This is a genomic window from Mediterraneibacter sp. 210702-DFI.3.120 (assembly GCF_020561005.1).
Lineage (GTDB): Bacteria > Bacillota > Clostridia > Lachnospirales > Lachnospiraceae > Mediterraneibacter > Mediterraneibacter faecis.
On record NZ_JAJCNG010000003.1, the window covers coordinates 115,343 to 173,013 of the forward strand.

Annotated in this window: 52 protein-coding genes (2 of these 52 running past the window's edge); 47 read left to right on the plus strand and 5 right to left on the minus strand. The window is 41.1% G+C overall.

Annotation, left to right across the window (positions count from 1 at the left end):
- From mraY to LI162_RS03245, 11 genes are all read left to right on the plus strand, one after another.
- Nucleotides 1-804: the 3' portion of a phospho-N-acetylmuramoyl-pentapeptide-transferase gene (gene mraY, locus LI162_RS03195; protein WP_015528861.1), read on the plus strand. 153 nt of this gene lie to the left of the window's left edge; the window shows 804 of its 957 coding nt (coding positions 154-957); its start codon lies beyond the left edge, outside the window; the stop codon is at nt 802-804.
- Between the two features lie 4 nt (nt 805-808).
- Complete coding sequence (gene murD / locus LI162_RS03200; protein ID WP_227155719.1) at nt 809-2,182, plus strand: UDP-N-acetylmuramoyl-L-alanine--D-glutamate ligase; 1,374 nt, start codon at nt 809-811, stop codon at nt 2,180-2,182.
- A gap of 13 nt (nt 2,183-2,195) precedes the next feature.
- On the plus strand, nt 2,196-3,281 hold the full coding sequence (locus LI162_RS03205; RefSeq protein WP_020435770.1) for an FtsW/RodA/SpoVE family cell cycle protein: 1,086 nt from the start codon (nt 2,196-2,198) through the stop codon (nt 3,279-3,281).
- A 68-nt stretch (nt 3,282-3,349) separates the two neighbouring features.
- Complete coding sequence (locus tag LI162_RS03210) at nt 3,350-4,081, plus strand: hypothetical protein (RefSeq protein WP_055144711.1); 732 nt, start codon at nt 3,350-3,352, stop codon at nt 4,079-4,081.
- A gap of 150 nt (nt 4,082-4,231) precedes the next feature.
- The gene (gene ftsZ, locus LI162_RS03215) at nt 4,232-5,419 is read left to right on the plus strand and encodes a cell division protein FtsZ (protein ID WP_020435772.1); all 1,188 of its coding nucleotides are present in this window, start codon (nt 4,232-4,234) and stop codon (nt 5,417-5,419) included.
- 184 nt (nt 5,420-5,603) lie between these two features.
- Nucleotides 5,604-6,380: a sigma-E processing peptidase SpoIIGA gene (locus tag LI162_RS03220; protein WP_196019790.1), complete on the plus strand. Its 777-nt coding sequence runs from the start codon at nt 5,604-5,606 to the stop codon at nt 6,378-6,380.
- Nucleotides 6,381-6,434: 54 nt separating this feature from the next.
- On the plus strand, nt 6,435-7,175 hold the full coding sequence (gene sigE / locus LI162_RS03225) for an RNA polymerase sporulation sigma factor SigE (RefSeq protein ID WP_020435774.1): 741 nt from the start codon (nt 6,435-6,437) through the stop codon (nt 7,173-7,175).
- A 118-nt stretch (nt 7,176-7,293) separates the two neighbouring features.
- Nucleotides 7,294-8,898: an MBL fold metallo-hydrolase RNA specificity domain-containing protein gene (locus tag LI162_RS03230; protein ID WP_055162130.1), complete on the plus strand. Its 1,605-nt coding sequence runs from the start codon at nt 7,294-7,296 to the stop codon at nt 8,896-8,898.
- 103 nt (nt 8,899-9,001) lie between these two features.
- A complete protein-coding gene (gene sigG / locus LI162_RS03235) occupies nt 9,002-9,784 on the plus strand; it encodes an RNA polymerase sporulation sigma factor SigG (protein ID WP_015528867.1) in 783 nt (260 codons plus the stop codon).
- 128 nt (nt 9,785-9,912) lie between these two features.
- On the plus strand, nt 9,913-10,581 hold the full coding sequence (locus LI162_RS03240) for an HAD family hydrolase (RefSeq protein ID WP_196019788.1): 669 nt from the start codon (nt 9,913-9,915) through the stop codon (nt 10,579-10,581).
- A complete protein-coding gene (locus LI162_RS03245; protein WP_015528870.1) occupies nt 10,581-10,844 on the plus strand; it encodes a hypothetical protein in 264 nt (87 codons plus the stop codon). The genes LI162_RS03240 and LI162_RS03245 overlap by 1 nt, the downstream gene beginning before the upstream one ends.
- Nucleotides 10,845-10,951: 107 nt before the next feature.
- Here LI162_RS03245 and LI162_RS03250 read toward each other — a convergent pair whose 3' ends face one another.
- Nucleotides 10,952-11,128: a hypothetical protein gene (locus tag LI162_RS03250; protein ID WP_155492217.1), complete on the minus strand. Its 177-nt coding sequence runs from the start codon at nt 11,126-11,128 to the stop codon at nt 10,952-10,954.
- Nucleotides 11,129-11,306: 178 nt separating this feature from the next.
- Between LI162_RS03250 and pth the strand changes: the two genes are divergently transcribed.
- The 3 genes from pth to LI162_RS03265 all read left to right on the plus strand — a co-directional run bounded on the left by pth (nt 11,307) and on the right by LI162_RS03265 (nt 16,401).
- Complete coding sequence (gene pth / locus LI162_RS03255) at nt 11,307-11,885, plus strand: aminoacyl-tRNA hydrolase (RefSeq protein ID WP_196019786.1); 579 nt, start codon at nt 11,307-11,309, stop codon at nt 11,883-11,885.
- A gap of 2 nt (nt 11,886-11,887) precedes the next feature.
- Nucleotides 11,888-15,244: a transcription-repair coupling factor gene (gene mfd, locus LI162_RS03260; protein ID WP_196019784.1), complete on the plus strand. Its 3,357-nt coding sequence runs from the start codon at nt 11,888-11,890 to the stop codon at nt 15,242-15,244.
- Nucleotides 15,245-15,345: 101 nt separating this feature from the next.
- The gene (locus tag LI162_RS03265) at nt 15,346-16,401 is read left to right on the plus strand and encodes a peptidyl-prolyl cis-trans isomerase (protein WP_117497466.1); all 1,056 of its coding nucleotides are present in this window, start codon (nt 15,346-15,348) and stop codon (nt 16,399-16,401) included.
- A 95-nt stretch (nt 16,402-16,496) separates the two neighbouring features.
- On the opposite strand, the gene LI162_RS03270 is transcribed toward LI162_RS03265, so the two are convergent.
- Nucleotides 16,497-16,982 (minus strand): cytidylate kinase-like family protein, encoded by a 486-nt coding sequence (locus tag LI162_RS03270; RefSeq protein WP_015528875.1) that lies wholly within the window; start codon nt 16,980-16,982, stop codon nt 16,497-16,499.
- A 293-nt stretch (nt 16,983-17,275) separates the two neighbouring features.
- Here LI162_RS03270 and LI162_RS03275 point away from each other — a divergent pair, with 293 nt between their 5' ends.
- From LI162_RS03275 to LI162_RS03325, 11 genes are all read left to right on the plus strand, one after another.
- Complete coding sequence (locus LI162_RS03275; RefSeq protein WP_196019780.1) at nt 17,276-20,569, plus strand: DUF5717 family protein; 3,294 nt, start codon at nt 17,276-17,278, stop codon at nt 20,567-20,569.
- A 15-nt stretch (nt 20,570-20,584) separates the two neighbouring features.
- Nucleotides 20,585-21,868: a DUF5716 family protein gene (locus tag LI162_RS03280; protein ID WP_015528876.1), complete on the plus strand. Its 1,284-nt coding sequence runs from the start codon at nt 20,585-20,587 to the stop codon at nt 21,866-21,868.
- Nucleotides 21,843-22,610 carry a hypothetical protein gene (locus tag LI162_RS03285; protein ID WP_020435780.1) on the plus strand — a complete coding sequence of 256 codons (768 nt, stop codon included), beginning with the start codon at nt 21,843-21,845 and terminating at the stop codon, nt 22,608-22,610. Before LI162_RS03280 ends, LI162_RS03285 begins: the two co-directional genes overlap by 26 nt.
- Before the next feature lie 171 nt (nt 22,611-22,781).
- Nucleotides 22,782-23,597 carry a transporter substrate-binding domain-containing protein gene (locus LI162_RS03290; RefSeq protein WP_015528878.1) on the plus strand — a complete coding sequence of 272 codons (816 nt, stop codon included), beginning with the start codon at nt 22,782-22,784 and terminating at the stop codon, nt 23,595-23,597.
- Nucleotides 23,598-23,620: 23 nt separating this feature from the next.
- Nucleotides 23,621-24,307, plus strand: a complete 687-nt coding sequence (locus LI162_RS03295) for an amino acid ABC transporter permease (protein ID WP_196019778.1) — start codon at nt 23,621-23,623, stop codon at nt 24,305-24,307.
- Nucleotides 24,308-24,325: 18 nt separating this feature from the next.
- Nucleotides 24,326-25,111 (plus strand): amino acid ABC transporter ATP-binding protein, encoded by a 786-nt coding sequence (locus tag LI162_RS03300; protein ID WP_054752872.1) that lies wholly within the window; start codon nt 24,326-24,328, stop codon nt 25,109-25,111.
- A 232-nt stretch (nt 25,112-25,343) separates the two neighbouring features.
- Nucleotides 25,344-26,780, plus strand: coding sequence for an amidophosphoribosyltransferase (purF, locus tag LI162_RS03305; protein WP_196019776.1), 1,437 nt, complete (start codon nt 25,344-25,346; stop codon nt 26,778-26,780).
- Between the two features lie 74 nt (nt 26,781-26,854).
- A complete protein-coding gene (gene purB / locus LI162_RS03310) occupies nt 26,855-28,288 on the plus strand; it encodes an adenylosuccinate lyase (protein WP_015528882.1) in 1,434 nt (477 codons plus the stop codon).
- A gap of 136 nt (nt 28,289-28,424) precedes the next feature.
- Nucleotides 28,425-29,426: a hypothetical protein gene (locus tag LI162_RS03315; RefSeq protein WP_196019774.1), complete on the plus strand. Its 1,002-nt coding sequence runs from the start codon at nt 28,425-28,427 to the stop codon at nt 29,424-29,426.
- 96 nt (nt 29,427-29,522) lie between these two features.
- Nucleotides 29,523-30,980 carry a glutamate--tRNA ligase gene (gene gltX / locus LI162_RS03320; protein WP_020435784.1) on the plus strand — a complete coding sequence of 486 codons (1,458 nt, stop codon included), beginning with the start codon at nt 29,523-29,525 and terminating at the stop codon, nt 30,978-30,980.
- Nucleotides 30,981-31,000: 20 nt separating this feature from the next.
- Nucleotides 31,001-32,830, plus strand: a complete 1,830-nt coding sequence (locus LI162_RS03325) for an ATP-dependent helicase (RefSeq protein ID WP_227155721.1) — start codon at nt 31,001-31,003, stop codon at nt 32,828-32,830.
- 35 nt (nt 32,831-32,865) lie between these two features.
- Here the strand turns inward: LI162_RS03325 and LI162_RS03330 are convergent, their stop codons facing one another.
- A complete protein-coding gene (locus LI162_RS03330; protein WP_020435786.1) occupies nt 32,866-33,183 on the minus strand; it encodes a DUF1292 domain-containing protein in 318 nt (105 codons plus the stop codon).
- A gap of 185 nt (nt 33,184-33,368) precedes the next feature.
- Here LI162_RS03330 and LI162_RS03335 point away from each other — a divergent pair, with 185 nt between their 5' ends.
- The 9 genes from LI162_RS03335 (at nt 33,369) to LI162_RS03375 (ending at nt 42,645) form a co-directional block, all read left to right on the plus strand.
- Nucleotides 33,369-34,370 (plus strand): sugar ABC transporter substrate-binding protein, encoded by a 1,002-nt coding sequence (locus tag LI162_RS03335; RefSeq protein ID WP_055144670.1) that lies wholly within the window; start codon nt 33,369-33,371, stop codon nt 34,368-34,370.
- A gap of 30 nt (nt 34,371-34,400) precedes the next feature.
- Nucleotides 34,401-36,242, plus strand: a complete 1,842-nt coding sequence (locus LI162_RS03340) for an alpha-amylase family glycosyl hydrolase (protein WP_227155723.1) — start codon at nt 34,401-34,403, stop codon at nt 36,240-36,242.
- On the plus strand, nt 36,239-36,769 hold the full coding sequence (locus LI162_RS03345) for a DUF5662 family protein (protein ID WP_226901009.1): 531 nt from the start codon (nt 36,239-36,241) through the stop codon (nt 36,767-36,769). The genes LI162_RS03340 and LI162_RS03345 overlap by 4 nt, the downstream gene beginning before the upstream one ends.
- Nucleotides 36,770-36,790: 21 nt before the next feature.
- Nucleotides 36,791-37,432, plus strand: coding sequence for a histidine phosphatase family protein (locus LI162_RS03350; protein ID WP_227155725.1), 642 nt, complete (start codon nt 36,791-36,793; stop codon nt 37,430-37,432).
- Between the two features lie 293 nt (nt 37,433-37,725).
- A complete protein-coding gene (recA, locus tag LI162_RS03355; RefSeq protein ID WP_015528892.1) occupies nt 37,726-38,865 on the plus strand; it encodes a recombinase RecA in 1,140 nt (379 codons plus the stop codon).
- On the plus strand, nt 38,862-39,506 hold the full coding sequence (locus tag LI162_RS03360; protein ID WP_020435792.1) for a regulatory protein RecX: 645 nt from the start codon (nt 38,862-38,864) through the stop codon (nt 39,504-39,506). The genes recA and LI162_RS03360 overlap by 4 nt, the downstream gene beginning before the upstream one ends.
- Nucleotides 39,507-39,743: 237 nt before the next feature.
- Nucleotides 39,744-41,297, plus strand: coding sequence for a ribonuclease Y (gene rny, locus LI162_RS03365; protein WP_055145286.1), 1,554 nt, complete (start codon nt 39,744-39,746; stop codon nt 41,295-41,297).
- 142 nt (nt 41,298-41,439) lie between these two features.
- Nucleotides 41,440-41,979 carry an NUDIX hydrolase gene (locus tag LI162_RS03370; protein ID WP_015528893.1) on the plus strand — a complete coding sequence of 180 codons (540 nt, stop codon included), beginning with the start codon at nt 41,440-41,442 and terminating at the stop codon, nt 41,977-41,979.
- Nucleotides 41,980-42,102: 123 nt separating this feature from the next.
- The gene (locus LI162_RS03375; RefSeq protein WP_227155727.1) at nt 42,103-42,645 is read left to right on the plus strand and encodes a stage II sporulation protein M; all 543 of its coding nucleotides are present in this window, start codon (nt 42,103-42,105) and stop codon (nt 42,643-42,645) included.
- On the opposite strand, the gene LI162_RS03380 is transcribed toward LI162_RS03375, so the two are convergent.
- Nucleotides 42,602-43,951: a polysaccharide biosynthesis protein gene (locus tag LI162_RS03380; protein WP_227155729.1), complete on the minus strand. Its 1,350-nt coding sequence runs from the start codon at nt 43,949-43,951 to the stop codon at nt 42,602-42,604. The two genes, LI162_RS03375 and LI162_RS03380, sit on opposite strands and share 44 nt — an antisense overlap.
- Before the next feature lie 179 nt (nt 43,952-44,130).
- Between LI162_RS03380 and LI162_RS03385 the strand changes: the two genes are divergently transcribed.
- The 13 genes from LI162_RS03385 (at nt 44,131) to LI162_RS03445 (ending at nt 56,126) form a co-directional block, all read left to right on the plus strand.
- Complete coding sequence (locus tag LI162_RS03385) at nt 44,131-44,592, plus strand: RrF2 family transcriptional regulator (protein ID WP_020435796.1); 462 nt, start codon at nt 44,131-44,133, stop codon at nt 44,590-44,592.
- A 75-nt stretch (nt 44,593-44,667) separates the two neighbouring features.
- Entirely contained in the window at nt 44,668-45,858 is a 1,191-nt protein-coding gene (nifS, locus tag LI162_RS03390) for a cysteine desulfurase NifS (RefSeq protein WP_155203801.1), read from the plus strand.
- A gap of 73 nt (nt 45,859-45,931) precedes the next feature.
- Nucleotides 45,932-46,375: a Fe-S cluster assembly scaffold protein NifU gene (gene nifU, locus LI162_RS03395; protein WP_227155731.1), complete on the plus strand. Its 444-nt coding sequence runs from the start codon at nt 45,932-45,934 to the stop codon at nt 46,373-46,375.
- Nucleotides 46,375-47,451, plus strand: a complete 1,077-nt coding sequence (gene mnmA / locus LI162_RS03400) for a tRNA 2-thiouridine(34) synthase MnmA (protein WP_227155733.1) — start codon at nt 46,375-46,377, stop codon at nt 47,449-47,451. Before nifU ends, mnmA begins: the two co-directional genes overlap by 1 nt.
- Nucleotides 47,448-48,269, plus strand: coding sequence for a histidinol-phosphatase HisJ family protein (locus LI162_RS03405; RefSeq protein WP_227155735.1), 822 nt, complete (start codon nt 47,448-47,450; stop codon nt 48,267-48,269). The genes mnmA and LI162_RS03405 overlap by 4 nt, the downstream gene beginning before the upstream one ends.
- A 157-nt stretch (nt 48,270-48,426) precedes the next feature.
- Nucleotides 48,427-49,446 carry a type I glyceraldehyde-3-phosphate dehydrogenase gene (gap, locus tag LI162_RS03410; RefSeq protein WP_015528899.1) on the plus strand — a complete coding sequence of 340 codons (1,020 nt, stop codon included), beginning with the start codon at nt 48,427-48,429 and terminating at the stop codon, nt 49,444-49,446.
- A 155-nt stretch (nt 49,447-49,601) separates the two neighbouring features.
- The gene (locus LI162_RS03415) at nt 49,602-50,801 is read left to right on the plus strand and encodes a phosphoglycerate kinase (protein WP_055144645.1); all 1,200 of its coding nucleotides are present in this window, start codon (nt 49,602-49,604) and stop codon (nt 50,799-50,801) included.
- An 87-nt stretch (nt 50,802-50,888) separates the two neighbouring features.
- On the plus strand, nt 50,889-51,638 hold the full coding sequence (gene tpiA / locus LI162_RS03420) for a triose-phosphate isomerase (protein ID WP_227155737.1): 750 nt from the start codon (nt 50,889-50,891) through the stop codon (nt 51,636-51,638).
- Between the two features lie 255 nt (nt 51,639-51,893).
- On the plus strand, nt 51,894-52,586 hold the full coding sequence (locus tag LI162_RS03425) for a 5'-methylthioadenosine/adenosylhomocysteine nucleosidase (protein ID WP_227155745.1): 693 nt from the start codon (nt 51,894-51,896) through the stop codon (nt 52,584-52,586).
- 158 nt (nt 52,587-52,744) lie between these two features.
- On the plus strand, nt 52,745-54,283 hold the full coding sequence (gene gpmI / locus LI162_RS03430) for a 2,3-bisphosphoglycerate-independent phosphoglycerate mutase (RefSeq protein WP_227155747.1): 1,539 nt from the start codon (nt 52,745-52,747) through the stop codon (nt 54,281-54,283).
- A gap of 234 nt (nt 54,284-54,517) precedes the next feature.
- Nucleotides 54,518-55,021: a GreA/GreB family elongation factor gene (locus tag LI162_RS03435; protein WP_227155749.1), complete on the plus strand. Its 504-nt coding sequence runs from the start codon at nt 54,518-54,520 to the stop codon at nt 55,019-55,021.
- Nucleotides 55,022-55,086: 65 nt separating this feature from the next.
- On the plus strand, nt 55,087-55,743 hold the full coding sequence (locus LI162_RS03440; RefSeq protein WP_227155751.1) for an HAD family hydrolase: 657 nt from the start codon (nt 55,087-55,089) through the stop codon (nt 55,741-55,743).
- A 143-nt stretch (nt 55,744-55,886) separates the two neighbouring features.
- Nucleotides 55,887-56,126 carry a hypothetical protein gene (locus tag LI162_RS03445; RefSeq protein WP_015528906.1) on the plus strand — a complete coding sequence of 80 codons (240 nt, stop codon included), beginning with the start codon at nt 55,887-55,889 and terminating at the stop codon, nt 56,124-56,126.
- Between the two features lie 748 nt (nt 56,127-56,874).
- Here LI162_RS03445 and LI162_RS03450 read toward each other — a convergent pair.
- Nucleotides 56,875-57,671, minus strand: partial view of a 2-hydroxyacyl-CoA dehydratase gene (locus tag LI162_RS03450; protein WP_196019765.1) — the final stretch only. It continues 3,445 nt past the right edge of the window; the window shows 797 of its 4,242 coding nt (coding positions 3,446-4,242); its start codon lies off the right edge, out of view; the stop codon is at nt 56,875-56,877.

Genomic DNA, 57,671 nt, shown 5'->3' on the forward strand with positions numbered 1-57,671 from the left:
ACAATGGGAGGTATTATCATTCTGGCAGCTGTTGTGATTACGTCCCTGTTTTATGTGAAAGACTATCCAAAGATCATCCCGGTACTTTTCCTTACAGTAGGATTCGGACTGATTGGATTTCTGGATGATTATCTTAAAGTTGTCATGAAACGTTCAGACGGACTTTTTCCAATGCAGAAGATGGCACTCCAGATTGTAGTAACAGCAATTTTTGCGTTTTACATCGTAAAAGTAGCGAAGATTCCACTTACAATGATCGTTCCATTCTCCGGCGGTTATGAATTGAATCTTGGATGGCTTGCGATTCCGGTTCTTTTCTTTGCAGTAATCGGTACAGTTAATGGAACAAACTTTACGGACGGACTGGATGGTCTTGCATCAAGCGTAACTGTTCTGGTGGCAACATTTTTCACGGTTGTAGCAATTGGAACGAAAAGTGGGATTGAGCCGATCACTTGCGCAGTTGTCGGTGCATTGATGGGATTCCTTCTTTTTAATGTGTATCCGGCCAGTGTGTTCATGGGAGATACAGGTTCTCTTGCACTGGGTGGTTTTGTTGCAGGAACAGCGTATATGATGCAGATGCCGCTGTATATCATTATTGTCGGATTTATTTATCTTGTAGAAGTTATTTCAGTTATTCTGCAGGTGACATATTTCAAAAAGACAGGAGGAAAGCGTCTCTTTAAGATGGCACCAATCCATCATCATTTCGAGCTTTGCGGATGGTCAGAGACACGGGTAGTGGCAGTATTTTCTATTGTGACGGCAATTCTTTGCCTGATCGCTCTTATGGGGGTATAAAAGAATGGTTGTAAAAGATAAAAATGTATTAGTGTTTGGCTCTGGAATCAGTGGAGAGGCAGCGTGTGAGCTCCTTTTGAAAGAAGAAGCAAAGGTCGTATTGTATGATGGTAACGATAAGCTGAATCCGGAAGAGATCCGTGCAAAGATTGAAGGCGGGGACAGTGAGTCACTGGAAATCGTCCTTGGAACACTTGAGGGAGACAGGAAAGAAGAACTTCTTGATAAACTTTCTCTTGTTGTAATGAGTCCGGGTGTTCCGACAGATCTTCCAATCGTGAATGAGATGCGTGAGAAAGGACTTCCAATTTGGGGCGAGATTGAGCTTGCGTATGTCTTTGGAAAAGGTGATGTTCTAGCAATTACTGGAACAAACGGAAAGACAACGACCACTTCTCTGCTTGGAGAAATTATGAAAAACTATGCGCAGAGCAGTTTTGTGGTAGGAAATATCGGTAATCCATATACGAGTATTGCACTCCAGACAAGAGAAGATTCTGTAATTGTTGCTGAGATGAGCAGCTTTCAGCTAGAAACAATTCAGACATTCCGTCCGAGAGTCAGCGCGATCCTGAATATTACTCCGGATCATCTGAATCGCCATCATACGATGGAAGCATACATAGAGGCAAAGGAAAATATTGCGAAGAATCAGACAGAGAAAGATACTTGTGTTCTGAATTACGAAGATGATGTGACAAGGGCATTTGGAGAAAATATAAAGTCAAAGGTTCTATATTTCAGCAGTCAGCGTATATTAGAAGAAGGAATCTATCTGGAAAACGGTCAGATCGTTCTTGCAATGAACGGAGAGAAGACACCGGTATGCCATGTAGATGAATTGAATATTCTTGGAACGCACAATCATGAGAATGCGATGGCAGCAGCCGGAATGGCAGCAGCATATGGGGTTCCGGTAGATGTGATCCGAAGAACGCTGAAAGAGTTCCAGGGAGTCGAACATCGTATTGAATATGTGGCAGAAAAGAATGGAGTTGTATATTACAATGATTCCAAGGGAACAAACCCAGATGCAGCAATTAAGGGGATTCAGGCGATGAATCGTCCGACAGTTCTGATCGGTGGAGGTTATGATAAGGATTCTGCTTATGATGAATGGATCGATTCCTTTGATGGAAAAGTAAAAAAATTAGTACTTCTTGGTGCGACACGTGACAAGATCGCAGAGACAGCCAGAGCACATGGATTTGAAGATATTGAGATGGCGGATACATTTGAGGAAGCATTTGCAAAATGTGTAGAGAATGCAAAACCGGGAGATGCAGTACTCCTTTCTCCTGCATGTGCAAGTTGGGGAATGTTTAAGAATTATGAAGAACGTGGAGATAAGTTTAAAGAGCTTGTAAATAATCTGTAAAGGGTGAACTGTATTGAAGCGTCCTGCAAAGAAGCACACGTATGATGATACACTGCTTGTGACGGTGCTGATTCTCGTACTGGTTGGTCTGATCCTTCTGACCAGTACAAGTGCATATAACGGCAGGGTGAAGTTTCATGATTCTTATTATTATCTGAAAAAGCAGGGACTGGCTACAGTTCTTGGAATGGCAGGAATGCTATGGATCGCGAGAATTGATTATCACAGATGGATTCCACTTGCTGTGCCAGGATATCTGGCTGCAATCGGTTTATCCATTGCTGTCATGGCATTCGGAAAAGAATATAACGGATCCAAAAGATGGTTGTCTTTGGGTCCGTTTTCTTTTCAGCCTTCAGAATTTGCTAAAGTAGCAGTAATCTTGTTTCTGGCCTGGCTGATCAACCGAAATGTGAAAAAAATATCAAAACTTCGGATAATGTCCGGAATGATGCTTTCGATCCTTCCGGTTGTCGGTCTGGTAGGAGCAAGTAATCTGAGTACAGCAATCATTATCCTCGGAATCGCAGTTACATTGATTTTTGTTGCAAGTCCAAGATATGCACAGTTTATATGGATGGCTGTATCAGGAGTTGGATTTCTGGGAATTTTTCTAGCCTTGGAAAGCTATCGGCTGGAGCGACTTGCAATCTGGCGCAATCCGGAGAAGTATGAAAAAGGATATCAGACATTGCAAGGACTTTATGCAATTGGAAGTGGAGGACTGTTTGGCCGGGGGCTGGGAAACAGTGTACAAAAACTGGGATTCCTGCCGGAAGCACAGAATGATATGATTTTTTCTATTGTCTGTGAAGAATTAGGGCTTGTTGGTGCGGGGGCTATCATTGTACTGTTTCTGATTTTAATCTGGAGATTTTTTGTGATTGCAACACACGCACCGGATCTTTTTGGTGCGTTGATTGCAGCAGGAGCCATGGCACATATGATGATTCAGGTAATATTGAATATTGCTGTCGTCACAAATTCTATACCGAATACAGGAATTACACTTCCGTTTATCAGTTATGGTGGAACGTCAGTTGTTTTTCTGCTTTTGGAAATGGGGCTTGTCCTTAGCATATCACGTTTGGTACAATAGAGTTGCCTGTATTTCATACAGATGGAGTCCGGGTATGGAAAACATGAACAGAGGAAGGAATCTGATCAATGAAAAAAAAGAAGAAAAAGAAGAGAGGGATGTTCCGCTTTATTGTAGTATTACTGTTGCTTGTAATATTTGTTCTACTCTTTCAGACACGCAGTATAAAGGTGAAGGGAAATGAATATTACGGAGAGAATTCAATCATCAGCTGGCTCAAGAAAGATAAACTCTCCATGAATACGGTGTATTTATTCTGGAAATATAATTATACAGATGCAGAAGTTCCGTCAGTTGTGGAAGAAATGAAATTGACATTTGAAAATCCATGGACGCTTGTTGCGCATGTGAAAGAGAAAGGAAAATCCGGTTATGTTTCTTTCAATGATACAAATTTATATTTTGACCGGAAGGGGACAGCACTTTTTGAAAGCAAGAAAACTTTTACAGGAGTACCTTATGTGGAAGGACTTTCTTTCGATGCATCGAAAGTAGAGATCGGAAAAAAGATTCCGGTGGAAGATGACAGTGCATTCACTTTGATCGCAGAGGCTTCAAAGTATCTGGTGAAATATTCACTTACACCGGATAAACTGGTATATGCCAATGAACAGAGTGTGGTATTATATTTTGGATCAGTAGAAGTTTTAATTGGGAATAAAGAATATGAGATCAGAATTGCACAGATCAAACCGATTCTTGAGAAGCTGAAGGAACAGTATCCGGATCAGGCGGGGGTACTTCATCTTGAGAATTATGAAGCAGATTCAGCATCAATTAACTTTACACCGCAGTCTTGAAGCTGAATTGTTGGAAAAAAACCAAAAATAAGAAAAAATCTATTGATTATTTACGGAAAAGACTTTATTATATACTTATTGAATTGTATCGTTCAATTAAAATAAGGGATGTATATAAGAATTAATAAGACGACAAAGGAGGAACTACTCTTGTTAGAAATTAAAACCAACGAATCTGAAGCGGCTGCAAGAATTATTGTTGTCGGAGTCGGCGGAGGCGGTAACAATGCCGTGAACCGAATGATCGACGAACAGATTGCAGGCGTAGAATTCATAGCTGTGAATACAGATAAACAGGCATTACAGCTGTGTAAAGCACCGACACTTATGCAGATCGGTGAAAAACTGACAAAAGGACTTGGTGCTGGTGCACAGCCTGAGATGGGAGAAAAGGCAGCAGAAGAAAGCGCTGAGGAGATCCAGGCTGCATTAAAAGGTGCAGATATGGTATTTGTTACCTGCGGTATGGGAGGCGGAACTGGAACAGGTGCTGCTCCGGTTATCGCAAGAATTGCGAAAGAGCAGGGCGCTCTGACAGTAGGAGTTGTCACAAAGCCTTTCCGTTTCGAATCCAAGACAAGAATGCAGAATGCAATCAATGGTATTGATAAATTAAAGGAGAACGTTGATACAATCATCGTTATCCCGAATGACAAACTGCTTGAAGTTGTAGACAGACGTACTACTATGCCGGAAGCTTTGAAAAAGGCTGATGAGGTTCTTCAGCAGGGTATTCAGGGTATCACAGACCTGATCAATGTACCATCTCTGATCAACCTTGACTTTGCTGATATCCAGACAGTTATGAAGGATAAAGGTATTGCACATATCGGTATCGGTGCAGGACGCGGAGATGACAAGGCACTCGAAGCAGTTAAGCAGGCTGTTGCCAGTCCACTGCTTGAGACAACAATCACAGGTGCATCTAATGTTATCGTTAATGTATCTGGAGACATTACACTTATGGATGCTTCTGATGCAGCTGATTATGTACAGGAGCTTGCAGGAGAAAGTGCAAGTATCATCTTCGGTGCTATGTATGATGATACAAAGTCTGATGAATGTACAATCACAGTTATTGCTACAGGCTTACATAATGTAGGCGGAAGTGCATCCAAGCTGAAAGCAAGACTGGAAGGACAGCAGAAGACAAGTTCTATTCTTCCGAATGGTGTAGAAAGTCATGCAAGACCATCTTATGACTATACAGCACAAAGAACAGCTCAGACTTCAACAGTAAGACCGCAGGGTGGAACAATGCCAACACTGCAGCCAAGATCAACAACTGGTGGAGTAAGAGAGCAGTCTATTAAGATTCCGGATTTCTTTAAGAAATAATTGAATTGAAAAATGATGAAACGGTCTGAAGTATCAGGCCGTTTTTCTTTTATGTCGAAGGATGTCAGAAATTCTTCTATTTTCTTTCTGTTTTACTGTCAGTATCTGACAAAATTTCCAAAGAGCAAATTTTATAATTCTATATGATATCGAGGATGACTCGAAATGAAAAGGAAGGTGGAAGATGCACTATGAGTTGTACATAGATCTTTTTTTTCTGGAAAATTTCATGATGGATAGCCTGTTACTTTTCGTGACAGAACGGATTATGGGTGGAAAATATAGTTTTAAAGGAGTTTTATCCGGAGCATTCCTTGGAAGTGTGTTGACATGTCTGATGGTGGTTGTATCTGTTCCCGCCTGGATGAAAAACATAGCCTTTTATCTGGTGATTCCATTTTGTATGCTTTGGTTAAAAAATAGGAAACAATGTATGCTCCAGATACTCAAAGGAATGGGATTGCTTTACCTTTTTGGAATGTTCCTGGGGGGCACGTTGATGATGTTTCGTCCTTATCTGCATTATATCAGTCTGTTTTATGGGATTGCGGTGCTTAGCTCACAGGGGATTCTGATGGCCTGGAAGTTCTTGAAAGTTCTTAAGATAGAGCAGGAACGGTGCTGTGAAGTGATTTTATTTACAGAAGCAGATAGTTATAAGGTTCATGCATTGAGGGATACGGGAAACTGCCTGACAGATCCACTCAGTGGTGAAGGGGTGCATGTACTGGATTGTAATTTTTATCATCAGGTAATGAAAGAAGCAATGGAATTCAGGTATATTCCATATCGAAGTGTTCATGGTAGTGGCATTATGAAAATTTTCCGGATCAGGAAAATGTGTGTGGAAATAAATGAAAAAGAATGGATAGAATCTCCGTTGATCGGTGTGAGCGAATCACCGATCAGTGGGAAGGAAGATTATCAATTGATATTGAACTGTAAGGTGCAGATGCTGTGAATGAAAAACTGTGCTGCAACAGAAGATGTAAGAAAGAAACCAGGAGGAATTTATATGATGGTTAAAGTGGCTGTGCCGGAGAAATTTAAATTAAGGATTGTACCAAATGTCAGGACGGTTTTATTTGGTGGCCAACAGGAGATTCATTACATAGGAGGCAGTGAGGTTCTTCCTCCACCATTGGAAAATGAAAAAGAACGTGAGGTGGTAAGGTGGCTTGGAACAGATCGAGATGAAAAGGCGAGAAAGATACTGATTGAACATAATTTGCGTCTGGTTGTTTATATAGCAAAGAAGTTTGATAATACAGGAGTAGGTGTAGAAGATTTGATTTCTATTGGTACCATCGGCCTGATCAAAGCAATCAATACATTTAATCCATCAAAGAAAATTAAACTGGCAACATATGCTTCACGTTGTATTGAGAATGAGATTTTGATGTATTTGAGACGAAACAGTAAGACGAAGATGGAAGTTTCCATTGACGAACCTTTAAATGTAGATTGGGATGGAAATGAACTGCTTCTATCTGATATTCTTGGGACAGAAGAAGATACAATTTATCGGGATCTGGAGGATGAGGCAGAAAGAAAGATTCTGTTTCGTGCCTTGAATAAACTGTCAGGAAGAGAGAAATTAATCGTTCGTATGAGGTTTGGACTGGATCATCCGGAGGGAAAAGAAATGACGCAGAAGGAGGTTGCGGATCAACTTGGAATCTCTCAGTCTTATATATCAAGACTGGAAAAGAAAATTATGCACAGACTTCGGATGGAAATGGTCCGGTATGAATAACAGTTACAAAAATTTAATAAAAAGAAAGATGTACAATTTCCCGTATGGTGTTAAAATAAAAGAAAAAGTATCTGAAGCTTAAAAAGAAAAGATACAGGACAGAAAGGGTTGAGGATGTATGAAATTAACATTTGTAGGTGCAGCCCATGAGGTTACGGGAAGCTGTCATTTTCTGCAAGTAGCAGGAAAGAATGTTTTGGTTGACTGCGGTATGGAACAGGGACCGGATCTGTATGAGAATCCGGGACTTCCGATCAGTGCAACAGAAGTGGATTATGTATTCCTCACACATGCACATATTGATCATTCCGGAATGTTGCCAAAGCTTGTAAAGGATGGGTTTAAAGGGCAGATTTTCACTACCTATGCGACAGCGGATTTGTGTGATATCATGCTTCGTGACAGTGCGCATATTCAGGAATTTGAGGCAGAGTGGAGGAATCGAAAAGGCAGGAGAGCAGGAAAGCCGGAGTATGAACCGGTTTATGAGATGCAGGATGCACTTAATGCGATTGAATTGCTTGTGCCTTGTCAGTATGGGGAGCGCATTACAATCTGTGAGGGGATCCAGATCCGGTTTACAGATGTAGGACATCTGCTTGGATCAGCAAGTATTGAAGTCTGGGCAACAGAAGACGGAGTGACAAAGAAGATTGTATTTTCCGGAGATATTGGAAATCTGGATCAGCCGATTATTAAAGACCCGGCTTATACAGAGAGTGCGGACTATATTGTGATGGAGTCTACGTATGGCAACCGGCTGCATACGCAGGAAAAACCGGATTATCTGGGAGATTTTACAAGAATCCTGAAAGAGACATTTGATAAAGGGGGAAATGTTGTTATTCCTTCCTTTGCTGTGGGCAGAACTCAGGAACTCCTCTATTTTATACGTGAGATCAAAGAAAAGGAATTATTAAAAGAATATCAGAATTTCGAAGTATATCTGGACAGTCCGCTTGCAATTGAGGCAACGAAGATATTTACAAAAAATATGAGAGAGTGTTTTGATGAGGATGCACTTGCACTTGTTAATGCAGGGATTAATCCACTTATATTTGATGGACTTAAGACTGCAACAACAAGTGATGATTCTAAGATGATCAATTTTATCGAGAAACCAAAGGTGATCATCTCAGCTTCTGGAATGTGCGATGCTGGTCGTATCCGTCACCATCTGAAGCATAATTTGTGGAGAGAAGAGTGTACGATTCTTTTTGTTGGGTATCAGGCAATGGGCACTTTAGGACGCAGACTGATCGAGGGCGAAAAGAATGTGAAGCTGTTCGGTGAGCCGATTGAAGTTAAGGCAAGAATTGAGAGCCTTCATGGAATTAGTGGTCATGCGGATATGAATGGGCTCTTAAAATGGCTGGGAGCGTTTAAAGAGGCGCCACAACGCGTCTTTGTTGTGCATGGTGAAGATACTGTAACAGAAGAGTTTGCAAAGACGGTGGAAGAAAAGTTTGGATATCAGGCTTATGCACCGTTTCCGTGTAGTGAAGCAGACCTCTTGACAAATGAGATCTTAAGTGAAGGTGTAAAGATTCCGGTGAAGGCGAAAAAACCGGCACAGCGTAAAGCGGATGCGGCGTTTGAACGTCTTGTTGCAGCAGGAAGACGTTTACTTGATGTTATTTACAAGAACGAAGGTCTCGCGAATAAAGACAAAGCAAAATTCGAGTCGCAGATTAATAATTTGTCAGATAAATGGGATATTTGATTGTCAAGGACTAAAACTTTATAAAATTCAGTACTTCATGGAATATCTTATTCAAAGAGTGAGAATGATTCTAAGTAGAAAAAAACTTAGGAGGTTTCTTACAATGGTTGTGAATAAGGTAGAACTGTGTGGAGTGAATACATCAAAGCTCCCACTTCTCAGGGAAAAGGAGAAGGAGGAGCTTTTTCGCAGGATTCGTCAGGGGGACAAGTTGGCGCGGGAAGAATACATCAAAGGAAATCTTCGGCTGGTGCTTAGTGTGATGAAACGGTTTGACAGCAGTAATGAAAATGCAGATGATTTGTTTCAGATTGGATGTGTGGGGCTTGTAAAGGCCGTAGATAACTTTGATCCAGATCGCCAGGTGAAGTTTTCTACTTACGCGGTTCCTATGATCATAGGAGAAATCCGCCGGTATCTGCGAGATAACAGTTCCCTTCGCGTGAGCCGCTCATTGCGTGATATAGCTTATAAAGTAATTTATACAAGAGAAGGTTATATTCGAAAAAATATGAAAGAACCTAGCATTCAGGAAATCGCAGAAGAGATTGGACTTTCAAAAGAAGAAGTAGTTTATGCACTGGATGCAGTACAGACACCAATGAGTCTTCAGGAACCGGTGTATAATGATGGTGGTGACGCACTGTATGTGATGGATCAGGTCAGTGATAAGAAGAACAGAGAAGAAAACTGGGTGGAAGAGTTGTCTTTAGAAGCTGCGATGGAACGACTGAATGAAAGAGAGAGACGGCTGATCCGTTTACGATTTTTTGAAGGAAAGACGCAGATGGAAGTTTCGGAACAGATTGGAATTTCGCAGGCACAGGTGAGTCGTTTAGAGAAAAATGCTTTAAAAACAATGAGACAATATCTTCTTGGAAAATAGAGAGAAAGTATTGAAATTTTTATGACTTCATACTATGATAAGTGGGAAGAAAATGTTACAGAAAGTAACAGAAAAGAGCAGATATGGTTATGGTGTAATGTAACCAATGATAAAGTATGGAGGCAGCTATGATAAAGGCTTGTATTTTTGATCTGGATGGAACGTTGACAAACACATTGGATTCACTGGAATATTCAGTTAATGAGACGATGAAAGAGATTGGAATGCCACAGATCACAAAGGAACAGTGCCGGCAGTTCGTTGGAGATGGAGCGAAGGTTCTGCTTGAACGGACATTAAAGGCAGGCGGGGATACGAAACTGTGTCATCTTGAAGAGGCGGTGGAAGCGTATGCCAGGATATTTGATGCAAATTGTATGTATAAGGTTGCTCCATACGAAGGAATTCCACAGATGTTGCAGCAGTTGAAAGAGAGTGGTATCAAACTTGCAGTTTTATCAAACAAGCCAGACAGACAGGCTGTCCATGTGGTTGAAGAAGTATTTGGAAAAGAACTTTTTGACCATATACAGGGGCAGAAGGATGGAGTTCCTAAGAAACCGGATCCGACGGCCGCGTTGACGATTGCCAGTTCATTTGGGGTTTTGCCGGAAGAAGCAGCATACATCGGAGATTCAGAAGTGGATCTTGCAACGGGTCATGCGGCAAAGATGCAGACAATTCTTGTGTCCTGGGGATTCCGTGGAAGAAAAGCTCTTTTAGAGGACGGAGCTGAATGTGTTGTTGATTCAGCAGATGAGATACGAAAGATTGTTAAGAAACAGGAGGAGAAGTAATGGGAGAGTACAATGAAGAGTGTCTGAAGACTTTTTTGGAGAAGCAGGAGCAGCTTTTTGATGAACCGGTAGCAGAGACCCTTGAGGCAGCAGAAGCTTTTCTGGAGGACTGTATGGCAGTTGTTGTAGAATCTCTGGCTGAAGTAAGAGAATACTTTGAAGAGAATGGCATGGATGTAGACGGGATGTCAGAGGAAGAATTGGAAGAGGCTTCTGAAGTGTTTGCACTGCCGGATGGTACTTATCTGATCGTAGAAGGATAAGCAGAATTAAAATAGTAGTGATTGTGAAAAAGCAATTGAAAAGCCACAGAAAGGATGGACTGTGGCTTTTTTGCTGTATAAACCCGGCAAGCAGCATTTTTGAGTGCTTATGAAGAAATGTTAGTTTCAGCAATGCAACATTGAGGATCAGATTCAGGAGACGGTTCTTTTGGATGGAACATAAGAATCAGAAGAAGAATCAAAAGAATGCCAAGAGCAGCAAAAATAATAGTATAGATGATCTCTTTCATATGAAGGACAATGATTTTAGTTTTTGATTTCATGAGTATCCCCCTTTTTATACAATTTATGAATTTACAGAGCAAATATGCATGACAAATATTCACACATGCGGTAAAATAAAGATTGCTGTTTGCAAGAGGAAGTTATATGACAACAAGCCCGTGTTGCTTACAGTGGGAAGAAGAGGATGGAGAACACATTTAGGAAAGGAAGAAGAAGATGTATATTATAGCAGGATTAGGCAATCCGACGAAAGAATATGAAGGAACAAGACACAATGTCGGATTTGATGTTATAGATCGACTTTCTGAGAGATATAATATAGATGTAACTATGGAGAAGCATCGTGCTTTGATCGGAAAGGGTATGATTGCAGGACAGAAGGTGATTTTGGTAAAACCGCAGACTTATATGAATCTTAGTGGCGAGAGCATCCGAAGTGTGATTGACTATTATAAAGTGGATCCTGAGAAGGAACTGATCGTGATTTATGATGATATCAGTCTTGGGGTAGGACAATTAAGAATTCGTGCAAAAGGCAGTGCAGGTGGGCATAATGGAATAAAAAATATTATTGCACATCTTGGCGGACAGGTTTTTCCTAGAATAAAAGTAGGAGTTGGAGAAAAACCACCGAAGTATGATCTTGCAGATTATGTGTTAGGACATTTTTCTAAGGCGGAACAGGAAATGATGAGCGAAGGTTATGATAATGCGGTAAAAGCGGTGGAACTGATCGTGAGTGACCAGATAAGCGAAGCGATGAACGAATATAATCGTAAAAAGAAGGACGAGTAGAGATGCAGGCTTTTTTAGAACCATTAAAAGAACTGGCTGATTATCAGGAGATTGTCAGTTCGAGAAGAAAGAAAACGGGTTTCCTGCAAATCGCAGGATGTGTGAATTCACAGAAGATACATCTTGCGAAAGCACTGAGCGATGGCTTTGAGTACAGAGTCATCGTTTTTTCCAGTGAAGAAAAAGCAAAACAGGCTTATGAAGAATGGCGTGTACTGGAGGAAAATGTATGGTTTTATCCGGCAAGAGATCTTTTGTTTTATCATGCAGATATTAAGGGCGCATTTTTGACAGGGAAACGTATGGAAGTATTGCGTGCGATTGTAGAGAAGAAAGGACGGGAAGCAATTACTGTAGTTACAACAATGGACGCATTTCTGGATGGGCTTCCATCGAAAGAAGAACTGTGCGGGAACAGGATTAAGATTCATGCAGAAGAGGCGTTGGATTTTCAGAAATTACAGGAAAACCTTTCGATATTAGGATATGAAAGGGAAAACCAGGTTGAAAGTCCGGGACAATTTGCAGTCAGAGGTGGGATTCTGGATGTATTTCCACTGACAGAGGAGAATCCGGTTCGAATTGAATTATGGGGAGACGAAGTTGATTCTATTAGAAGTTTTGATGTGGAAAGTCAGAGGTCGACAGAGAATTTACAGGAAATAGAAATCTATCCGGCAACTGAGAACTGGAAGCAGATGGAAACGGAAAGCTTTTTGGCATATTTTCCGGTAAAGGAGACAATCTTGTTTTTGGATGAACCGGTACGTCTTCAAGAATCTGCAGAAATCGTGGAAAAAGAGTATTTTCACAGCTTGGAGAGCAGAGAAGAAGCCGGTATGGAGACAGATGAGATTCCGATTCAGGTGGAACAGACAGATCATACGATTGGAAAGATGAACAAGTATTATGGAATTGCATTTACCATGTTGGAATCAAAATGTGGAATGTTTAATGTAAGGTCTGTCTACAGTCTGCAGGTTAAAACTGTCAATCCGTATAATAGCAGTTTTGAGCTCCTGACACGAGATCTGAAGAAACTGAAAAGAACAGGGTATCGTGTGATTCTTGTTTCGGGTTCAAGAACAAGAGCAAAACGTCTTGCAGAAGATCTGAGAGATTATGACCTGAGCAGTTTTTATAGTGAAGAGATGGAACGGCAGGTGAATCCGGGAGAGATTATGGTAACCTGTGGTTACATTGCAGAGGGATACGAATACCCGATGTTAAAGTTTACGGTCATCTCGGAATCTGATATTTTTGGTAAGAAAAAGAAAAAAAAGAAAAGAAAAACTTATGAAGGAAAAAAAATCCAGGAATTTGCCGAACTTAAACCGGGAGACTATGTGGTACATGAGAATCACGGACTTGGAATTTATCAGGGAATTGAGAAAGTCGAAGTAGATACTGTTACTCGAGATTATATGAAAATTTCCTATGCGGACGGAGGAATTCTCTATATACCGGCAACACAGATGGATCTGATCCAGAAATACGCAGGAGCAGATACAAAGCCACCAAAATTGAATAAGCTTGGGACACCTCAGTGGAAAAAAACAAAAGGACAGGTAAAAAAAGCGGTTCAGTTAATCGCAAAAGATCTTGTAAAACTCTACGCAACGCGCCAGCAGACAGAAGGTTATGTTTATGGACCGGATACGGTCTGGCAGAGAGAGTTTGAGGAGATGTTTCCATTTGAAGAGACAGAGGATCAGCTTCGTGCAATTGAAGATACAAAGAAAGATATGGAAAGTACGAAGATTATGGATCGTCTGATCTGCGGAGATGTAGGGTATGGTAAGACTGAAATTGCGATAAGAGCAGCTTTTAAGGCAGTGCAGGAAGGAAAACAGGTTGTTTATCTTGTACCTACAACGATTCTTGCGCAGCAACACTATAATACATTTATTCAAAGGTTTAAAGATTTTCCGGTGCGTGTTGACTTGATGAGCCGTTTTCGGACGCAGGCGCAGCAGAAAAAAACAGTAGAGGATTTGAAAAAAGGTCTGGTTGATATCGTGATCGGAACACACAGAGTGCTTTCAAAGGATGTTGGATATAAAGATTTAGGACTTCTGATCATAGATGAAGAACAACGTTTTGGTGTGACGCATAAGGAAAAAATTAAAAAATTAAGAGAAAATATAGATGTGTTGACGCTGACAGCAACGCCAATCCCAAGAACACTTCATATGAGTTTAATCGGAATTCGCGATATGAGTGTGCTTGAGGAAGCACCGATGGATCGTATGCCAATACAGACGTATGTAATGGAATACAATGATGAGATGGTTCGTGAGGCTATTGAGCGTGAACTTGCCAGAGGTGGACAGGTCTATTATGTTTATAACAGAGTAGAAAATATTGCAGATCTAGCACTTCGTGTGCAGAAACTGGTGCCGGATGCAAGGGTATCTTACGCACATGGACAGATGAATGAACATCAGTTGGAAGATATTATGTATGATTTTATCAATGGTGATATTGATGTGCTTGTATCGACAACAATTATTGAAACAGGACTGGACATTGCGAATGCTAATACGATGATTATACAGGATGCAGATAGATTTGGATTGTCGCAGTTATATCAGTTGCGAGGAAGAGTTGGGAGATCCAATCGAATGGCATATGCATTTCTGCTGTATCAGAGGGATAAGATGCTTAAAGAAGTTGCAGAGAAGAGGCTGGCTGCAATTCGTGAATTTACAGATCTTGGATCGGGATTCAAGATCGCAATGCGTGATCTTGAGATCCGAGGTGCGGGAAATCTTCTAGGAGAGTCGCAAAGTGGTCATATGGCAGCAGTTGGATATGACTTGTACTGCAAGATGCTTAATGAGGCTGTCAGTCAGTTGAAAGGTAAAAAAGAAGAAGCAGACTACGCTACAACGATTGATCTTGATATAGATGCATTTATTCCGGAATCTTACATTAAAAACGAGTATCAAAAATTGGATATTTATAAGAGAATTGCCACAATTGAAACAGAAGAAGAGATGGATGATATGACAGAAGAACTGATTGATCGTTTTGGAGATCTTCCGAAAAAAGTACAGCAGCTTCTTCATATTGCAGCACTTAAGAGTCTTGCGCATTCTGCATATATTACAGCGATAGAACAAAAGGGAAAAGACTACAAATTTATCTTATATGAAAAAGCAAATCTGGATCCGGCAAAAATTCCGGCACTTTTAAAGAAATATGGAAATAATATGACTTTCAAAGCAGAAGCAGTCCCGTATTTCCTTTATCAAAAGAAAGGGAGAAGCGGAAAAGAGAAAGGGGAAAATGTTCTGCAGATGCTAAGAGAAATTATAGAGAGTATTCGCGAACTTCGATTAGATCAGGGAAGTTGAGGAGATTCTGTGTTTGGGGTTGTGATAGAACAAAAAACACGATATAATGAGCGGTAGTATGGCTGCGTAAGTAAATACGTAAAAAGAGGAGGATTTACCAGATGGTACGTTTGGCAAAAAGGCTGGCAGTGCTTGCAGTGGCAGGCACATTGACAGCAACATCTTTGACAGGATGCGGAACAATAAATACAGATGAGACAGTTGCAACAGTCGGTGATGAGAAGATTACACTTGGAGTCGCGAATTTTTACGCAAGATTGCAGCAGGCTCAGTATGAAACCTACTATGCGAGTATGATGGGAACAACAGCAGAAGAGATGTGGGCAAAGGAAGTGTCAGACAATCAGACATATGAGGAGCAGACAAAGAAGAGTATTCTTGAGAATCTGGAGAATATGTATCTTGTTTCACAGCATGCATCTGACTATGATGTTGCACTGACAGAGGAAGAGCAGCAGGCGATTAAAGATGCAGCAGCAAAATTCGGTGAAGATAATTCGGATGATGTGAAGAAAGTGGTATCAGGAGATGAGGAGGAAGTGGCTAAAGTTCTCGAACTGATGACAATTTCGAATAAGATGGAAACGGCAATGGAAGCTGGTGTGGATGAGAATGTATCAGATGAAGATGCAGCACAGAAGAGTATGCAATATCTCTTATTCTCATATACAACAACAGATGATTCGGGAGAATCCCAGACATTATCAGATGATGAGAAAGAAGCTTTGAAGACGACCGCACAGGCATTTGATGATCGGTTAAAGGGTGGAGAAGATATGGAGACTGTTGCATCAGCAGCAGGACTTACAGCCCAGACAGCTACATTTGATTCTGAAAGTACAAGCCCGGATAAGGATCTGATCGCAGCAGCAGATGCATTGACAAATGAAGGCGATGTTACAGATATTATAGAGACAGAGAATGGAATTTATATTGCAAAGCTTACAAGTCTTTTGGACAGAGAGGCAACAGACAGTAAAAAAGAAAGTATTGTAAGTGAGAGAAAACAGGAACAGTATGATTCACTTCTGGAGCAGTGGAAAAAGGATACAAAAATCAAAGAAGAGAAAAAAGTATGGAAGAAGATCAGTTTTGAAAAACAGGGTGTAACAATTAAAACGTCAGATACATCAGATACTTCAGACAGCCAGAATTAAAAAAACAGGGACAAAAACTTTGTGAAGACCAACAAGTTTTTGTCCCTGTTATATTTACACGAGCAACGAGCCAAAGTCCGTGCTTTCACGAAAAATTAAATGTATTCCAGTTTTTCAAAATAATGCATTAAGATATCAGCACAGTTTTCAACACCAAGCTCGGAAGTGTCAAGAATCATGTGATAATCATTCACATCTCCCCAGGTCTTGCCGGTGTGTTCATAATAATAAGCAGCACGCTCTTCATCCGTATGCTCCACCTTTTCTTTTGCGGCATCATGATCAAGATTTTCTTTTTTCATGATTCTCTGAATGCGGTCCTCTTTGGCAGCACTCACATAGATGTTTAATACATTCATCCGGTCTTTCAGAATATCTGAGGCGCATCGTCCGAGAATAATGCAAGGGTTTTCAGCCAGTTTCCGGATTGCTTCAGCTTCACTTTCATATTTGTGATCAGAGAGCTTTTCTTCTATATAGGCCTTGTCATAGACCGGAATATCAAGTCGTTTCGAAAGCTCTTCAGCAATAATGCTGGCTCCGGTACCGAAACGACGACTCATAGTAATTACTAATTTCATAATGAAGTCCTCCTTTGTAGAAATAACATTCAGATGAATTTTATTATAGCACGTTCTGTTTGATTTGTCTCGGTTTTACTTACTTGTATCCAATGATGGAAAGCTACTGATAAAAATGTATCCATTTTTTCAAAAGAAATAAAGGAGGAATTTCAATGAAAAAATGGATGTAAAACTTTATACAATCACCCATTGCAAGATCATGTGTACTAATGATATAATTTATAGTAGCGTTTTTGGCAGTTGCCAGAAGCAAACTTATGGATGATTAAAAATTTGAGTAGGTGACGGATTTGAAGAATAAGATCAAACGTTTTGCAAAGGGGGATTTTCACATCCCGCAGCCGGAAATTATTTTTCCTGAGACTCACATTACGATGCGTGTCGGAGAAGGAGAAAAATATGAGGGAAGCTTTTCTCTGCAGAATGAAGGGGAAGGGACAATACGTGGACTTGTATATCCTTCTTCCTATCGTGTACAGTGCGTAGAGCAGGGTTTTGATGGAAATCCGGTAAATATTTATTATACATACGATGGAAGAGGACTTGTGCCGGGACATGTTGAACATGGGAAATTTACGATTGTATGTAATGGTGGAGAGTATGATATTGCATTTACTGCAATTATTGAGAAACCATTTGTTATGACTCGATACGGAAAGGTTCAGAGCCTGGAAGATTTTAAGAAGCTTACATATCGTGATGCAGCTGAGGCAGTGAAGTTATTCCGGTCCAGAGATTTCTTTGAGATTCTCAAATATGAAGATACGAGGATCAAGGCGCTTTATAATAATATGCGTAAATGGGAACTGGATCAGCACGCCCTTGAAGAATTCCTGGTAGGGTGCAAGCAGAAAGAGAAGATTTTTCTTACATTGGAAGAAGAAAGCCGTGCTTTTATTTCTCTTGTAGAAGACAGAAAAGAGACTTTTACTGTGAAGAAAAATACCTGGGGATATCTGGAGATTGATGTAAGAACAGAAGGCGATTTCCTTTCTGTTGAGCACAGACATCTGACGACAGACGAATTTATAGGTAATGCCTATCGTCTGGAATATGGTATTTCTATGGACAAGCTTCACAGAGGAAGTAACTTTGGAAGGATCATTCTGGAAACTCCATATGAAACATTGAGTTATGAGGTCGTAGTGGAAAAGGATATTTGCAGAGATGAGGAACATCGTGCAAATGAAAAAGAATTTAATGGAATTCTGAAAGATTATCTGAAATATGAAGGTGACAAGATGTCACTGGAAGATTGGACAGAGGCTTCTATAAAGAAAATTTCACATCTTCGCGAGGTAGATGAACGTAATGAATTTTACCTTCTTGCCCAGGCACATATCTGCATTTTGGGTAATCGGATGGATGAGGCAAAATGGCTTTTAGAATCTTATAACTACAATCGTTTTGCAATCGGTAAGGATGTTGAATTGAGTTCCTATTACCTTTATCTGACGACAAAGCTGAGTAGTGATTCGATTGGGCAGAGAAGGGTCGCAGAAGAACTTTCACGTTCTTTTATGAAGCATCCGGACAGCTGGCGGATTCTTTGTATGCTGATTGAGGTTGATTCAGAATATAAAATCTACAGTGAAAGACTGAATGTGCTTGAGAAGCAGTTTATGGAGTATAAGTCTCACAGCTTATGGTTCTATCTTCAGGCATTCCGTTGTTTTAAAGAGAAGAGCTCATCTCTTAAAAAACTCGGACAGTTTGAAGTACAGGTTCTGCTTTTTGGCGTGAAATATAAACTGATGACGAAGGAACTTGCATTATATACAGCAAACCTGGCAAGTCAGATGAAGAATTTTGATAAACATCTGTATAATGTACTTGTGAAGTGTTATGAGATGTATGATGAAGCGATGATATTGACTTCTATCTGTACATTGCTTATAAAAGGCAGCAGAACAGAACACATCTATTTCCATTGGTATGAGAAAGCGGTAGACGCAGAGTTGAAGATTGCGCAGCTTTACGAATATTATATGGCGGCTGCGAGACCGGAAGAATTTCATAAGCAGCTTCCTCGTTCGGTATATTTGTATTTTATGCATGGAAATTCTCTGGATTATAAGAAATGCGCATTTTTGTATGCAAATCTGATTACTTATGAAGATGAGACAAGCGAGATTTATGCGCACTACAGGGATGAGATGGAAGAATTCACATGGAATCAGCTGGAGAAGAGAAATATAGATGAAGATCTGCGGATCATTTATAAGCGATTCCTTGTAGAGACAGACATGAGTCAGGACAGAATCCGCGCTCTTTATGATGTGTGTCACGCATATTGGATTACAACAAAGGTTCCGAATATGAAATTTATTCATGTAATCGCAGCTGATGGAACAATTACACAGAAGGCAGCATATACAGAGAATGGAGCCAGAGTATTTCTGTATGCAAAGACGGATCGCATTGTATGGGAAGCAAAAGATGGAAGACATTATACAGATTCTATCCCATATGAGAGTAAACGTCTGTTTTATGAACTTAGATATATGGATATCTGCAGAAAATATGCAAATAGCCTGAACCGAAGCAAAGCGTTTGAAGAAGAGGAAGAGCTGACACTGGAAATCGTAAAGGAAAAGGGTCTGGAAAATTTCCCGGAGGATGAGATCCAGGCACTGTGCAGCAAGATGATTCGTGAGACAAATTATGAGAATGATGATTTCCTGACCTATGTTTGTTATGATTTATTTAAGAAAAAACAGTATGATAAAGTGATTCTTACGTATTTGGCAAACTTCTACTGTGGAGCAACACAGGAGATGAAGGAATTGTGGAAAGTTGCCAGAGAGTATGAAGTCCATACGCATAAACTGGCAGAACGGATCATTACACAGATGCTCTTTTCAGAGGAATTATTCCAGGAGACAAAAGTATTTGAAGCTTATTATGATGAAGGTGCATACTTCCGGCTCCAGCAGGCTTATCTGGCATATGTCTCCAGAGAATATGTTGTAGAAGCACGTAGGATAGAGAAATCTATAATTGATATTATCTGCAGGGAAGCAGAGAAGGGTGAGGCAACAATCGATATTTGTATGATTGCTGTTTTGAAATATTATTCGAATCAAGAGTATGAAACAAGCCTTAAGAAGACGCTGAAAAAGTTTATGCAGGAACTTTGTGGCAAACAGATTTATTTCCCATTTTTCCTTAAGTATGATAAGGAGTGGCTGATTGAATTCCAGTTGTGGGATAAGACACTGGTAGAATACAAGGGCCAGAAGGATAGCCGTGTTATGTTGTATTATCAGTTGCAGAAAGGTGGAAACGGAGATTCTGATTATGCAACAGAACTTCTGACACCAATGTATGAGAATTTGTATGTGAAGAAGTTTGTGTTGTTCTCGCATGAACGATTGATCTATTATTTTAAAGAAACAATTGACGGAAATTCTTACAGAAGTGAGAAAGAGATCTGCCAGCATACGGTTGAAAAAGGTGAACCGGGCAGATATGGAAGGCTCAATGACATTATTCTGGAAGAAGATCCGGAAGAACGAGAGAAGAAGATGAAGCAGTATGCACTGGAAGATGCGGTTGCATCACATATGTTTATACAGTATTAAGGAGGAAATCTTTTCATGGGACAGGGAAGTATAATTGGATATGAGATAAATGAAAAGACATGCCAGATCAGTTTTTATAATGATAAAGAGATGGAACCTCAGACACTGGAAGTTGACTCAGATAATTTTCAGATTCCTTTGATTATTGGAAAACTAAGAGACACATGGGCATATGGAAAAGAGGCAAAACGTCTTGCAACACTGAAAGAAGGATTTACCGTTGCCCGTCTGCTTTCGAGAAGTCTTGCAAATGAGAAAATTGAATTTGGTGATGAGACATATGATGCAGTATGGCTGCTTTCACAGTTTATCCAGATGTCTTTACAGTCATTTCCTAAAATTGATGGAATTGTGTTCAGTGTACCGGTTCTTACAGAAGAACTGGCACAGATGCTTCGAAGGATCGCAGTTCGTATGAATATTGATAAAAGACATATCTTTATTCAGGATTATAAAGAGAGTTTTTGTAATTATCTCTTCTATCAGCCGAAAGAACTGTGGCAGTATGATGCAGCATTGTTCTGCTGTGACCGTAATGAAATCAAAGCATATATGCTGCGCAGACTGAAGCCGGGACTTGGTGGTGGAAAGACTACATTTGTTACGGTTGATGAAGTTGCAAATGCACATATGAAAGAACTGGCACTTGTTTATCCGGTTTTGAACGAGGACAAAGCAAAAGAAGCCGATGCGATGTTCTGTAAATTTATACAGAGCGTGTTTGATAAGAGGATTGTTTCTTCCGTATTCCTGACAGGAGAAGGGTTCGAAAATAACTGGTATCCGAAGTCATTGCGGGTGCTTTGCAATGGAAGAAGAGCATTTATCGGAAATAATCTGTACAGCAAAGGAGCTTGCTATACTGCATACAGAAAATTGTATATGCATATAGAGAATCCGGTTTATTTATCGGAGACTAAGCTGACAGATCAGATTACAGTCAATATGCGTGTGGATGGTCAGGAAATGTGGTATCCGCTTGTTTCCTGGGGTGCACACTGGTATGAGTCAAATAATCAGTGGGAAGTGATCCTTGAAGAGGGTGATGATATAGAATTCCATATCGAGTCACTGGTTCAGGGAACGGTTAAGACCGAAAAAATCTCTTTGGAGAGACTTCCAAAGCGAGCAGAGTACTCTACAAGACTTCAGATAGAAACGATGTTTCAGGATGAAAAAACCTGCAAGATTACAGTACGTGATGTCGGATTTGGAGATTTCTTCCTGCCGACGGATTTCCGTGAGGAAAAGGTGATACATTTAGGAGGTAATGATGGGAAATTTAATTCTTTGTCATGACAGACACGCAGCACATCCTTATGAGATTTCCAGGATCCACTGCAGGATCTTTACAATAGAAGAATTGTGTTACTATCTGTGTAATAATTTATATCTGATCGATTATACGATCATGAATGAACCGCTTTGCACCTGGTTGGAAGAAGAGCTCGGTATGAAAGAACTGGCAGAGCAGCTTCGAGATTTGATGCGTATGCGTGGATCTGTCGAGAACTTTGTTCTTACAATCTTGAAAGCTTCAAAGATCTATAAAGAATCTGAGATGATCCGTATCCAGAATGTTTTGGAACATTTGAAAAATCAGAAGGATGTAGAGCGTAAGAAGTATAAAGGCGATAATCTTCTTGAAAGCGGTGAGATTGAAGAAGCAATCATCGTTTATCAGGAAATCCTGAATCAGGAAAAAGATGAGAGTGTAGATGAAAAATTCTATGGAAAGATCTATGCATGTCTTGGAGCGGCATATGGACGATTGTTCCTTTATCAGGAAGCGGCCAAAATGTATGACAGAGCCTACCAGATCTGCGAAGATAAGGAATTACTAAAACCATATCTGTATGCGTCTTATAAGTATATGTCGCTGGAAGAATTTCATATTCTGCTTACAAAGCACAGTGAATATCAGGAAGTGAATGCACAGATGAGAAGCGAAATGGACGAAGTGAAGCAGAATCTTCAGATTGAGCCAAATGAAGTACTTTTGGAGAAGTGGAAGAGGAAACATAGAAGAAATCATACATAATACAGACTTTTTGTGCAGCTGTTCACAGAATCTATGAGCAGCTGCATTGTTTACTGTTTTGGGGTTTGACATATATTGTATGCTATGGTAGAATACAACGGTAACTTTACCGTAGTACAGTGACTCATTGGTAGAGAATAAAAGCCAAACTCAATGATGGAGGGTGTTATTATGAAAAGAAAAGTATTAAGTGTGTTATTATGTGCAGGACTTGCAGTTTCTATGTTAGCAGGATGTGGTTCAGACTCTTCTAATGCGAATAAGAAAGCGGAATCAACAGGGAGTGATCTTGAATATGTGAAAGACAAAGGGACACTCGTGGTCGGTGTTACTGACTTTGAACCAATGGATTATAAAGATGATAATGGTGAGTGGGTCGGATTTGATGCAGACATGGCGAAAGCATTTGCAGAGAGTATCGGAGTTGAGGCAGAATTTGTAGAGATTGACTGGGATAATAAAGAGCTTGAGCTTGATGGAAAGTCAATCGACTGCGTATGGAATGGTATGACACTGATTGATGAAGTGAAGAGTTCTATGGAATGCACAGATGCTTATATGAATAACGCGCAGGTTGTAGTTGTACCGGCTGACAAAGCAGATAAGTATCAGGATGAGGAAAGTGTGAAAGATTTAACTTTTGCAGTAGAAGCAGGAAGTGCAGGGGAAGATCAGGTTGAAAGAATTGGTGCACAGTATACAGCCGTTTCATCACAGGCAGATGCACTGATGGAGGTTGCTTCCGGAAACTCAGATGCAGCTGCAATTGATGCTTTGATGGCAGCAGCTATGATCGGAGAAGGAACAGGTTATGCAGATCTTACTTACACAATAAGTCTGAACAATGAGGAGTATGGTGTTGGATTCCGTAAAGGATCTGATCTTGCAGCAGCTCTGAATGATTACTTTAAAAAGAGTATGGAAGATGGATCAATGAAGAAATGTGCTGAGACTTATAAAGTACAGGCTGCATTGATCGAAAAATAAATTTAGGATGGAGCTTTAATATAATGGAACTTATTATGGAACAATTTCCAATCGTTATTCACTCACTGAATGTGGGATTCTTACAGACGCTGAAGCTGTTTTTTGCAACGCTTCTTGGGGCTATTCCGTTAGGACTGGTTATTGCATTTGGATCGATGTCACATTTTAAACCGTTGAGTTATATTACGAATATCATTGTCTGGATCGTGCGAGGCACACCGCTTATGATCCAGATGCTGATCATTTATTATTTCCCGGGACTGGTCTTAGAAAACCCAATCTGGGGTGGCGGTGAAAGCGGAAGATTTCTCGCAGCTTCGGTTGCATTTATCTTTAACTATGCATGCTATTTCTCGGTAATTTACCGCGGAGGAATCCAGGGTATCCCACAGGGACAGACGGAGGCCGGACTTGTTCTTGGAATGACAAAGCATCAGATCTTCTTTAAGGTTAAGCTGCTTCAGATGGTGAAGAGAATTGTTCCACCGATGTCAAATGAGATCATTACGCTTGTAAAAGATACTTCTCTTGCACGAATCATTGCACTGCAGGAGATTATCTGGGCAGGACAGGCGTTCCTGAAAGGTTCTCAGGGAATCTCAGGTGCGATCTGGCCGATGTTCTTTACAGCTTTTTATTATCTGATCTTCAATGGTATTCTGACAGTCCTTCTTGGAAAGCTTGAGAAGAAGCTGGAATATTTTAATTAAATGGGGAGGAAGAGATAAATGGCAATACTTGAAGTAGAACATATTAATAAAACATTTGGACGGACAGAAGTATTGAAAGATATCAGCTTTTCGTTGGAACGTGGACAGGTACTTTCCTTGATCGGTTCCTCGGGAAGTGGAAAGACGACACTTCTGCGCTGCCTGAATTTTCTGGAGACACCGGATAAAGGTGTGATCCGTGTAAATGATGAATTATTGTTTGATGCTGCAAATCCTGTAACAAAACAGGAAAGTGAGATCCGTAAGAAAAGATTACATTTTGGACTTGTATTCCAGTCTTTTAATCTGTTCCCGCAGTATACAGCACTTGGGAATGTAATGCTGGCGAAGGAACTACTTGCAAAAAGTCAGCCTGATTATAAGGCGCGCAAGAAAGAGATACACGCAGAGATTGAAGCAGAAGCAAAGCGCCTCTTAGATCAGATGGGACTTTCAGAGCGTATGAATAACTATCCGCATCAACTTTCCGGAGGACAGTGTCAGCGTGTGGCAATTGCCCGTGCACTTGCACTCAGTCCGGATATTCTATGCTTTGACGAGCCGACTTCGGCGCTTGATCCGGAGCTTACAGGTGAAGTACTGAAAGTTATCAAAGGACTTGCAGATCAGAATACTACGATGATCATCGTAACGCATGAGATGGCATTTGCAAGAGACGTATCGGACAAAGTTCTGTTTATGGATGACGGTAAGATACTTGAGCAGGGAACTCCTGAGGAAGTGTTTGAGAATCCAAAAGAAGAGCGTACCCGTCAATTTTTGTCTCGTTATACAAATGGATAGTGATTTTGTAAATACTGGACAAAAAATGAAGGCGGTAATAAGATACGAAGAATAAAAACGACGAATATATTAGAAATACTAATATATTGGACGTAAATAAAATAATGAGCAGGAAGAAATACAAGGCGGAGGGAATGTTGATTTTCACTCCGCCTTATATTATAATCGGTTTTGTATGATACAGAAATCATGATAAAAACTAGCAGGAACTAGGTAAGGAGCATAAACTGACATGAGTGAATTTGAAAAAGCAGTGACGGGACTTGGGGAAGAATGCGGTGTTTTTGGTGCTTATGATGTGGATGGGCATGATGTGGCTGCATCAGTCTATTATGGCTTGTTTGCTCTGCAGCATAGAGGTCAGGAGAGCTGCGGTATTGCAGTGACAGACACTTATGGGAAGAGAAACGTCCTTTCAAAAAAAGGACTTGGCCATGTGGATGACGTGTTTGATGAAGAGGGCCTTTCAGAGCTGAAAGGAAATCTTGGTGTGGGCCATGTAAGATATTCAACAGCAGGCGCAACACGTGTAGAGAATGCAATGCCACTTGTTATAAACTATGTAAAGGGAACACTTGTGATTGCACATAACGGAAATTTAGTAAATGCAATCGAGCTGAGAGAAGAACTCAGCCAGACAGGTGCTATTTTCCAGACAACAATAGATTCTGAAGTAATCGCATATCTTATTGCGAGAGAGCGTCTTCATACACCGACAGCAGAAGAAGCAGTGAAGCGTGCGATGCAGAAGATCAAGGGTGCATACGCACTTGTTGTTAGCAGCCCGAGAAAAATGATTGGTGCAAGAGATCCATTTGGACTCAAGCCACTGTGCATCGGAAAACGTGACAATACATATTTCCTTGCTTCTGAGAGCTGTGCAATTGCAGCTGTAGACGGTGAGTTTGTAAGAGATGTTCTTCCGGGAGAAATCGTAACAATTACAAGAAAATATGGAATCCAGTCAGATACGAGTATGGTGATCGATTCGGAAAAACAGGCAAGATGTATTTTTGAGTATATTTATTTTGCAAGAACAGACAGTACAATCGATGGTGTAGGTGTATACCATTCCAGAATTCTGGCAGGAAAAGCACTTGCGGAATCTTATCCGGTAGACGCTGATCTTGTTGTAGGAGTTCCGGACTCTGGTCTGGTAGCAGCGAAAGGATATTCTGAGCAGTCAGGAATTCCGTATGGAATGGCATTTCACAAGAACAGCTATGTGGGAAGAACATTTATCAAACCGAAACAAAGCGAACGTGTTTCCAGTGTAAAAATCAAACTGAATGTGATTCCGGAAGTTGTAAAGGGAAAACGAATCGTAATGGTAGATGATTCCATCGTGCGTGGAACAACTTGTGCAAATATCATTAAGATGCTGAAAAAAGCCGGAGCAAAAGAGGTACATGTACGTATCAGTTCTCCACCGTTCTTACATCCATGCTTCTTTGGAACGGATGTTCCGTCAAATGAGCAGCTGATCGCACATACTCACACACAGGAGGAGATCCGTCAGCTGATTGGAGCAGATTCTCTTGGATACATGGAGATTGAGAAACTGAAAGACATGGTTGGAGATCTTAAGTATTGCGATGCCTGCTTTACAGGAAAGTATCCGATGGAAGTTCCGAAAGAGGATATCAGTCAGGCATTTGAACAAAATTGATTTTGAAGACTCAGTTTATGTGTTATAATAGATGAACAGTTACGATAAAGATATGAAACAAGGAGAAAAGAATTATGAGTAATGATCGTTATGTAAGCCCGCTTTCAGAGCGTTATGCAAGCCGCGAGATGCAGTATATCTTCTCACCGGACAAAAAGTTCAGAACATGGAGAAGACTTTGGATCGCACTGGCAGAGACTGAGAAGGAGCTTGGACTTAACATCACGGATGAGCAGATTGAAGAGATGAAGAGCCATGCGGATGATATTAACTTTGAGGTGGCAAAGGAACGTGAGAAGGTTGTACGTCATGATGTTATGTCTCATGTTTATGCATATGGTGTTCAGTGTCCGAAAGCAAAAGGAATCATCCATCTTGGAGCTACATCCTGTTATGTAGGAGATAATACAGATATTATTATTATGGCAGAAGCACTGAAACTGGTTCGCACAAAGCTTGTGAATGTAATTGCAGAGCTTGCGAAGTTTGCAGAGGAGCAGAAGAACCAGCCTACACTTGCTTTTACACATTTCCAGCCGGCACAGCCGACAACTGTTGGAAAGAGAGCAACTCTCTGGATGCAGGAGTTTGAAATGGATCTTGAGGATCTGGAATATGTACTTGGAAGTCTGAAACTGCTTGGATCTAAAGGAACAACAGGAACACAGGCAAGTTTTCTTGAACTGTTTGACGGAGATCAGGAGACAATTGACAAGATCGATCCAATGATCGCTGAGAAGATGGGATTTAAGGCATGTTATCCGGTATCCGGACAGACTTATTCAAGAAAAGTAGACACAAGAGTACTGAATGTACTGGCAGGAATTGCTGCAAGTGCTCACAAATTCTCTAATGATATCCGTCTGCTCCAGCATTTAAAAGAAATTGAAGAACCATTTGAGAAGACACAGATCGGATCTTCAGCAATGGCTTATAAGAGAAACCCGATGAGAAGTGAGAGAATTGCTTCCCTTTCAAGATATGTGATGATTGATGCACTTAATCCGGCAATCACATCTGCAACACAGTGGTTTGAGAGAACACTTGATGATTCCGCTAACAAGCGTCTGAGTGTTCCGGAAGGATTCCTTGCAATCGACGGAATACTTGATCTTTGTCTGAACGTTGTAGACGGACTGGTTGTATACCCGAAAGTAATCGAGAAGCGTCTGATGTCCGAACTTCCATTCATGGCAACAGAGAATATTATGATGGATGCTGTTAAAGCCGGTGGAGACCGTCAGGAGCTGCACGAAAGAATCCGTGAGCTTTCTATGGAAGCAGGAAGAAATGTAAAAGAGAAGGGACTTGACAATAACCTTCTTGAACTGATCGCAGCAGATCCGGCATTCAACCTGACTTTAGAGGATCTTCAGAAGACAATGAAACCGGAGAAATATGTTGGACGTGCAAGTGAGCAGGTAGATGCTTATCTTAAAAATGTGATCCGTCCACTGCTTGAAAAGAATAAAGAGATCCTTGGCGTGAAGGCTGAAATTAACGTATAGAATCCTTGGAATCTATCAGGACAAAGCGGAAAAATCAAAGGGATGTTGCATTTGATTGCAGCATCCCTTTTTCTTTGATAAACTAAAATTATTTCGTATATTAAAATGTGGGGGAAAGAGAAAGGAATAAGAGAACATGGATATAGGACTGAATTGGAATGAATGGCATCAGGAAGCGGCGAGAAAACCATATGTCAGAGTGGGAGTGACTTTATTAAGTGGTGCGCTGATTCTGATGTCTGCACAGGAAATTGTTTCATTATATTTGGAAAAGAATCTGATTTCCGAAATAGAGGTCTGTGCGACAACAGAGGATATAAATGTGTCAGGAAATGATCTGCCGGAAAAAGTAACAATAACAAAACAGATAAAAGAACCGGAAAAAATGGATGAGCATTCTTTCTTATCAGCAGAAACTATCCAGACAGATGTTAATCAAGCAGATGTTATCCAGGTAGCAGCTGTTCCGGCAGAAATTTTAGTGGAAGAACCTATGGTAGAAGAAATTGCGGTGGAAGAACCAGTAGTAGAAGAGATTGTGGCAGAAAAACCAGGCGTGAAAAGAGATACAACTATAAATGTTGCAAGTGAACCGGTAATTACAAATCCTGATTCAATGGAAAATGTAAAAAATGAAAATGAGGATGAAGAAGGGTCGATAGCAGTGGGAAATACAGATACCGGATATCTTATTAATGCGGAAGGTATGATCTGTGGACTTTCAGGAGACAAAGAAGTGATAAAGGATGGAGTATTGTACTTTCCTGAAGAAGGATGTTCCGGAATTGCGAGAGGAGCACTGTCGGGTCTTGGTTCTGCTGTAGAAGAGATTGAAATTCCTGCTAATATAACAAATATTCAGCCAGGAGCGTTTGTGGGGCTGAGTAATCTGGGATGGATAGAAGCAGATGCAGCAAATCCAGCCTATGTTACGGTAGATGGTGTACTTTACACGGCAGATGGCACAGTTCTTCTTGCATTTCCGGCAGCATGGACAGGAACCTTTCAGGTGCCGGAAAGTGTGAAAAGTTTTGCGGAAAGTGCATTTGATGGAACAAATCTGGAATGTATTGATGCAAGATCCTGTACACTTGAACAGGCGGGAAGTATTCCTGAAACGGTGAAACTTTTGGAGTAAAAGAAAAACATTGATTTTGTTTGTTGAAGAATCTGGGGACTTGCGCTATAATATGACGAGATTGAACAATAACAAACAAGAATTGGAGAAGATAGAATGAGTAAGAAAGTAAGAACAAGATTTGCACCAAGCCCGACAGGAAGAATGCATGTGGGTAACTTAAGAACAGCACTATACGCGTATCTGATCGCAAAGCATGAAGGGGGAGATTTCCTCCTTCGTGTAGAGGATACAGACCAGGAACGTTTTGTGGAAGGTGCACTTGATATCATTTACAGAACAATGGAGAAAACAGGTCTCATCCATGATGAGGGACCGGATAAAGATGGCGGATATGGACCGTATGTACAGAGTGAGCGTAATGCATCAGGACTTTATCTTAAATATGCAAAGCAGCTTGTAGAGCAGGGAGATGCTTATTACTGTTTCTGTGACAAAGAGCGTCTTGAGTCTTTAAAGACACAGGTTTCCGAAGGTGGAGTAGAGATTTCTGTTTATGATAAGCACTGCTTAAGTCTGAGCAAGGAAGAAGTAGAGGCGAATCTGGCAGCAGGTAAGCCATGGGTTATCCGTCTGAATGTACCGAATGAAGGTGAGACAACATTCCATGATGAGATCTACGGAGATATCACAGTTCCGAATGCAGAGCTTGACGATATGATCTTGATTAAATCTGATGGATTCCCGACATATAATTTTGCAAATGTAATTGACGATCATCTGATGGAGATTTCACATGTTGTTCGTGGAAATGAGTACTTATCTTCAGCACCGAAGTATAACCGCCTTTATGAGGCGTTTGGCTGGGAAGTACCAGTTTATGTACACTGTCCACTGATCACAGATGAGAATCATAAGAAATTGAGCAAGAGATGTGGACATTCTTCTTATGAAGATCTGATCGAGCAGGGATATGTTTCAGAGGCAGTTGTGAATTATGTTGCACTGCTCGGATGGTGCCCGACAGATAACAGAGAGATCTTCTCATTGGAAGAGCTTGTTGAGGCATTTGATTATCATCATATGAGTAAATCTCCGGCTGTATTTGATACAGTGAAATTGAAATGGATGAACGGAGAATATCTCAAGGCAATGGATTTTGATAAGTTCTATGCACTTGCGGAGCCTTATCTGAAAGAGGCAGTAACAAAGGACTATGATCTGAAGAAGATTGCAACACTTGTGAAGACAAGAATTGAGATTCTTCCGGAGATCAAAGAGCAGGTTGATTTCTTTGAAGAACTTCCAGATTACGATATTGCACTGTATACACACAAGAAGATGAAAACAGATCCTGAGAAGTCACTCGCACTTCTGAACGAGGTTCTTCCGGTTCTCGAGGCGCAGGAGGACTTTAGTAATGATGCATTGTTTGAGACATTGAAAGCATTTGCAACAGAAAAAGGATACAAAGTAGGTTATGTAATGTGGCCGCTTCGTACAGCAGTTTCCGGAAAGCAGAGCACTCCGGGTGGAGCAACAGAACTGATGGAAGTACTCGGAAAAGAGGAGTCTCTTAGAAGAATCCGTCTTGGAATCGAGAAACTTCAGTAAGGACAGCGAAAAGAGGTACAATGGGATTTAATGAAGCACAGGCGCAGGCGATTCAGCACACAGACGGCCCATGTCTTGTACTGGCAGGCCCGGGATCGGGGAAGACGCTTACGATTGTAAACAGAGTAAAATACCTTATAGAGAAACAGAAAGTAAGACCAGAAGAAATTCTGGTCGTTACTTTTACAAGATTTGCAGCGGCGGAGATGAAATCCCGCCTCTGTTTGGTTATGGGCAAAAGAGATCTTCCGGTTACAGTGGGTACATTTCATGGAATCTATTATGGAATCCTGAAATGGGCTTACCGGATGAATCAGGAAAATATTCTTTCGGAGACAGAAAAATATCAGATTTTGCGTGGCGTGATTAACAAGGAAAGAATGGAGATCTTTGATGAAGAAGATTTTATTCAGGATATTGCGGCAGAAATTGGAAAAGTGAAGAATAATCGGATTCCGCTGGAAGAATTTGTATCAGAAAAGTGTAGTGCGGATGCTTTTCGCAATATTTACCGTAATTATGAACAGCATAGAAAAGAACTGAAAAAGATTGATTTTGATGATATGCTGGTACTTTGTTATGAATTGTTCCGGTCAAGACCAGATGTACTTGCACAGTGGCAGAAGAAATTCAGATACGTTTTGATTGATGAATTTCAGGATATTAATCGAATTCAGTATGATGTGATCCGCATGCTGGCACAGCCGGAAAATAATTTGTTCGTAGTAGGGGATGACGATCAGGCAATCTACGGATTTCGTGGAGCTGATTCAGAATTGATGCTTGGATTTGGAAAAGATTTCCCTGATGCAAAACAAATTCTGTTGGGAATGAATTACCGTTCGACAGCAAATATCGTACAGAATTCTTTGAAACTGATTGAAAATAATGTGGAGAGATACAGTAAAAAATTGGAAGCAAACCGTGAAGGCGGTTCCTGCCTTCATATTCAGGAAGTGAAAGATCCGGTGGAAGAGGCAGAATATGTTCTTGAAGAGATACAGAAATGTAAGGAGAATGGCATAAAAGAAGAGGAGATTGCGATTCTATTCAGGGTTCATACAGATGCGCGAGCAGTGGTAGAAGCAATGGTGGAGCGGAAGATCCCGTTTCAGATGAAAGAACATCTTCCAAATATATATGAACACTTTATCGCAAAGGACATCATGGCATATTTCCGACTGGCAACAGGAGCCCGGCACAGACAAGATTTTTTACAGATAATGAACCGACCAAAGCGATATCTTGGAAGAGACAGTGTAGCAGGAGCGAAGGTTTCTTTTGAAGACATGCGGAAGTTCTATTGTGATAAAGACTGGATGATCGACCGGATTGATCAGTTTGAGTGGGATGTTAAGATGCTTATGAAGATGGCTCCATATGCGGCAATCCAGTATATCAGAAAAAGGATTGGTTATGACGATTTTCTGAAAGAGTATGCATTTACACATCAGATAAACAGATCTGATCTGAATGAAGTACTGGCAGAGATCGAAGAGGCGGCGAAAGCATTTTCAAGTGTTGAAGAATGGTTTGCACATGTAGAAGAATATACGGAGACTTTGAAAGTGAAGGAAAAGGAAAGAAACAGACCACGTCCGGGTGTCCGGCTGATGACGATACATGCTTCTAAAGGACTGGAATTCAAGCAGGTATTTCTGATTGCGGCGAATGAAGGAAGGATTCCGTATCAGAAGGCAAAGACAGACAAGGAGATCGAAGAAGAGAGAAGATTATTCTATGTGGCAATGACAAGGGCAAAAGATTTTCTGAAGATCTGTTATGTGAAAATAAAAAACGGGAAAGAAGTTACTCCTTCCCGTTTTGTAGACGAACTATTGAAAAGCTGACCGGATGTCAGTCACTTTGCTGACATCCTCAAGACTTAGTCCTCCAGGTCATCTAATGCATCAAGATCGATATCGCCGAAATCCTGTGTATCCAGCCATTCGTTGAATATAGCGGAAACACGGTCGAACTCTTCATCTTCTTCGATGTTCTCAAGTCCAGGTTCTTCCTCTTCTCCGTTATCAATGAAACGATACAGATAGATCTGACCGTCTGTGTTATCACCGTTTTCATCCAGTGGAAGAAGTGCGATATACTCCTTTTCATCTGCTTCAAAAATATTGAGAACAGCGCATTCAAGTTCCTCATTATTCTCCAGTGTCAAAGTGACTGTGAGGGATTCGTTTTCGTTCATAATCTTCTCCTTTGAATCTGTGTTGTATTTCATTCCGTATTGACCAGCCAGGTGCTCAAAACGAGAATGATCAGCTATCTTGATGGTAACAAAAAGGGGAGAAAAAAGCAAGATAAGATTGACTTTCGGGTTAAACAAGGTAGAATAAAAGTGTTACTGATAGAAGTGAAAGGATAATAGACAATATGAAGAAAAGATGGATACTGTGTACAGTGGCAGTTTTGTGTATAGCGGCAGCACTGCTTGGATGTGGAAAGAAAAATGTTGGAACACCGGAAGATAATGCAGTAGTAGAAGAGGATGATAAGAAAAATGATAATACAGGGGAAAGTGGCAGACTGTTTGGATTTAGTGGGATTGATATGTCGAATCCTTTTTATGACACATTGAAAAATTCTGTCCAGACAGCATTAGAGGCTCAAGGTGACCGTCTGATGGTTCGTGATCCGGCATCAGATGCTGATTTGCAGAATGAACAGATTCGGGAGTTGATCAACGAAGGGGTACAGGCAGTATTTCTTTGTCCGGTAGATTGGGAGAAAATCACTCCCGCACTTGAAGCCTTAAAAGAGGCAGATATTCCGGTGATCAATCTTGATACAGAAGTAAAAGAGACAAGCCTTGTATCTGCATTTGTAGGGTCAGATAATGAGAATGCGGGATATGTATGCGGGCAGGATCTTCTGGTCCAGAAACCAGATGGTGGCAAAATTGTGATTGTGGAAAACCCTGGGGTGAACTCAGTGAATGAGAGAATTACCGGATTTGAAGAGGCTATAACAAACAGTGGGTTTGAAGTGGTAAAGAGAATTGAAGCATTGGGAGACAGCAGTAATGTGAAGGACGAGATGACACAGGTTCTGAGCGAAAATAGTGAGATTGATGCTGTAATGTGTGGTAGTGATCCTATGGCAGAACAGGTGATGGCAGCGATCACAGAAGCGCAGAGAACGAATATCTGCGTGTATAGTGTGGATGGTTCCCCGGCGACAAAAACAGCACTGGTGAATGGCACTGGAGGAATGACCGGGATTGGAGCACAGTCCCCGATCAATATGGGAAAGACAGCAGTAAAGGTGGCGACAGCATTACTGGCAGACAAGGATTACGAGAAGGATAATTATGAGGAAACTTTCTTTATAAATCGTGATAATGTTGAAATGTACGGAACGGATGGATGGCAGTAATTTATTGATTGCTCAAGAAAGGGGTTAACTATGAGGAAGATAAAGGGGAGTCCGCAGCCATTTGGAGTGGATATCAAAGGCAAAAATATAAATTTTGCCGTTCAGGTAGCAAAAGGGAAGACATGTGAACTTTTACTGTATAAGAGAGGAAAAGAAGTTCCGGAATATCAGTTTGATATGCCGGAGGAAGAAGGCGTTGGAGAAGTACGTTTCTTATCTGTTGAAGGTCTGAAAGCAGATCGATATGAATACAATTTTCTGATTGATGGGAAAGTATGTGTGGATCCATATGCAAAAGAACTTGCAGGAAAAGAGAAATTTGGTGTAGAACGAAAACTTCAGGAACATCAGATTCGTGGGAAAATTGTTTCAATGGAGGACTATGACTGGCAGGAGGATCAGCGCCTACATCTTCCATGGGAAGATGTAGTGGCTTATGGTTTGCATGTGCGTGGATTTACAAAACATTCTTCTTCGAAAGTGGTGCATAAGGGAACATTTCAGGGGGTTGTTGAAAAACTGGATTATTTAAAAGAACTTGGAGTCAACCAGATTCAGTGTATGCCGGTCTATGAATTTGAAGAGTGCGGAAAAACAAAAGTGAACTATTGGGGATATGGTAAAGGTTTTTATTTTGCCCCTAAAAAAGCCTATGCATATGGGAAAAGTGCAGTTCGTGAGTTGAAAGATATGGTGCGAGCATGTCATAGTCAGGGCATAGAAGTTGTACTGGAGATGCCATTTATTCCGGGAATATCAGCAAATTATGTAACGGAATGTCTACGCTTTTATATGCTGGAGTATCATGTGGATGGATTTGTTCTGAATCCTTATAACGTACCGTGGGAACAGCTGATAGAAGATCCGTTTTTGAAAGATATCAAGCTGATGCAGAAAGATGATGGTTTCCAGAATGTGATGCGTCGCTTCTTAAAAGGTGACGAGAATATGGTCAATGATGTCATCTGGGCATTGAAAAATCGTTCATCGGAAAATGGAAAATGCAATTATATTACAACACAGACAGGATTTACGTTATGGGATTTAGTGTCTTATGATTGTAAACATAACGAAGAAAACGGTGAGAAGAACCTGGATGGACCAGATTATAATTACAGTTGGAACTGCGGAGCTGAAGGACCGAGCAGAAAACGCGCAGTTGTCAATCTTAGAAAGAATCAGGTGAAGAATGCATTAGAACTCCTGTTGACGGCTCAGGGAACTCCATGCCTTCTTGCAGGGGATGAATTCTGTAATTCGCAGAGAGGAAATAACAATGCATATTGTCAGGATAACGAGACAGGATGGGTGAACTGGACACAGTTGAAGAAAGATGACTGGCTGTTTCAGTATACAAAGAAACTGATCGGGCTGAGAAAAGAACATCGTTGTCTCCACCAGAGTACAGCACTATCCGGAATGGATACCACGAGATGTGGCATACCGGACGTATCCTACCATGGAGAAAATGCATGGCAGGTAAAAGCAGAAGTTTCCAGCCGTCAGTTAGGTGTCTTGTATTCAGGAACGAAAGAAGGGGAGTTTCCTTGTTTTACAGCGTATAATATGCATTGGCTGCCGCATCACTTCGCAATACCATCAATTGGAAAGAACGTAGAATGGTATCTTGTTATGGCTACAAAAGATGGCGTGCTTTGTGAAGCGAAAAAGCTGGAAAATCAGAAAGATGTATTACTGGAAGAACGTAGCGTAGCAATTCTGGTTGGACGCAGGATAGAGGAAAAGAAGAGTCGTTCAGAAAAGAAACCGATTCATACAGCTAAGACGCAGAATGTAAATAAAATAGAAAAACGGCAGGGAGCAGAAGAACTTTGTAAAGAAGAACAGCCGGCCAGAGAGGGAAAAGTATGAAGGCATTTGCACATTTTTGTACCATAACAAAACACAAAAAACTGGTATTGAAAGAGTGTTTTCGTGTTGGGTTGTACAAACAGGGACTGCTCCATGATATGTCAAAATACAGTTGGACAGAATTCCGTGTGGGATGCAGATACTATCAGGGGACAAGAAGCCCTAATAATGCCGAACGGGAAGAAAAGGGGTATTCTTCCGCATGGCTCCACCACAAAGGCAGGAACAAACACCATTATGAATACTGGATTGATTATAGTCTGGAGGGACCGAACCTTCTGGCGGGAATGAAGATGCCGGTGAAATATGTAGTAGAGATGTTTCTTGACCGCATTGCAGCAAGTAAAGTGTATCTCGGGGATGCATATACCTCTGATGCACCGCTTGCTTATTATGAAAACGGACGTGCAGATGAGCTGATGCATAAAGATACAAGAGAATTATTAGAAAAACTGCTTCATATGCTTGCGGAAGAAGGCGAGGAAACTACTTACAGATATATCAGGAGAGAAGTATTAAAAAGATAAGAAGAGGGAGTGTAGGCAGCAGTGAGGCTATATATTGTGCGTCATGGAGAGACGGATTGGAACAAGAAAAAACTGGTACAGGGACGAAAGGATATTCCCTTAAATGAATATGGGCGTCATCTTGCCCGGGAAACTTCTTATGGGATGAGACAATACCAGATTGATCTGGCTTATACAAGTCCCTTACGGCGTGCAAAAGAAACGGCAGAGATTCTTCTTGAAGGACGCAACATTCCGCTTTATGAAGATCAGAGAATCCAGGAAATTTCTTTTGGCTCGTATGAGGGAATGTCTTGTGTAGATAAGACGAAAGAAGAGAATCTTGCATTTCAGAAATTCTTTCAGGATACGGGAAATTATATTCCTCCGGAAGATGCTGAAAGTGTAGAACAACTTTATGAAAGAACCGGAGAGTTTTTAAAGAGTCTTGAAGAGAGTAAGAAGCTGAAGAATAAGAATCTTCTAATTTCTACTCATGGTGCTGCGATGACAGCAATGCTGAACAGGATGAGAGGCAGTCTTTCAGTAGAACATTTCTGGAAAAATGAAGTACCGCCAAATTGTTCTGTTACGATTGCGGAACTTGAAGGCAGTGGATTCAAAATTATCCAGGAAGGAATTATCTTTTACAAAGAAGAAGTGAAACACTGGAAAGCAGTGTAGTATAAAAGGCAGAATGTAAGTGCTGTGGTACTTGCATTCTGCCTTTCCTTATGCTATTCTTTAGTTGTCTGGCCGGCAGATCCTTAAGCCGGCACTGATTCACATGAACTTCAATGCTTCTGTTTCAGGAAGAGGATTCCATGGTATATCGTATTATTGCAACAAAATTAAGGGGAAGAATTATTGTTGACATTTTGAAAGAAGTATAATAAAATCTATTCATAGACGAACAACTGTTCGAAAAAAGAGAGAATGGGTTTTATACACTAAGAGAGATAGAGAAGGAGAAAATTATGGCAGGCAAAGAGAGCGTTACAAAGCTGGCGAATAACGAAGAGAAGAAGAAAGCACTGGATGCAGCGATCGCAAAGCTGGAGAAAGATTTTGGTAAGGGTGCAGTGATGCGGCTGGGAGAATCAGGGGCGCATGTAGCTGTAGAGACAGTTCCTACCGGATGTCTGAGCCTTGATCTGGCACTTGGACTTGGCGGTGTGCCAAAGGGACGTGTGATTGAGGTTTATGGTCCTGAATCAAGTGGTAAGACAACTGTCGCACTTCATATGATTTCTGAGGTTCAGAAGAGAGGCGGAATTGCCGGATTTATCGATGCAGAGCATGCACTGGATCCTGTATACGCAAAGAATATCGGAGTAGATATCGATGAACTCTATATTTCACAGCCTGACAGTGGAGATCAGGCCCTTGAGATTGCAGAGACAATGGTACGTTCAGGGGCGATTGATATTATTGTCATTGACTCTGTAGCTGCACTTGTTCCAAAGCAGGAGATCGAAGGGGATATGGGAGACAGTCATGTTGGTCTGCAGGCAAGATTGATGTCACAGGCATTGAGAAAACTGACACCGGTTATCAGCAAGTCAAACTGTATTGTGATCTTTATTAACCAGCTGCGTGAGAAAGTTGGAGTAATGTTTGGAAATCCAGAGACAACGACAGGAGGACGTGCGCTGAAATTCTATGCATCTGTGCGTATGGATGTCAGAAGAATCGAGACTTTAAAGCAGAGTGGAGAGATGGTAGGAAACCGTACAAGAATCCGTATTGTGAAGAATAAGATTGCTCCGCCGTTCAAAGAAGCGGAATTTGATATTATGTTTGGAAAAGGTATTTCCCGTGCAGGAGATATTCTTGATCTCGCAACCAATATTGATCTTGTGAAGAAGAGCGGTGCGTGGTATGCATATGAGGGAGAGAAGATTGGCCAGGGAAGAGAGAATGCAAAGGCATATCTGGAATCACATCCGGAAGTGATGGAGACACTGGATCAGAAGGTGAGAGCACATTATGCATTATCCGGATCAGAAGAAGCAGAGAATGAGCTTCCAGATGCTGAGAAGAAGACAGGGGCATCAAGTGATCTGAAGCTGACACCGGCTTCTAAAGTGGCTGATGAGGCAGAAAAGAAAGAATGATTGTTACTGGGATAGAAGAGCAGACAAAGACGAAGTTTAAAGTATATCTGGATGGAACATTTGCATTTGTGCTTTATAAAGGTGAGTTGAAGCGTTTTGGTATAAAGCAGGGAGAAGATCTCGCGCAGGAAAATTATGAAAAGATTCAGAATGAGGTACTGTTGAAACGCGCAAAGAAGAGAGCAATGCATTTGCTGGAGGATATGGATCGTACTGAGTCTGCATTAAGGGAAAAACTGAAGGCGGGACAATATCCGGAGAATGCAATCAGCGGAGCAATTGAATATGTGAGATCTTTTGGATATCTGGATGATGCAAGATATGCGGAAAATTTTGTTATGAGCCGCAAAGATACTAAAAGCAAACGGGAAATCAAGGCACTGCTGTCGCAGAAGGGAGTTTCTGATGATTTGATCTGCCTGGCTTTTGAACAGTGCTATAGTGAAGATTCTGAGGAAGAGGCAATCCGAAGGATACTGCGAAAAAAGAAGGTTGATCCGGAAAGAATGGAAGAGCAGGAATATCAAAAGATATTAGGATATCTTGCGCGAAAAGGATTTCGTTATGAGGTGATCCGCCATGTTATATCAGATTATGATAAACAGAGTAACTGTACACTCCCGTGTCAATCACTTCGCTAATTGACACGGAGGATGCGTGTTTTGACTTGAATGCATCTCGCCCCATCGCCAAAGGCGATTTAAAATGGCGAGATGCGTTGCTGGTCGCACATCGTGTGAACAGTAACCGGGTTATGTCATGTGATACAAAATAATAATTACAATGCTTGACATTGTTGTTGAAACAGTATAAAATTTAAGTGTTGTATTTGAGTAATATGTACAATGAAAATCGAATAAGGAGGTGCTCCTGTGCAGATAAGTCTAGGTTTATTTATAGGCGTTGCCGTGGCCCTCGCGTTGATAGTCGGAATCATTACTCACTTTGTTACAGTTTCCAATCTGAGAAAGAATGCGGAAAGCAAGATTGGGAATGCAGAAGCAAAAGCAAGAGAAATCATTGACGATGCTGTAAAGACTGCAGAGACGACGAAGAAGGAATCTCTTTTGGAAGTAAAGGAAGAGTCCATCAGGACAAAGAATGAACTCGAGAAAGAGACGAAAGAAAGAAGAGCGGAGTTACAGCGTTATGAGAAGCGTGTACTCGCGAAGGAAGAATCGGTCGACAAACGGTCAGATGTACTGGAACATCGTGAGAGCAAACTGACAGCGAAGGAAGAACATCTTCGCCAGCGTGAAGCCAAAGTAGAAGAACTTAGCCAGAAACGTGTGCAGGAACTGGAACGAATCTCAGGACTTACCTCCGAACAGGCAAAAGAATATCTGTTAAAAACTGTTGAAGATGACGTCAAGCATGACACAGCCAAGATGGTCAGAGAACTGGAAACTCAGGCAAAGGAAGAGGCTGACAAGAAAGCAAAAGAGTATGTTGTGAATGCAATTCAGAGATGTGCAGCAGATCATGTTGCAGAGACTACAATTTCTGTAGTTCAGCTTCCAAGTGATGAGATGAAAGGAAGAATTATCGGTAGAGAAGGAAGAAATATCAGAACACTGGAAACATTAACTGGTGTGGAACTGATCATTGATGATACTCCGGAAGCGGTTGTATTATCAGGGTTTGACCCAATCCGCCGAGAAGTTGCAAGAATTGCACTTGAGCGTCTGATCGTGGATGGACGTATTCATCCGGCAAGAATTGAGGAGATGGTTGAAAAAGCTCAGAAAGAAGTGGATACAATGATCCGCGAGGAAGGAGAAGCTGCGGCTCTTGACGTTGGAGTTACAGGAATTCATCCGGAGTTGATCCGTCTTCTTGGACGTATGAAGTTCAGAACAAGCTATGGACAGAATGCATTGAAGCATTCAATCGAAGTGGCCCAGTTATCCGGTCTTATTGCAGGTGAAATCGGACTGGATGTCAGACTTGCAAAACGTGCAGGACTTCTTCATGATATTGGTAAATCAATTGATCATGACGTAGAAGGATCACATATTCAGATTGGTTCAGATCTTTGTAGAAAATACAAAGAATCAGCAACCATTATTAATGCTGTGGAGGCACATCATGGTGATGTGGAGCCGCAGAGTCTGATTGCTTGTGTTGTTCAGGCAGCGGATACTATTTCAGCTGCAAGACCGGGAGCAAGAAGAGAAACCATCGAGACATATACAAACAGATTGAAACAGTTAGAAGATATTACCAACCAGTTTAAAGGTGTAGATAAGTCTTTTGCCATTCAGGCAGGTAGAGAGATTCGTGTTATGGTAGTTCCGGAGCAGGTATCTGACGATGATATGGTGCTTTTAGCAAGGGATATTGCAAAACAGATTGAGTTTGAATTAGAATATCCTGGACAGATTAAAGTAAATGTTATTCGTGAGTCACGAGCAACAGATTACGCAAAATAAGAGAATCATAACAGAAGATGAAAGTTGGCCCTTGTCGAAAGACAGGGGCTTTTAGTTTACTGAGAAAGCTATTACAGGTAAGAGTAAAAGTCTTTGATATAGAATGCATACGGTGATGTAAGGTAAAAGAAGGGAGAACGGAATGAGCGAGAAGATTAAAAGAATTAACAGAGAATTGAAATTTAAAGGAAAGATTCTTGATTTTTATCAGGACACGATAGAAGTGGACGGGGATCATACCGTAGTATGGGATTTTATAGGTCATAAAGGAGCAGCAGCGGTAGTTCCGGTTACAGCAGATGGTAAGATTTTGATGGTGAGACAGTATAGAAATGCGCTGGATCGATATACATTGGAGATTCCGGCAGGAGCACTTGATGAAGTGGGAGAACCTGGTATAGAGTGTGCGTCTCGCGAATTAGAGGAAGAGACAGGGTATCGCAGCGAGAATCTTGAGTGGCTGATCACTTTACGGACAACAGTAGCATTTTGTAACGAACGGATTGAAGTTTATGTGGCACATGATCTGATACCGTCAAAACAGCATTTGGATGAAGATGAATTTATTGAACTTGGCGCTTATACAATAGAAGAATTGAAGGAAAAGATCTTTTCAGGTGAGATTGAAGATGCGAAGACAGTTTCTTCTTTGATGGCTTATGCTGTAAAGTATGGAAAATGATTGAATGCCGACAATAAGTAGCATCGCTGCCGCATGAGAAAAACCAGACACTCATATAATGGTGTGGAAGATTGAGGATAAAAATATATCCGCAGAACATTTTATAGGGTGGGAGGAATACTGGTGAAGGCATTTCGTACAGGTCATTACTTTCTGGCTCTGTTTTTTACAGGCTTTTTGACAGGAATCTTGATTGTCAATTATATATGGGGAGAACAGCTGAGCCTGATCGGAACTTTTACAGAAGTTTATCTTATGAGATTAAAGAATGAGAAGATATCTTTTCAACAGTACATTTGGTATTTGATTCAGGTACGGGGAATTTTTTTCCTGGTGCTGTTTTTGGCGATGGGAATCCGGATTAGAAAAATTGTGGCAGCGTTTTTTCTTCTGTGGACTGGGATGTCAGGAGGAATTTTACTGTCAGAGGCAGTGGCAGAATTAGGAATGAAGGGAAGTATTCTTTGTGTGGCAGGACTATTTCCACAGTTCCTTTTTTATGTTCCGGCAGTTCTTGTGCTTTTGCGCTTTTGTTGGAACTATCCACAGAATCAGTGGAACAGACAAAAAACGTTCTTTGTATGCGGTTTGTTTTTAATTGGGATTTTTTTAGAATCCTGTCTTAATCCGTGGCTGATTCAACAGATTGTAAATATTCTTTTTTGATTTCGTGGGAAAGTGTGAGTAATGCAACGAGACAGACAGTTGATTGACTGATGAAAAGTCCCCATAGGTATCCTGTAATTCCATAGTGCGGGATTCCGAAATATACACTAAGAATGCGGATGGATAATCCAAGAAGATTGATCATCAGCGTCAGGGTTGTAAGTCCCAGTCCATTAATCGCACTGAGAAGAGCGGAACTTGTGTACAGAAAAGGACAGATCCAGGCAAGTGTTACGATGAAATTACTGGCTAAAGTACTGTGAAACAGGAAGTTTCCGAGAAAAGACCCGGTAAGAAGAAAGAAGACAGAACACAGAAGACCAAGGGAGAAACATCCTCCGGCAGCCTTTTTTATAAGGAGAAATGTCTCTTTTGAAGAGCTTTCAGCTTGCTTTTGTGCGACTGCTGGAATTAAAAGCAGGCTGATTGAGTTAGTGAGTGCACAGGGGAAAAGGATACATGGTAATGCCATTCCGGTCAGTACTCCATAAATACTGAGAGCTTCGGAAGCGCTGTGAGATGCAAGCTCAAGGCAGACAGGGATTGAAGCTGCTTCAATTCCCTGCAAGAATGTAATTGCTGTGCGATTAACTGTCAATGGAACAGAGAGGCGTAGCAATTCAGAACAAGATTTTGAGATAGAAAGAATATATGGAGAATCGGCATCAAAACCCTTCTTCTTCAGTGAAAAAAGCGAGTAGCCTGCTGCTGCAAGTTCTCCGAAAATAATACCTGATACAGCCAATGGAATCGCAGGGTGAACTCCACTGTGTATAAAAATAAAATATAAAACAAAAACAGAAGAAATTCGAACAAATTGTTCGATTAACTGTGAAATAGCCGGGACAGAGGTTCTTTGCAGACCATAGTGATAACCACAGATACAACTGTGGACAGAAGCCGCCGGAAGTGCAAGAACGATCAGATATAATAGTGTTGCACATCTTGGATCTCCAAGAAAACGATTTGAAAGAAAAACGGAATTCTTCTGTACCAGAAAAGTGCAAATCAGAGAAATCAGAACAGAAAGAATCAGACCTGTCTGGAAAATCAACTTTCCGTCCTGCGTTCGGCCAAGGGAGTGAAAGCGAGAGACACTTCTGGAAATGGCAGTTTCAAGACCTGAAGTACTCAAAGACAGGCAGAGTGCGTAGAAAGGGAAAATTAACTGATAAAGTCCGACCTGTTCTTCTCCAAAGGTATGGCTTAAGAAAATACGGAAAAAGAATCCGAGAACGCGGCTTACAAGACCGGCAGATGTGAGAATCAGTGTTCCTTTAATCAAAGAATGTTTTTTTCTAAACATAATACCCTCATGTCAAAATGATTGCTGCCACGTGCAACGCGGACAGTAACCAGAAATGAACTTATTTTTAAACAACATATTCAAGAAACATCCTTGACAGAACGTAAGACTGGTGATATCCTACAAAAGGAAACCCTAGCATAATACTAGGAAAAGGAAAAGAAAAAGAAGGTGAAGATGTGAAACTGTCAACAAAGGGGAAATACGGATTGCGTGCCTTGATCGATCTGGCCCAATACAGTGAAGATTCTCCGGTTTCCATCACAAGTATTGCAAGACGTCAGGATATTTCAGAACGATATCTGGAACAATTGATGTCGAAGCTAAAAAAAGCAGGACTTGTCAAGAGTATCCGAGGTGCAAATGGTGGATATGTCTTAGCAAAGGAAGCAAAAGATATTTCTGTAGGAGATGTGCTTCGTGCACTGGAAGGAAATCTTGAACCAGTAGAATGCGCCGGACTTGATCCGGAAGGAGAATGCAAAGGTGCGGACAGCTGTGTGACAAAGTATGTGTGGAAACGAATCAATGATAGTATTAACCAGACAGTAGATGAAATCTGGCTGAACCAACTGGTGACAGAAAGTAAATGTCTTGGACATACAGACAATCATCTGGATTATACAAAGTGTAAAAACTGAAAAGAATCATTGTCTACAATTATTTGTGAACAGTAAGAAAACAAAGTAGATAAAATAAAAGTGAGGTAACAGGTAATGGGAAAATTAATTTATCTTGATAATGCAGCAACAACAAAGACAGCACCGGAAGTTGTGGATGCGATGCTCCCATATTTTACAGAGCATTTTGGCAACCCATCCAGTGTTTATGGTTTTGCGGCTGCGAATAAAGAAGTGATCACAAAACAGAGAGAAATCATAGCAAAAGCACTTGGTGCGAAGACAGAGGAGATTTATTTCACAGCTGGTGGTTCTGAATCTGATAACTGGGCGCTGAAAGCTACAGCTGAGGCTTATGAATCAAAGGGAAAACATATCATTACAACAAAGATTGAACATCATGCAATCCTTCATACAGGAGAATATCTCCAGAAGAGAGGATATGAAGTGACTTATCTGGATGTAGATGAGAATGGTATTGTCAGTCCGGAAGCTGTTGAAGCAGCGATCCGTCCGGATACAATTCTGGTCAGCGTAATGTTTGCAAACAATGAGATCGGAAGTATTCAGCCAATCAAAGAAATTGGTGAGATTGCACATAAACATGGAGTACTTTTCCATACAGATGCTGTCCAGGCGTTTGGTCAGGTACCGATCAATGTAGATGAGATGAATATTGATATGCTCAGTTCCAGTGGACATAAACTGAACGGACCAAAGGGAATCGGTTTCCTTTATATCAGAAAAGGTGTGAAGATCCGCTCCTTCGTCCATGGTGGAGCACAGGAGAGAAAGCGCCGTGCAGGAACAGAGAATGTACCTGGAATCGTTGGACTTGGAAAAGCAGTTGAACTTGCAATGGCTTCTATGGATCAGAGAATGAAACAGGAGACAGAACTCCGCGATTATGCAATCTCCAGAATTGAGAAAGAGATTCCATATTGCAGACTGAACGGAGACCGTGTGAAACGTCTTCCAAACAATATTAACTTCAGCTTCCAGTTTGTAGAGGGTGAATCCCTTCTGATCATGCTGGATATGAAAGGAATCTGTGCATCCAGTGGTTCCGCCTGCACATCAGGTTCTCTGGATCCATCCCATGTCCTTCTTGCAATCGGACTGCCGCATGAGATCGCACATGGTTCCCTTCGTATGACACTTGGAGCTGATACAACAAAAGAAGATATTGATTATACAATTGATCAGTTGAAAGAGATTGTTGCACATCTGCGCAGTATGTCTCCACTCTACGAAGATTTTATAAAAAAGCAGCAGAAGAATGCATAAGTCAGAATGATTTAAAAGAAAAATACAGAATAATTTTTGGATAAAAAGATAAACAAAATGGAGGAATTATATAATGTATACAGAGAAAGTAATGGATCATTTTCAGCATCCAAGAAATGTAGGAGAGATTGAGAACGCCAGCGGTGTAGGAACAGTTGGAAATGCAAAATGTGGAGATATCATGAGAATCTATCTTGACATTGATGACAACCAGATCATCCGCGATGTGAAATTCAAAACATTCGGATGTGGAGCAGCTGTTGCAACATCCAGTATGGCAACAGAGATGGTAAAAGGAAAGAGTATCCAGGAAGCAATGGAAGTAACAAACAAAGCCGTTATGGAAGCTCTTGACGGACTTCCGCCGGTAAAGGTTCACTGTTCACTCCTTGCAGAGGAAGCAATTCATGCAGCACTCTGGGATTATGCAGAGAAGCATGATATTAAGATTGAAGGACTTAAGAAACCGAAGTCAGATATTCATGAAGGCGAAGAAGCAGAGGAAGAGGAATATTAATGAGCAAAGGCAAAGTTGTTGTTGGAATGTCCGGGGGAGTAGACTCCTCCGTGGCAGCCTGGCTTTTGAAAGAACAAGGCTATGATGTGATCGGTGTGACAATGCAGATCTGGCAGGACGAGGAAAACGAAGTTCAAGAAGAAAACGGCGGCTGTTGTGGGCTCAGTGCGGTAGACGATGCAAGACGTGTTGCATCGTCTATTGGTATTCCGTATTATGTGATGAATTTCAAGCAGGAATTTCAGAAAAATGTAATTGATTACTTTACAAAAGAATACCTGAACGGAAGAACACCTAACCCGTGTATTGCCTGCAACCGTTATGTGAAATGGGAAGCACTTTTGCAGAGAAGTCTTTCCATCGGAGCAGACTATATCGCAACAGGACATTATGCAAGGATTGATAAACTTCCGAATGGAAGGTATGCAATCCGAAGATCTGCAACGCTTGCGAAAGATCAGACTTATGCACTTTATAATCTGACACAGGAACAGCTGGAACATACATTGATGCCGGTTGGAAATTATTCAAAAGATCAGATCCGTGAGATGGCAGAAAAAATCGGACTGCAGGTGGCAAATAAACCGGATAGTCAGGATATCTGTTTTGTTCCGGATGGAGACTATGCATCTTTTATTGAAGAAAACGCAGATGCTCCGATTCGTCAGGGAAATTTCGTGACACCGGATGGGAAGATCCTTGGAAAACACAAAGGAATCATTCATTATACAGTAGGACAGCGTAAAGGACTTGGGCTTGCATTAGGGTATCCTGCATTTGTACTGGAGATTCGTCCGGAGACAGATGAAGTTGTAATAGGAACTTATGAAGAATCACTGACTTATACGTTACGTGCAAATGAACTGAATTTTATGAGCGCAGAGGATATTACAGAACCAATCCGGGTGTTTGCAAAAATCCGCTACAATCATAAAGGGGCCTGGTGTACAGTGGAGAAGACAGGCGAAGATGAGATTACCTGTACATTTGATGAACCAATCCGTGCAGTGACACCGGGACAGGCAGTTGTTCTTTATGATGGTGAGTATGTATTAGGAGGCGGCACAATATTATGATAACATGTGATGCTCATATGCATACAAGATTTTCAGAAGATAGTGATGCATCTGTACATTCCATGCTTGATGCAGCGGTGAATAAAGGAATGCAGGCAGTCTGCATCACGGATCATCTTGATAAAGACTTTCCGGAAACACCGGATTTTCCGGCGGGGGCATTTATGTTCGACCTAGATGAATATTTCAGCAGACTGACGCAATTAAAAACAGAATATCAGAAGAAACTGGAAGTCCGAATCGGTGTAGAGATCGGACTTCAGCCACACTTGGGAGAATATTATAAAGAACTGACAGAAAAATATCCGTTTGATTTTGTGATCGGTTCAGTACATCTTATCCATGGACAGGATCCGTATTATCGCGGATTTTTCGAAGGCCGGAGTGATGAAGAGGCTTATCGTGAGGCATTTCAGGTGACAATTGAAAATCTGAAAAAAATAGATTCCTTCGATAGCCTGGGGCATCTGGATTATGTTGTCCGTTATGGCGCACATCAGGCAGAAGCATATTCTTACAGAAAATATGCAGAAGAGATCGATGAGATACTAAAACATCTGATCAGTCATGGTAAAGGACTTGAGATGAACATGGCGGGAATGAAATATGGACTTGGATTTCCAAATCCACATCCGGATGTGATCAGAAGATATAAGGAACTTGGTGGTGAAATTGTCACAATCGGAGCAGATGCACACAGATCGGAACATGTAGCTTTTGACTATGAACAGGCGCGAGAGATACTTACAGGCTGCGGTTTTAGTTATTATGCAGAATTTAAGGGGCGGAAACCGGTATTTAGGAGAATTGTTCCATAAAATTAGAATTATATGGATTTAAGACTTGAATTTTTGTTCGTGTTTTAGTACAATAAATCTAGTTGATGAATATTTAACAATTATCGCTTTGTTAAATTCATCGCCATGGCTGGAGATACAGTCATAAATTTTTTAAACTTTTTAGGAGGAATTAATCATGGCAGTAAAAGTAGCGATTAATGGTTTTGGACGTATCGGACGTCTTGCTTTCAGACAGATGTTCGGAGCAGAAGGATATGAGGTAGTAGCAATCAACGACCTTACATCTCCTAAGATGCTTGCTCACTTATTAAAATATGACTCAACTCAGGGAACATACGCTCTTGCAGATACAGTAGAGGCAGGAGAGGATTCCATCACAGTTGACGGAAAAGAGATCAAGATCTACGCAAAAGCTAACGCAGCTGAACTTCCTTGGGGAGAAATCGGTGTTGACGTTGTTCTGGAGTGTACAGGATTCTACACATCCAAAGCAAAAGCTCAGGCTCACATCGATGCAGGTGCTAAGAAAGTAGTTATTTCTGCTCCAGCTGGAAATGACCTTCCGACAATCGTTTACAATGTAAACCACGAGACACTTTCAAAAGATGAGAACATCATCTCCGCAGCTTCTTGTACAACAAACTGCCTGGCTCCGATGGCAAAAGCTCTTAACGACCTTGCAGCAATCAAGTCCGGTATCATGTGTACAATCCACGCTTACACAGGAGATCAGATGACACTTGATGGACCGCAGAGAAAAGGTGATCTTAGAAGATCTCGTGCAGCTGCAGTTAACATCGTACCAAACAGCACAGGTGCTGCTAAAGCAATCGGTCTTGTTATCCCAGAACTGAACGGAAAACTTATCGGATCTGCTCAGCGTGTTCCTACACCAACAGGTTCTACAACAATCCTTACAGCAGTAGTTGACGGAGAAGTTACAGTTGATCAGATCAACGAGGCTATGAAGGCTGCTTCCAACGAGTCCTTCGGATACAACACAGATCAGATCGTATCCAGCGATATCGTAGGAATGAGATATGGTTCACTGTTTGATGCTACTCAGACAATGGCTCTTCCAGTTGGCGATGGTACAACAGAGGTTCAGGTTGTTTCATGGTATGACAACGAGAACTCTTACACAAGCCAGATGGTAAGAACAATCAAATACTTTGGAAAACTTCTTGAGGCTTAATTCTTTTTGAGGAATTAGAATCTCAGAGATTTATCTGAATTATTGACTCACAATGGGGTCCGGTCTTATTGTAGGACCGGACCCCATTTTCTTTGTGCAGAACAGATTCTGCACGTGAAAGTGACAGGAAATAGAAATACAGGAGGCTATGAAAAATGGCAGCACTTAATAAAAAATCCGTAGATGATATCAATGTAAAAGGAAAAAGAGTTCTTGTAAGATGTGACTTCAACGTACCGCTTCAGGATGGAAAGATCACAGATGAGAACCGTATCGTGGCAGCTCTTCCTACAATCAAGAAGCTGATTGCTGATGGAGGAAAAGTAATCCTTTGTTCCCACCTTGGAAAACCGAAGGGAGAGCCAAAGCCGGAGCTTTCACTTGCACCAGTAGCAGTAAGACTTTCTGAGCTCCTCGGACAGGAAGTTAAATTTGCAGCTGATCCGGAAGTAGTTGGACCAAACGCAAAAGCAGCTGTTGAAGCTATGAAAGATGGAGATGTTATCCTTCTTGAAAATACACGTTACAGAGCAGAAGAGACAAAGAATGGTGAAGCATTCAGCAAAGATCTTGCATCTCTTTGTGATGTATTTGTAAACGATGCATTCGGAACAGCCCACAGAGCACACTGTTCTAACGTAGGTGTTACACAGTTCGTTGACACAGCTGTTGTTGGATACTTAATGCAGAAAGAAATCGATTTCCTTGGAAATGCAGTAGAGAATCCGGAGAGACCATTTGTTGCTATCCTTGGTGGATCCAAAGTTTCCAGCAAGATTTCTGTAATCAACAACCTTCTTGACAAAGTTGACACACTGATCATTGGTGGCGGAATGTGCTATACATTTACAAAAGCTCAGGGCGGTAATGTAGGAAATTCCCTTCTTGAGGAAGATTACTTACAGTATGCACTTGACATGGTTAAGAAAGCAGAGGAGAAAGGTGTTAAACTTCTTCTTCCAGTAGATGCTGTTGCAGCAGATGCTTTCTCTAACGATGCAAATACAAAAGTTGTAGCTCAGAACGAGATCCCGGACGGATGGATGGGTCTTGATATCGGACCTAAGACAGCTGAGATGTTCGCTGATGCTGTTAAATCTGCGAAGACAGTTGTATGGAACGGACCAATGGGATGCTTCGAGATGCCGAAATTCGCTGAAGGAACAAAGGCAGTAGCAGAAGCACTTGCCAACACAGATGCTGTAACAATCATCGGTGGTGGAGATTCTGCAGCAGCTGTTAACCAGCTTGGATATGGTGACAAGATGACACATATCTCTACAGGTGGTGGAGCTTCTCTTGAATTCCTCGAAGGAAAAGAACTTCCGGGAGTAGCGGCAGCTAACGATAAATAATAAGAATCTGTAATTACAGATCAGAAGAAACCCGTGTTGTTACATTTCACACGGGTTCTGAATATAAAATTCAAGGAGATAAGAACAATGGCAAGAAAGAAAATTATTGCAGGAAACTGGAAAATGAACAAAACTCCAAGCGAGGCAGTTGCGCTTGTAGAAGAGTTAAAACCACTCGTAGCTAACGAAGACGTAGATGTCGTATTCTGCGTACCGGCTATTGATATTGTACCAGTTGTAGAGGCTGCTAAGGGAACAAACATCCAGGTTGGAGCTGAGAACATGTATTTTGAGGAGAGCGGAGCTTACACAGGTGAGATTTCCCCGAATATGCTTGTAGATGCAGGTGTTAAATATGTAGTTCTCGGACATTCTGAGAGAAGAGAGTACTTCGGTGAGACAAACGAAGATGTAAATAAGAAAATCCTGAAAGCATTTGAGCATGGTATTACACCAATCATGTGCTGTGGAGAAACTCTTGAGCAGAGAGAGCAGGGCGTAACAATGGACTTCATCCGTCAGCAGGTTAAGGTTGGATTCCAGGGTGTTACAGCAGATCAGGCTAAGACAGCAGTTATCGCTTACGAGCCAATCTGGGCAATCGGAACAGGAAAGACAGCTACAACAGAGCAGGCTGAAGAAGTTTGTGCAGGAATCCGTGCTTGCATCGCAGAAGTATATGATGAAGCTACAGCAGAAGCAATCCGTATCCAGTACGGCGGATCTGTAAACGCAGCTACAGCTCCTGAGCTTTTTGCACAGGCTAACATCGATGGAGGTCTTGTAGGTGGAGCTTCCCTTAAGGCTGACTTCGGAAAGATCGTTAACTACAAATAATAAGATCTAAGGCTGTTTCATTATAACAGATAATTAAGAAAGGTCATCTGGTCAGAAAGATATTTATATTGCCGGGCACAAGTAGTGCAGACAGTAGCGATATAGATAGCAATTCTGACAGGATGGCCTTTTTTCTTGACTTTGAAAATCATTTGAGTGTATCATAGAGGAGATTGATAAAATCATGTAACAGCTTAATGAAGAAAATAAAGCAATTAAGAAAAGGGAATATAAAAGATAGGAGATTAAGAAGCTATGGTAGGAATTATCGGAGCGATGGAAGAAGAAGTCCGTGAGCTGATCGAGGATATGACAGAATGCGAGATGCAGGAAAAGGCATCCATGAAATTTTATAAAGGTCAGCTTTATGGAAAAGAAGCAGTTGTTGTACAGAGCGGAATCGGTAAAGTGAACGCGGGAATCTGTACACAGATCCTTGCAGACTTTTATCAGGTGGATCAGCTGATCAATACAGGTGTAGCCGGTTCTCTGGATGCAGAGATCAATATCGGAGATATTGTTGTATCTACAGATGCAGTAGAGCATGATATGGATGTCAGTGCATTGGGAGATCCTGTCGGACAGGTGCCGCGTATGGATGTATTTGCATTTCCGGCAGATAAAGAACTTGTGAGAAAAGCAGTGGAAGCAAATAAAAAGGCGAATTCAGATATTCGTACATTTACAGGAAGAGTTGCAAGCGGAGACCAGTTTATTTCTGAAAAAGAAGTAAAAGAACGTATTGTTAATAATTTTGGTGCGAAATGTGCTGAGATGGAAGGAGCAGCAATTGCTCACGGTGCGTATTTGAATCATGTTCCATGTGTGATCATTCGTGCAATTTCAGATAAGGCAGATGGAAGTGCACAGGTGGATTATCCTACATTTGAGAAACAGGCGATCGTTCATGGTGTAAAGCTGATGAAAGAATTGCTTCCGACATTATAAGATTTTTAATGTAGTGATTTTTACATGAATTCAGGCGAAAATCTGCTTATTTTCGGATATATTTGACCAGAGCTCTGACTTGCAAAATTGTGCTAAAACTAGTACAATAAAGCGTAGAGTTAAAAAATAGACAATCTTAATGCAAAGGAGATATTGAGATGAGCAAAAAACCAACCGTATTGATGATTTTAGATGGATATGGATTAAGAGATAAGACAGAGGGTAATGCAGTAGCACTTGCGAATACTCCTGTTATGGATAAACTGATGGCAGAGTATCCGTTTGTAAAAGGAAATGCAAGCGGACTTTCTGTAGGTCTTCCGGATGGACAGATGGGTAACTCAGAAGTAGGACATATGAATATGGGTGCCGGACGTATCATTTATCAGGAACTTACAAAGATCACAAAGTCTATCGAAGACGGAGATTTCTTTGAGAACAAAGCTCTTCTTGCAGCTTGTGAGAATGTAAAGAAGAACGATTCTGCACTTCACCTGATGGGACTTGTATCTGACGGAGGAGTTCATAGTCATATTACTCATATTTATGGAATTCTTGAGCTCGCCAAGAGACAGGGAATTGAGAAAGTATATGTTCATTGTTTCCTTGACGGCCGTGATACACCACCGGCATCAGGTAAAGAGTATGTAGAGCAGCTTGAAGCAAAGATGAAAGAGATTGGTGTAGGTGAAGTTGCATCTGTATCCGGACGTTACTATGCAATGGATCGTGATAACCGTTGGGATCGTGTGGAGAAAGCTTACAAAGCATTAGTTGCAGGAGAAGGCAATACAGCAGAATCCGCAACAGCAGGAATTCAGGCTTCCTACGATGAAGATGTAACAGACGAGTTCATAGTACCATTTGTTGTAACAAAAGACGGTGCTGCAACAGCAACAATCAAAGAAAATGATTCTGTTGTATTCTTCAACTTCCGTCCTGACAGAGCAAGAGAGCTCACAAGAACATTCTGTGATGACAGTTTTGACGGATTTGAAAGAGGAGACAGAGTGAAGACTACATTCGTATGCTTCACAGAGTATGATGCGACAATCGAGAATAAGATGGTTGCATTCGTAAAAGAATCTATTACGAATACATTTGGACAGTTCCTTGCAGATAACGGACTGAAACAGGCTCGTATTGCAGAGACAGAGAAATATGCTCACGTAACATTCTTCTTCAATGGTGGAGTAGAAGAGCCGAATGAGGGAGAGGACAGAATCCTTGTGAAATCCCCTAAGGTTGCTACTTATGACCTGAAACCGGAGATGAGCGCTTACGAAGTATGTGACAAGCTTGTTGGAGCGATCAAGTCTGAGAACTATGATGTGATCGTGATCAACTTTGCAAACCCTGACATGGTAGGACATACAGGTGTTCAGGAAGCTGCGATCAAGGCTGTAGAAGCAGTTGACGAGTGTGTAGGAAAGGCTGTAGAGGCTCTGAAAGAAGTAGACGGACAGATGTTCATCTGCGCTGACCACGGAAATGCAGAGCAGCTGATCGACGAGGAGACAGGTGAGCCATTCACAGCTCATACAACAAATCCGGTACCGTTTATCCTTGTAAATGCTGATCCGGCTTACAAATTAAGAGAAGGCGGATGCCTGGCAGACATCGCTCCGACACTGATCGAGCTGATGGGAATGCAGCAGCCGGTTGAGATGACAGGAAAATCTCTGTTAGTGAAATAATTCATAAGTGTTGAATTTGAATTCAGGCAACTTGAATGATTCTTTCAAGAGAAAAGAATCCAGAAGAAAATTGCGTGGATTAAGATAGAAGTGAAAAGGGAAAGCTATTGACTGCGATAACAACAGTGCTTGTTTTAGTTTATCGTAATTGATAGCTTTCCTTTTCCCTATAGATTACTGTTCAAAGTAGTTGTGCACAGCAATGTCTATGGTTCAGAGAAGAAAGGAAAAGTTATGCGTGAAAGATTGACAAAAAATGATGTAGAAAAGATTCAGGCAGAGATTGAGCATCGAAAATTAGTAGAACGTAAAGAATTGATCGAAGCAGTGAAAGAAGCAAGATCTCATGGAGACTTGAGTGAGAACTTCGAATATCACGCAGCGAAAAAAGCAAAGAATCAGAACGAAAGTCGTATTCGTTATCTGGAAAGAATGCTCAAGACAGCTGAGATTGTGGAAGATCATTCAGAAACAGATGAGATTGGCCTGAATAATACCGTAGAGCTTTATTGTGAAGACGATGATGAGATCGAGACATATCGCATTGTAACTTCTGTAAGAGGAAGCTCTTTGAATGGACTGGTCAGTATAGAATCACCAATCGGAAAAGCCCTGCTCGGACATAAAGAAGGCGAGAGAGTTTATATTAAAGTGAACGATGATTTCGGCTATTATGTGGTGATTCGTAAAGTGATAAAAACTGAAAGTGAAGAGGATGATCAGATTCGTAGCTTCTAAATCAAGCAGATTAACAAGTGGATATTGAAAAAGATAATTTGATAATAGCAAATGAGGAAAAGAAGATGAGAATTAGTACCGTATTATTTGACCTGGATGGAACACTCACAGATTCAGGTCCGGGAATTATGAATTCTGTAAAATATGCGCTGGAGAAGGTGGGAGAACCGACACCTGACGTAGATGAATTACGTAAATTTATTGGACCACCGCTGAAGGGTCAGTTTATGGAACACTGTGGAATTGATGAAGAAAAAGCAGCAGAGATGGTTACTCTTTATCGAGAATATTTCACAGTGACAGGTATTTTTGAAAACAGTGTGTATGATGGCGTAGAAGAGATGCTCAAGACCTTGAAACAAACGGGAATCAAGATTGCGATGGCGACATCCAAGCCGGAAAAATTTGCTAAAATCATCGCAGATCACTTTGGACTGGCTCAATATTTTGATGTGATCGGCGGGGCATGTATGGATGAGACACGTACAGAAAAACAAGATGTTATCCGTTATGTCTTGGAACAGTGCGAAGAGAAAGAACTGGATAAAATCGTAATGGTCGGAGATCGTTCTTATGACATACTAGGAGGCCATGCGGAAGGACTGAAAGTGATCGGTGTTCTGTATGGATACGGAGACTTAAAAGAACTCTCAGAGGCAGGTGCAGATGCTCTGGCAACAACACCACAGGAAGTAGCCGAACTGGTTCTGGAAACAGAATAAAGTAAATCGATTTAACAATAGTTTGATTTATTTTACATAGATTTAGCATTGGAAGAAAATGAGACTTTACAAATACCCTCTATACTAAGAATTGTCAAAAGGAAAAACACTTAGACATTTTTAGTAGAAAGAGGGTAATTTTTATGTATGGAAAACTTTGGAGTTTTGTAAATCATTATATAGATGCAGATCATGCACTTGCAGTATATCTGCCAATTTTAATTGTAGGATGGACAATCATAGGAACACTGTTTGGATTAGGAGTATGTTCTGCAATCAGAATAGATCTGATACAGAGTCTGGCAGATATCCTCTGTGCAGGAGGATACGCAGGAATTTTCCTGGGACTTTTCGGGGGAATCCTTTACTTGTATCGTAAATAAAGATTTATCGTAGGGATTCTTTTTCGAGTCCGGACGAAAACAGAGAATATGATTTTAGATAGTTGATTGTTAGAAGATGGGTATAGAAACGCCGACTCAGGGTTACGCATACTGTTCATACTAGGAAAAACAATAGACTGCTAAAAGCAAAGAAAGGATTGACAAACTCGCTGCTGCTCAAACAGCTGTCAATCCTTTCTTTAACGCAATCTATTGTTTTTCAAGTATGAGCAAGCATGCTCCACATTCGTCTGCGTCCCTATACCCACCTTCTAACATAAAAGCTCCTCGAAGCTCATATTTTCTGTTTTCTGTTTATTAAAAAATCGATTCCAACGCTAAATTTTATTAGGTGCAAAAACGTTTGAGATATGGATATCATTCTATAGAATTTCCGTTGCGCCTACCTCTCAAGTAGAGTTCTTCTTTCGAGGAAGTAGAAATCTGATATCGCTGAAAACTTACCGATAGACAAACATCGAGGGTTTGATTCAGGGGACTGTTCTGTGTGCTTGGAAAGACTTAAAAAACGGAAGGTTACGTTAAAGCAGTGTGAGGCTACTGTCTGAAGCGGCAGCGAGTTTGCCGAACACTGCTTTGTTCTTAGTAACCTTTCGTTTTTTTTAGCCTTTCCTGTATACAGAACCCGGAGCCTGCATCAAACCCTCGATGTCTGTCTATTCGAATAAACTTTATATGCGATATCTGATTTCGTCCGAACTCGAAAAAGAATCCCTACGATAAATTTCTATTTCTCCAAATTCTTAAACGCTGTCGACAGCATCAGTTTAATACGATTCAACTGATTTACTTCACTTGCGCCCGGATCGAAGTCAATTGCTACGATGTTGGATTCAGGGTGTCTGCGGCGGAGTTCTTTGATAACTCCCTTACCTACAACATGGTTTGGCAGGCAGGCGAATGGCTGGGTGCAGACAATATTTCCGGCACCGCTGTGAATGAGTTCGAGCATCTCACCGGTCAGGAACCATCCTTCACCGGTCTGGTTTCCGAGAGATACGATCTCTGAAGCCATTTTTGCAAGATCTTCAATGTGAGCCGGCGGATCAAAGTGTTTACTTTCTGCAAATGCTTTGGAAGCCGGAGCACGGAACCATTCCAGAGCTTTGATTCCAAGATTTCCTGCTGTTGCTTTGGACTTCTTCATTCCCAGATGGGAAACTTTGAAGTTCTGATTGTAGAAGCAGTAGAGCAGGAAGTCGAGAAGATCCGGAACAACTGCTTCGGCGCCTTCGCTTTCCAGAAGTTCTGCCAGATGATTGTTGGCAGCCGGAAGGAATTTAACAAGGATTTCTCCAACGATTCCAACACGTGGCTTCTTGATATCAAGTGTCTCGATATTATCAAAATCATTGATGATATCTTTACAAAGTTTCTTAAATCTCTTACGGGATGGATATCCTTCGGACACAAACTTCTTAACAACTTCAGCCCATTTGCGGTGAATCTTATCTGTAGTTCCCGGTACGGCCTCATAAGGACGCATACGGTAAACACATTTCATAAAGATATCTCCGAATACTG

Excerpts from the sequence above, each read along its gene's own strand:
- LI162_RS03370 (WP_015528893.1), top strand. The coding sequence starts at position 41,440 with ATGAGCGAGAAGATTAAAAGAATTAACAGAGAATTGAAATTTAAAGGA.
- LI162_RS03425 (WP_227155745.1), top strand. The coding sequence starts at position 51,894 with ATGGTAGGAATTATCGGAGCGATGGAAGAAGAAGTCCGTGAGCTGATC.
- LI162_RS03405 (WP_227155735.1), top strand. The coding sequence starts at position 47,448 with ATGATAACATGTGATGCTCATATGCATACAAGATTTTCAGAAGATAGT.
- LI162_RS03340 (WP_227155723.1), top strand. The coding sequence starts at position 34,401 with ATGAGGAAGATAAAGGGGAGTCCGCAGCCATTTGGAGTGGATATCAAA.
- LI162_RS03435 (WP_227155749.1), top strand. The coding sequence starts at position 54,518 with ATGCGTGAAAGATTGACAAAAAATGATGTAGAAAAGATTCAGGCAGAG.
- sigE (WP_020435774.1), top strand. The coding sequence starts at position 6,435 with ATGATGGTTAAAGTGGCTGTGCCGGAGAAATTTAAATTAAGGATTGTA.
- recA (WP_015528892.1), top strand. The coding sequence starts at position 37,726 with ATGGCAGGCAAAGAGAGCGTTACAAAGCTGGCGAATAACGAAGAGAAG.
- LI162_RS03300 (WP_054752872.1), top strand. The coding sequence starts at position 24,326 with ATGGCAATACTTGAAGTAGAACATATTAATAAAACATTTGGACGGACA.
- LI162_RS03445 (WP_015528906.1), top strand. The coding sequence starts at position 55,887 with ATGTATGGAAAACTTTGGAGTTTTGTAAATCATTATATAGATGCAGAT.
- LI162_RS03360 (WP_020435792.1), top strand. The coding sequence starts at position 38,862 with ATGATTGTTACTGGGATAGAAGAGCAGACAAAGACGAAGTTTAAAGTA.
- LI162_RS03250 (WP_155492217.1), bottom strand. The coding sequence starts at position 11,128 with ATGAAATCAAAAACTAAAATCATTGTCCTTCATATGAAAGAGATCATC.
- gltX (WP_020435784.1), top strand. The coding sequence starts at position 29,523 with ATGAGTAAGAAAGTAAGAACAAGATTTGCACCAAGCCCGACAGGAAGA.
- LI162_RS03280 (WP_015528876.1), top strand. The coding sequence starts at position 20,585 with ATGGGACAGGGAAGTATAATTGGATATGAGATAAATGAAAAGACATGC.
- LI162_RS03325 (WP_227155721.1), top strand. The coding sequence starts at position 31,001 with ATGGGATTTAATGAAGCACAGGCGCAGGCGATTCAGCACACAGACGGC.
- LI162_RS03345 (WP_226901009.1), top strand. The coding sequence starts at position 36,239 with ATGAAGGCATTTGCACATTTTTGTACCATAACAAAACACAAAAAACTG.
- LI162_RS03285 (WP_020435780.1), top strand. The coding sequence starts at position 21,843 with ATGGGAAATTTAATTCTTTGTCATGACAGACACGCAGCACATCCTTAT.
- LI162_RS03230 (WP_055162130.1), top strand. The coding sequence starts at position 7,294 with ATGAAATTAACATTTGTAGGTGCAGCCCATGAGGTTACGGGAAGCTGT.
- purB (WP_015528882.1), top strand. The coding sequence starts at position 26,855 with ATGAGTAATGATCGTTATGTAAGCCCGCTTTCAGAGCGTTATGCAAGC.
- LI162_RS03245 (WP_015528870.1), top strand. The coding sequence starts at position 10,581 with ATGGGAGAGTACAATGAAGAGTGTCTGAAGACTTTTTTGGAGAAGCAG.
- gpmI (WP_227155747.1), top strand. The coding sequence starts at position 52,745 with ATGAGCAAAAAACCAACCGTATTGATGATTTTAGATGGATATGGATTA.
- tpiA (WP_227155737.1), top strand. The coding sequence starts at position 50,889 with ATGGCAAGAAAGAAAATTATTGCAGGAAACTGGAAAATGAACAAAACT.
- LI162_RS03380 (WP_227155729.1), bottom strand. The coding sequence starts at position 43,951 with ATGTTTAGAAAAAAACATTCTTTGATTAAAGGAACACTGATTCTCACA.
- LI162_RS03295 (WP_196019778.1), top strand. The coding sequence starts at position 23,621 with ATGGAACTTATTATGGAACAATTTCCAATCGTTATTCACTCACTGAAT.
- LI162_RS03220 (WP_196019790.1), top strand. The coding sequence starts at position 5,604 with ATGCACTATGAGTTGTACATAGATCTTTTTTTTCTGGAAAATTTCATG.
- LI162_RS03210 (WP_055144711.1), top strand. The coding sequence starts at position 3,350 with ATGAAAAAAAAGAAGAAAAAGAAGAGAGGGATGTTCCGCTTTATTGTA.
- LI162_RS03265 (WP_117497466.1), top strand. The coding sequence starts at position 15,346 with ATGGTACGTTTGGCAAAAAGGCTGGCAGTGCTTGCAGTGGCAGGCACA.
- LI162_RS03330 (WP_020435786.1), bottom strand. The coding sequence starts at position 33,183 with ATGAACGAAAACGAATCCCTCACAGTCACTTTGACACTGGAGAATAAT.
- gap (WP_015528899.1), top strand. The coding sequence starts at position 48,427 with ATGGCAGTAAAAGTAGCGATTAATGGTTTTGGACGTATCGGACGTCTT.
- pth (WP_196019786.1), top strand. The coding sequence starts at position 11,307 with ATGTATATTATAGCAGGATTAGGCAATCCGACGAAAGAATATGAAGGA.
- mfd (WP_196019784.1), top strand. The coding sequence starts at position 11,888 with ATGCAGGCTTTTTTAGAACCATTAAAAGAACTGGCTGATTATCAGGAG.
- purF (WP_196019776.1), top strand. The coding sequence starts at position 25,344 with ATGAGTGAATTTGAAAAAGCAGTGACGGGACTTGGGGAAGAATGCGGT.
- LI162_RS03415 (WP_055144645.1), top strand. The coding sequence starts at position 49,602 with ATGGCAGCACTTAATAAAAAATCCGTAGATGATATCAATGTAAAAGGA.
- LI162_RS03240 (WP_196019788.1), top strand. The coding sequence starts at position 9,913 with ATGATAAAGGCTTGTATTTTTGATCTGGATGGAACGTTGACAAACACA.
- LI162_RS03270 (WP_015528875.1), bottom strand. The coding sequence starts at position 16,982 with ATGAAATTAGTAATTACTATGAGTCGTCGTTTCGGTACCGGAGCCAGC.
- LI162_RS03315 (WP_196019774.1), top strand. The coding sequence starts at position 28,425 with ATGGATATAGGACTGAATTGGAATGAATGGCATCAGGAAGCGGCGAGA.
- murD (WP_227155719.1), top strand. The coding sequence starts at position 809 with ATGGTTGTAAAAGATAAAAATGTATTAGTGTTTGGCTCTGGAATCAGT.
- LI162_RS03290 (WP_015528878.1), top strand. The coding sequence starts at position 22,782 with ATGAAAAGAAAAGTATTAAGTGTGTTATTATGTGCAGGACTTGCAGTT.
- LI162_RS03335 (WP_055144670.1), top strand. The coding sequence starts at position 33,369 with ATGAAGAAAAGATGGATACTGTGTACAGTGGCAGTTTTGTGTATAGCG.
- nifU (WP_227155731.1), top strand. The coding sequence starts at position 45,932 with ATGTATACAGAGAAAGTAATGGATCATTTTCAGCATCCAAGAAATGTA.
- sigG (WP_015528867.1), top strand. The coding sequence starts at position 9,002 with ATGGTTGTGAATAAGGTAGAACTGTGTGGAGTGAATACATCAAAGCTC.
- nifS (WP_155203801.1), top strand. The coding sequence starts at position 44,668 with ATGGGAAAATTAATTTATCTTGATAATGCAGCAACAACAAAGACAGCA.
- mnmA (WP_227155733.1), top strand. The coding sequence starts at position 46,375 with ATGAGCAAAGGCAAAGTTGTTGTTGGAATGTCCGGGGGAGTAGACTCC.
- LI162_RS03440 (WP_227155751.1), top strand. The coding sequence starts at position 55,087 with ATGAGAATTAGTACCGTATTATTTGACCTGGATGGAACACTCACAGAT.